The following is a 56787-nucleotide window of genomic DNA, read 5'->3' as shown; positions in this document are numbered from 1 at the left end:
TACGCTCACGTGCTTCTTCATGCCCGTCAGCGTCATTTGGAAGCGCTCGGCCAGCTCGGTGATCGAGGCGTCCTCGCGCCAGAGCTGTTCGATCACGCCCCGCCGGGTCGCGTCGGACAACGCTGCAAAAGAGTCGTCGAGACGGGATGAATACTGAACCATTAAGTTCAGTATATGGCGCGCGGGCGCTCAAGGCAAGTGCAGCGGGCGACGGAGAACCACGAGGCGGATTGCGCCCGCACCAGGCGCGACCCGCTAGGCGCGACCCAGACAGAACTCGAAGAACTCTTCGAGTTGCGTGGACTTGTCGAAAAAGGCATCTGCGCCAGCCTCCAGGCAGGCCGCGCGAACACTGGCGGTGGCGTAGTTCGTCAGGATGACCACGCGCTGGGTCGGCTCGCGACCCTCGCACCATTTGACGACGCCGAGCCCGGATCCCTGCGCAAGGAAGAGATCGATCACGGCGAGATCCCACTGTCCCTTGTGCAGGGCAAGCCATTGGATGGCATCGTCCTCGGATTCCGCGATTGCCATCACGCTGGCCGAGCCCATCTCCGCGAGTGCAGGAATCAGGTGATCGCGAATCTTCTGATTGTCTTCGACGAGAAAGACCGACAAGCCTGCCATGGGAGATCCGCCGTTGTTGTTTGCTGTACCACTATGCCATTGGGAATCATTCCGCCGTCAGTGGGCGCTCAGGATGGGCGGGAGTAGGAGGGAACCGTCAAGGCAGCCAGGCCCGCGCATCGGTTCGAGGTCGATTTGCTCCGGATCCCGCGGCACCCGTGGTTGCGGTGCCCTCGGGCCCGACGATGCCGCAGGGCTTTTCGCTTCCAGCGTTGCCGGGCCGCCATGCGCCGCTTGGCACGGTACGGCAGTGGTTGCGGTCGTGGGTTGGCTACCGGGCGCGGGCGTTGATGACGCCCATGAGCACGTGCGGCTGCAAGGGCTTGCCGAGGTGGGCGTCGAAGCCCGCTTCAAGTGCCTTGTCCCGGTCCTGGGGTCGCGCAAAGGCAGTCAGCGCGACGGCGAAGAGCCGCTTCAATCCCTTCGATTCACCGTGCTCGCGAGTCAGGCGGATCAGTTCGTACCCATCTCGCCCGGGCAGACCGATGTCGCTGACCAGCACGTCGGGCCACTGCTGGCTGATGAGTCGCAACGCCTCGTCGCAGTTGTCGGCCAGGCGCACCTGGGCGCCGGCATCCGCAAGCACCAGGGTGAGCATCTCGCTGGCATCTGCGTTGTCCTCGACCACCAGGACGTCGACGCCGTCCAGCACGCGATCAAGGAGCAACGCGGGCTTTGGCTCCTGGGTTTCGGTCAACACCAGCTGCGGACCATCGGCGGGCACCACGACGAGTTCCACGCGCAGCGTGGCGCCGAAGCCCGGGCCTTCGCTCTCGGCGCTGACGCTCCCTCCGTGCAACTCCGCCAGGTTCTTGACGATCGACAGCCCCAGCCCCAGGCCCCCATGGAAACGGTTGTCCGGCGAATCGCTCTGCGTAAAGCGATCGAACAGATGAGTCAGGAAGACGGCGTCGATGCCGCGACCGAAGTCCTGCACGCAAAGGTTCAGGCGGTCGCCGTTGCGCGTCAGGCTGATGCGGACCAGGCCGCCCTCCTCCGAGAACTTGACCGCGTTAGACAGCAGATTCCAGACGATCTGCTGGAAGCGCGTGGGATCCAGCCAAGCAGGCTGATCGATCTCCTCGCGATCGAACTGCACGTTCAGGCGCTTGGCGGCGATCGCAGCGCCGAGCGCCTCGATGGACGAAGCGACCAGCGCACGCGGCTCGCTCCATTCGCAGTGCAGCCGCAGCTTGCCCGAGCTGATGCGCGAGACGTCGAGGATGTCGGAGATGAGACGGGCTTGCGACTTCACGCTGCGGTCGATGGCGGTCAATCCCTTTTCAAGCAGGTCGGCCGAGCCGTTGCGCGTCTTCAGCACGTGCACCCAGCCCCCGATGGCATTGAGCGGATTGCGCAGTTCGTGCGAGAGCACGGCGATGAAATCGTCCTTGGTCCGGCTGTGGCGCTCGGCCGCCGCCCGCGCTGCCTGCTCGCGCTCGAGCACTTCGAGGCGTCGGGTCTCGAGCTCGAAGCGCTCCGACACGTCGAGTGCAATGCCGATCCGCAGGCCGGGCTCGATGTGGGTGGACATCGTCCACTCGAGCCGCACCAGGCTGCCGTCCTGCCGGCGCAGCGGGAACTCCGCTTGCCAGGTGGCGGCGCTCTCGCGCGGGTTGGCGCTTCGCTCGCGCACGAAAGCCGACCAGTCCTCGGGCGCCAGCGCCGCCATCGATTCGCCGACGATCGCGTCGCGAGAGCGACGCAGCAGGTCGACCATCGCCGGGTTGACGTCCACGAAACGACCGGCGTCATCGATCAGTGCCATGCCGGTCGGTGCCTGGGCGTAGATCGCCCGAAAACGCGACTCGCTGCTGCGCAACCGCTCTTCCGCCATGCGGGCGCGGATCAGCGCCTGCAGTGTCGCAATCAGCACGGCGGGCTCCACCGGGTGAACCAGGTACGCATCGGCCCCGGCATCCAGGCCGGTGACCTTGTCCTCATTGCGGATGAAGGCGGCCGACAGATGGATGACCGGGAGCGTGGCCGTGTCCACGTCGGCGCGAATGGTCCGGCAGACCTCGAAACCGTCGAAGTCGGGCAGGTGCACGTCCAGAACCACCGCAGAGACATGCTGGCCGGCCAGTTCGAGCGCTTCGCGACCGGTGGCGGCCTCGCGTGTCTGGAAACCGGCGGCGCGAATCACCCTTGCCGTCGAATAGCGGGTGGTCGGGTTGTCGTCGACCACCAGGACGGTGTGCAGGCCGCGATCGATGGTGGTGGTGATGACGTCGGGAACCACAGCGCTCAGACCTCCGTCGCGGCTTCAGCGCCATGCAGCTGCACCGGCAGGACCACCGAGAACGTCGAGCCCTTGCCGAGCGCGCTGACCACCTCGACCCGACCGCCCAGAAGCTGCGCGAGCTGTCGGCTCAGCGACAGTCCCAGGCCGGTGCCGCGCAGGCGCTTCTGCAGCGGTGAATCGACCTGGGCAAAGTCGTCGAAGACGGCCGCGTGATGTTCAGGCGAGATGCCGATGCCGTTGTCGGTCACGGAAAAGCGAACGAAATCGCCATCGACGCGCGTCGCGGACACGCGCACCTCCCCGCGTGGCGTGAACTTGAGGGCGTTGGAGATGAAATTGCGCAGGATCTGCGAGAGCTTGCGGTCGTCCGTGAACAGGCGCGGGAGTTCGACCGGCTCCTCGAAGATCAGCACGGTGTCGGGGTTGATGAGCACCGGCTTGAACATGCCGCGCAGCGCCGAGAACAGATCGACCATCTCGAACCAGGCCGGCGAGATCTCGACACGCCCCGCCTCGATCTTGGCGAGGTCGAGCAGATCGTCCACCAGCTCGGCGAACTCGGTCGCGCTCGATTCGATGAAGCCGACCTGCCGCTCCTGTTCCGCGGTCAGCGGGCCGTCGACGCGGTCGTTCAGCAGGCGCGTGATGCTTCGGATGGCACTGATCGGCGTGCGGAACTCGTGGCTCATGTAGGCGAGGAAGCGGCTTTTCAGCTCCGTCGCCTTTCTCAGCTGCTCGGCCTGCGCGTCGAGCTCGGCGTAGAGCGCCACGACCCCTCGATTGGTCTCCTCGAGTTCGGCGCGCAGCTCCTCGACCTCCTGCCGGCTGGCGGTCAGCGCCGCCTCGAGCGGCGCCGTGACTGCGGGATCGAGCTCAGGCGGCATGGCTCATCTCCGTTCGCCGCACCACGACCACGGTGGCATCGTCGCGATGCCGCGTATGGTCGCGCAGGAGGATGGCGGCCGCCAGGGCGGGATCCTTTCCAAGGACGGGCAGCAGCCGGTCGCCACGCCAGCGCGTGTCGATGCCGTCGGTGTGGACGATCACCAGGGCATGAGGCGGCAGCGTCATGGAGCTCTCCTCGGGTCGGCGGATCTGAAGGCCGGCGGTGCCGTGCTGCGTGACGATCGACTTGTCGAACACACCGGACAGTACTCGGCCGACCACGTTGCCAGCGCCCGAGTATGACAAGGTCGAGGCCTCGGCGTCGACACGCAACGCACACAACGCGGCGCCGCGCGTGGTCTGAAGTGCCAGGTGCGCCTTCTGAACCATGTCGCGCGGGGTTGCGGCCGGATCCCGGCCGAATGCGGCAGTGGCGGCCATCGAGGCCTTCGCGGCCTCGGGGCCATGGCCAAGTCCGTCGGCAACCAGGAGGGTGGCGCCCGCTGCGTCACAACCTGCGGCCCAAGCGTCGCCGCACACGATCTCGCCCGGAGCGGGCAGGCAGATCGCCCCGATCGCCACCGCGGTTGCGACCTTTGGCCGCACTCCGGGCGGCGTCGCGGCGCGCACGCGCGCCACGCACACGGTGCCATCGGGCACCGTCGAATGCATGTCGAACTCGTCGGCGAGTCGGCGGATCGCGCCGAGCCCGGTGCCCGGTGTGCTGCCGGACGACTGGCCGTCCCGCATCGCCATCGGCACATCCACGATGCCGGGCCCTTCGTCGATCGCGAGCAGCTCGATGTCTCGCGCGCCTTGGCGGGCGGCAATCAGCAGCCGGCCCCGGCGCGAATGCCGCAGCAGATTGGTGCCGAGTTCAGTCAACACCAGGGCAACACGGCCCGCATCGACCTCGGAGAACGACAGGCCGGCGGCCAGTTGCGCGGCATGGCGCCGCGCTTCCCCGATGCGGCTCGCGTCGTCGTCGATCGGGAAGGCCCTGTGGGTCCAGCCAGCGACTATTTCCACTTCGTGATGCTCACGCGGGTTCCCTGGCCCGGGACGGTGTGAAGGTCAAAGTCGTTCACCAGCCGCTTGCTGCCTGGCAGGCCCAGGCCCATGCCCGAGCCACTGGTCCAGCCATCGGTCAGCGCCAGCGCGAGATCGGCGATGCCCGGCCCTTGATCCTCGAAGTGCAGTTGCAGCCCACGCCGCCCGTTTCGCTCGACGAATTCCCACCGCATGGTGCCGCCACCGCCATGAATCAGCGTGTTGCGAGACAGTTCGCTCGCGGCGGTGATCATCTTGGTCTGGTCGACGAGTGACAGCTTCAGGTCTTGGCACAGTGTGCGCACCATCTGCCGACTGGCCACGATGTTCTGCTCGGAGTGCAGGGGGAGCGTGCCGGCGGGCTCAGCGGCCAAGGGAGCGCTCCTCGCGGGCGTGCTGCAGCAACTGCATGCCGCGCTCGACGTCAAGTGCGGTACGCACGCCCTCGAGCGACAGCCCCAGCTCGACCAGCGTGATGGCCACCGCGGGCTGCATGCCCACCACCACCGTGGTGGCCGACAGGATGCGCGCGATGCCCGAGATGCTGGTCAGCATGCGGCCGACGAAGGAGTCAACGATCTCGAGCGCCGAGATGTCAATCATCACGCCTGAGGCACCAGTCCGGGCGATTCGCTCGGCCAGGTCGTCCTGAAGGGTCAATGCGGTCTGGTCCTGCATGTCGACCTGGATCGTGACCAGCAGGGTTTCGCCCATGCGGAGGATGGGAATGCGGTCCATGGGGCTCCTAGTCGCCGCGCGTGATGCGCCAGCCGGTCTTGTGCAGCGCGAGCGAGAGCGCATCGGCCAGGGTGGCCTTCGTGCTGACCCCTTGCAGATCGATGCCCAGGTGCACGATGGTTTGCGCGATCTGCGGGCGGATGCCGCTGATGATGCAATCGGCGCCCATGAGACGAATGGCGGTGACGGTCTTGAGCAGATGCTGCGCGACCAGGGTGTCCACCGTGGGCACGCCGGTGATGTCGATGATCGCCAGCGCCGATCCGGTGTCGACGATGCGCTGCAGCAGGGCCTCCATGACGATCTGCGTGCGGCTGCTGTCCAGCACCCCGATCATCGGCACGGCCAGCACGCCCTCCCACAGCTTGACGACGGGCGTCGACAACTCCAGCAGTTCTTCCTGCTGACGCCGGATGATTTCTTCGCGGGCCAGCTGGAAGGTCGAGGCCGTGTGCTGGGCCAGCTTGTCGACCGCGGCGGAACCGGCCCAGAGCGCCGCGGCCATGGCCTCGGGCTGCGCAGCCAGCCGCTTCTGGATCGCGGTGAACAGCGGCTTCTTGAACCCCAGCACGAAGACGCTGGTCTCGCCGGCGGACTGGCCTTGCGCCGCCCGCGACCGCGAGAGCGAGGCCAACACTTCACGCAGTTCCGCCCATTCGGGCGCCTCGAGCCGCAACGGATCCGACCCCGCCTGCAAGCCATCACGCAGTTTGCGGAGGATCTCCGTGGCCTCGCCCTGCATCGCGCGCCGGCCCGCAGGGTCGACCGGCGGCAACGCCGCCAGCCATGCCTCGACGACACTGTCTTCCTCGTCCCGCAGCGCGCCGAGCAGCGCGTCGAATTCGTTGTTCATTCTGATCCTCAAGCATGTTTCTGGCTGCCGACGCCCCGAGCCCTGGCGGCGGCGGTGAATGGTATCGGGTGGATGTCTGACTCTTGATCCTCCCGCCATAAAACGCTCGTGTGCCTACAGAGTGGCGGCGTGATGGCCTACAGCCGCGCCATCAGCCCAGGGGCGCGCGCATCGGAGTCGCACGCCTACGCGCCCCCATGGCCCGCATCGAGGCGTATTCTGGCTGGAGGCGGTCGCGAAGCTCTCCTACGCCTGGTACGCATCGCGCGCGATAACTTCCCTGGCATCGCCGCGGCTCTCGGCCTCTCGGCCATCTCTGCCCAGTCAATGGTGGCCCCGGCACCGCGCAGCCCTTGCTCAACTTTGCATCGCATTCGTGCGACCCCTCGGAACATCATGAATCCAAACGACGCCCGCTTCATCTACCGCGGGTGCAGCTTCATCTGCAGCGTGGAACAGGTTGCGCCGGATCTGTTCCAACCTCACGTCAAGTACGAGCACGGGTTGCCGAACTTGCAGCAAATGGCCCTGCCCGACGATGCCGAGCCGTATGGCAGTGCGGCTGAAGCGCATCGCCATGCGCAGCAGCAGGCCGTTCGTTGGGTCCACGATCGAACGGGTGACGGTCAGGGTCAGTTCTGATGTCCCGCTGCCGAAACTCGGGTGCAGCCCGCGAGCGAAGCGCATGGCTCTGAATCTCTGGATCGCCGGGTCGGTCATCTTGATTGCCGCCGTGGCGATCTACATGCGCGGGCGCTGGCAGTCCGATGTCGATCTGGCGATGCGTTTGCAGATCTCCAAGTCGGGCGAGACCATTCGTCAGGACCTCGCCGCCAAGTAGGTCGGTGAACGACCGCGCCTTCTACAAGGGCAACTAAGCACTGCTTGCCGCCGCGACGATTAGCATGACGGAGAAAACCAACTCGTCGCTTGTCCGGCGACGGGACTGACGCGATCGGAAGTCCTGTACGTCGCGCTGCAAATCCGTGGAGCCATCGCCTGCTACTCCCCGGACAGCTGGCTCGAGCACAAGGAGCGATCGTCAAACCTCTGTCTGGCCATCGACGAGTTGTTCGGACACGGGGCCACGCGATCTGGCTTGCCTGCAGCGTCGATGCCGCAAGTCCTCGCGCCCGGCGCAGGCGCGAGGTTTCGCGGAGCCGGCCGCAGACCTGGAAGGATTTCGGAATGCTCGAGGATGAAGACGTGGCGGCATCCCGCCCCAAGGACGGCTCAGCGAACGATGCCGAGGGAGACGGATTTCCATGAGCGATTCGAGCCCTCCCCCTCCTGCTCGCGGACACGAACGGTCGGCTCGGCACGCTGCCGAGCGGGTCGGCTGGGATCGCTGGCTGCCAGGCGTTCGCATGCTTCGCAGTTATCAGCGGGCCTGGTTGCGGCATGACATCGTGGCCGGCCTGGTGCTGACCACGATGCTGGTGCCCGTCGGCATCGCGTACGCGGTGGCCTCCGGCGTGCCGGGCATCTACGGGCTTTACGCCACCATCGTCCCGCTGCTCGCCTACGCGCTGTTCGGGCCGAGCCGGATTCTGGTGCTGGGGCCCGACTCCTCGCTCGCCGCCGTCATCCTGGCCGTCGTCCTGCCACTGTCGGGCGGAGACCCGCTTCGCGCGGTCGCACTGGCGAGCATGATGGCGATGGTCTCGGGGCTGGTGTGCATCCTGGCCGGCGTCGCGCGGTTGGGGTTCGTGACCGAACTTCTGTCCAAGCCCATCCGCTACGGCTACATGAACGGCATTGCACTGACGGTCATGATCAGTCAGCTGCCCAAGCTCTTCGGGTTCTCCAGCGAGAACGACGGGCCGCTGAGGGGCCTCTGGTCGATCGCGACCGCGTTGGCCGGCGGAAAGACCAACTGGACCGCATTCATGGTCGGCGCAGGTGCGCTGGTGACCATCCTGTTGCTCAAGGGCCAGAAGCGGCTTCCCGGCGTCCTGATCGCCGTGGTCGGGGCCACCCTTGCGGTCGGATGGCTGGATCTCGCGGCACGCGCGGACGTATCGGTTCTCGGCGCCCTGCCTCAAGGTCTTCCCTCGTTCGCCATCCCGCGCATCACCATGGCCGACTTGCCGCCCGTGCTGGTGGGTGGCTGCGCCGTGGCGCTGGTGTCCTTTGCCGACACCAGCGTGCTCTCGCGCGTGTACGCAGCGCGCACGCGCACCTACGTCGACCCGAACCAGGAGATGGTGGGCCTGGGTGCGGCCAACCTCGCCGCCGGTCTCTTCCAGGGCTTCCCGATCAGCAGCAGCTCGTCGCGCACGCCCGTCGCCGAGGCCGCGGGTGCCAGGACCCAGGTGACCGGCGTCGTGGGTGCAATGACGGTTGCCATGTTGCTGGTCGTGGCGCCGGATCTGCTGAGGAACCTGCCGGGCAGCGCGCTCGCAGCGGTGGTGATCGCATCGGCCATCGGCCTCATCGAGATCACCGACCTTCGACGCATCTATCGCATCCAGCGCTGGGAGTTCTGGCTTTCGATGGCCTGCACCGCCGGGGTCGCCATCTTCGGTGCGATCCAGGGCATCGGATTGGCGATAGTGATTGCCATCCTCGAATTCCTGTGGGCGGCCTGGCGCCCGTACTCAGCCGTTCTCGGATGCACCGAGGGGCTGCGGGGCTACCACGACATCACCCGGTACCCGCAGGCACGCCAGTTTCCCGGTCTGGTCATGTTCAGATGGGACGCCCCCTTGTTCTTCGCCAATTCCGAGCTGTTCCATGAGCGGGTGCTCGATGCAGTGGCGGCATCTCCGACCCCGGTCCGCAGGCTGGTCGTCGCGGCCGAACCCATCACGAATGTCGACGTGACTGCCGCCGACATGCTGGCGGAACTGGGCGACACCCTGCGCGCATCGGGCATCGAGTTCGTCTTCGCCGAACTCAAGGACCCCGTCAAGGACAAGTTGCGGCGATTCGGACTGGTCGCGCGGCTCGGCGAGAAAACGTTCTTTCCCACGATCGAGGTTGCGGTCAGCGGCTATCTCGCCGCGCATCAGCCGGAAGACGGGGAGTCGGGAATCGAGTCCTGAGTCTTCGTCCGAAAAGAGTCCTCGGGTCGCGGACGCTGCAGACCGGGGCCTGCTCTGGCAACCTGGATTGCGTCGGGATCGGCCACTGCCTTGGCGGTCGCTGCCCTTCGCTCGGCAACGTCCGAGACTCAGTTCGGCCGGGAACGGACGGTCGCAGGCTGGGCACAATTTGCCCGAAAAGCCGCCACTCGGCGGCGCCTTCCAACGTGGGCACGCGGCAGGTTCTTAACCCGGCGGGACTTAGCCAATATCGGGATGCGCTTGGAAAGACGCTGCCAATCCCGTCTTTTCCGGCACCGGCATTCGACTTTTGCTTTGCAGCCAAAAAAGTGCCTTCTCTTTGGCGCAAGTCACTTTGCAGATGAGTCAGGCAGGAGTAAGGTCGCGGCTGCCCACGGAGGGGCTTCAGGAGGCCAAAGATGCTCTTGCACTTGCACTTGCTCTTGCCCGCTACGCCCGCGACATCGTCGCCCGCCAAGCGCTCCATCGATGGCCGCACCAAACTTGGGTGGGCGCGAAGTCCTCACCTCCGTACGCACACATCTGCTCGACGTCGATGGCTTGCGGCGGCAATCTCGGCTCTCTGCGCATCGCAGATGCTCGTCCCCACGAAGGTGTTCGGACAAGCGCTATCGGTCGACTCCGGCCCCCTGACCGTCACGACTCCAGCCCTCTACAACCAGGTGACCGTCGGGACGAAGGGTGTTGCCAGCGCGCTCACCATCACCGGCGCGCAAGGCAATCTGATTTCGACGCAGCCAACCCCCGTGATGCGGGTCGGAAGCGTTGGCACGCTCAACGTCAACGGTAGCGGTCGATTCCAGGGCTATGGCCTGCATGTTGAAGCCGGCGGGATCGTCAACATCGAGGGGCCTGGCAACATCGTGGTCTTCGATGGCACGAGTTTCATCAACACGGGCGTCCCGGGGGAACTCGTTGTCGGTCTCACGGGCGCCGGACGCATCAACATCGCGGCGCAGGATTCGCCCTTGGTGGTGCTGTCCTTGACCGACCAGGCCTTCTCCGGGACCGTCGCACTCGCGGGCAACTCGAACACGCCGGGGCTGACCCACGGGCAGATCATCAAGGTGGGCGCCGCCGACTGGCGAATCGACAACGCCACGCTCGGTCGCGTGGCGCCTGGCGATGGGAACGAGGGCGAGATCCTCGTCGGCGAGGGGACCCTCACCCAGACAGTTGCAGGTGCAGGCACACGGGTGAGCGCGCTGGCCATCGGCATACCCATCAACGTTCCCGGCGCGACCACCGCAGGTGCTGCGACCATGAACGTCACGGGCGGAAACCTGGAGGTGAACACCTCATTGAACGTGGGCACCTTCGGCGGAAACGGCACCGTGAACCAATCCGGAGGCGCGGTGCGCGTTGTCGCCGGATGCGGCGACGCTGCCCGTTGCGCCGCATTCAATATCGGGAACCAGGGCGGGACCGGTACCTACAACATCTCCGGCGGCACGCTCTCGTTCACCGGAGCCGGAGCTTTCATCATCGGCCGCAACATCGGGGCGGGGACGACCCCCAGCACCGGGATCTTGAATATCAGCGGTGGGCAAGTCTCAGTCGCCGCTGGCAACTTCATCGTCGGCAACCCGTTTGGTGGCGCGAGCGCACAGGGAAGCGGCGTCATCAACCAGACCGGCGGAACGCTCACCATCGCCAGTGACGCCACCATGTATCTCGCTGGAAGCGGAAATGGGGTCTACAACCTCAACGGCGGAACGCTGCAGGTTGGCGGCACTTCGTTGCAGCACAACTTCGAAGGCCAGGGCGGGACCTATGCGTTCAATCTCGCTGGCGGGACCGTTCAGGTGACGGGCACTGCGCTGACCACAGACCTCAACGCCATGCTCGCCGCAACCACGACCTCTGCCATCGACACGAACGGACTGGGTGCCACGTGGTCCGGCGTTCTCTCGGGCGCGGGCGCACTGCGGAAAAACGGCGCCGGAACCCTCACGCTGATGGCGCCGAGCACGTATTCAGGCAATACGCTCGTCGACGCGGGCACCTTGCGCGCGGGCGCGGCGAACACCTTCAGCGGGGCCTCTGCGCACGTGGTGGCATCCGGAGGAACCTTGGACCTGGCGGGATTTGCCCAGACACTTCCTGCGTTGAGCAACGCAGGTACCGTGACGATCGGCGCCGGTTCAGGAAACACACTGAGCGTCCTGGGTCCGTACGTCGGCAACAACGGCATCCTGGCCCTCGGTGTAGGCGCGGGAGGCATCGCAGACCGCCTTGTCTTGAACGGGCCCGCCGCCGTGGCCAGCGGCCGGACGACCGTGCAGTTGACCACCGACGCTGGGCTCGGTGCGCCAACGACCGGCAATGGCATCGAGGTCATCACCGGGCTGAACGGTGCGAACACCACCTCGCAGAGTGCAGCAGCCGCGTTTGCACTGGCCGGGGGTCACGTGGACGGCGGTGCGTACGAGTACTACCTCGTGCCTGGCACGACGGCCACCGGCATCACGAACTGGTACCTGAAGACCGGCCTGCCGACGCCGGAGCCACCGATTCCTCCGAATCCGCCGCTTCCGCCGATTCCGTCGGGCGATGTCGTCCCCCCGGTTCCCCCGGGCGTCATCCCGACGTATCGGGTCGAAGTGCCTATGCTCGCAGCGCTCCCCAGCCAGATGCGCCAGGCCAGCCTGTCGATGCTTGGAAACCTGCATCAGCGCATCGGGGATGACGACGTCAAGGGCAGTGCTGGCTCGATGGCCTCCAGCATGGAGCGCCGTGCCTGGGCCCGCATCCTCAGCACGGATTTCAATATCCGGCAGGAGGGCCCGGTCGCCCCGACCAGTGACGGCCGCATGAACGGCTTCCAGGCGGGCACCGACGTCTGGGCCAACCAGAGCTGGCGCGCGGGCGTCTATGTGGGGCAGCTCGACGGTGACATCGACGTCACCGGCTTTGCCCGTGGCGTACCCAACCTGGCTGTCGGCGACAACGACCTGCGCAGCCAGTTCCTTGGCGTCTACGGGACATACACAACGCTCGATGGTTGGTACGCGGATGCCGTTCTCCAGGGCAGCCGCCAGCGTTACACGCTTGAGCCGCAGCTTGGGGTGCATGCTTCCTCGAAGGCGACCGGTTGGCTTGCTTCGCTCGAGGGCGGAAAGGCGTTTGCTCTCACTGGAAACTGGTTCCTCGAGCCACAGCTGCAAGTCGCCTATCAGACGCTCAGCATGGATGAGTTCCGCGTCCTCACGACGAGCATCCAACAGGACGCAGAAAGCTCCTGGCTGGTTCGCGCCGGCCTGCGCGTGAAGGGGCAGTACGCAACGCCGATGGGAATCCTGCAGCCTTACGGCCGGGTGAATGTCTACTGGGCATCGAGTGGGACCGACGTCCTCCGATTTACAAACCCCTCGTCGTTCACCCAGATCTCGACCCCGACCGGCAATACATCGACGGAACTCGCTGGCGGCGGCACGATGGCCGTGTCCAATCGGGTGGACGTATACGGGGAGGTCGGGAAGCTCTGGGCGTCGGGCGGCGACGCCCGCGTCAAGAACTCCATCCAGGGGTCGCTGGGGCTGAGGGTGCGCTGGTAGGTGCCAGGCGAGTGCCGCCCCACGACGGCCGGAACCACGTGCTCGCGACCAATCGACAGCGATAGCGACGGGTCACGCGTTCGTCAATACGCGACAGGATCGCTGTACGCCGGGTCGTCGTGCAGGCCCCAGTAGCCGTCGTACAGGCGTGTGGTGACGGGGCCCGGGAATGCCGGAAGTGGCTTGCCGTCGATCTTCGCGATGGGTAGAACGCCGCCACCGCTCGACGTCAGAAACACCTCGTCGGCCTCGAGAAGGCCGGCAACAGGAAGCGGCGCAACGCGCAAGGGAATGCCGAGCCGCTCGCAGAGTTCGATGACGGTGCGGCGCGAAATGCCTTCGAGTACCCCGCGGTCGGCCGTGTGCACCACGCCATCCCTGACCGCAAAGACGTTGAAGCCCGGGCCCTCGGTGATGTGGCCTTGCGAATCCACCACGCAACTTGTGTCACGGCCGCGATCGTAGGCGTCGAACATGGACTGGACGAGGTCCATCCAGTGGTAGTTCTTGACGGTCGGATCGACCGACTCAGGCGCGATGCGTACACGCTGGCTGACGTGCAAGTCGATCCCTGCGAGCTGCTTCTCGCGCGAGGCGATCCAGACATACGGCAGCGCGTAGGCATAGAAGCGGTTCTCTGCCTGGCGCGGATCGCGCGCGCCCCTGGGCGGCACGCCGCGGGTGCAGACCATGGCCACATAGGCATCCTGGAGTCCGCCGGCGCGCACGCACCCATGAAGGATCTCGCGCAGTTCGGCGCGGCTGTACGGGATCGCCAGATGCATCTTCTGCAGGCTATGGAAGAAGCGGTCCATGTGGGCATCTAGCCGGAAGAAACTGCCGCGCCAGGTCGTCGCGACGTCGTAGGTCACGTCCGAGCGCGTGAAGCCCCAGTCGAACATGGAAATCTTGGCTTCGGACAGGGGCGCATAGGCGCCGTCGATGAAGACGCAACCGCCTTCGAACTGATTGACGGGTGGTGTGGGCGGGATGGACATGTTCTGCACTCCTTTGCGTAAATTGTACGTCGTTCAATTTAAATTGAACAGCAGACAATAATTTGTAGAATCGACCCATGTCACTCAAGCGCAGTTCGAAAAGTCCGCCGGCATTGCCGCGCGCGCGACCCGGCCGTCCGCGCAAGGCGCAGTCTCCGGGCGCAGCGGCCGAAGTGCTCGGGCGCGAGCGCATCCTCGCTGCGGCGCTTGCGCTGATCGACGAGAAAGGCCTTGCGGCGTTCAACATCCGCGCGCTGGCGACCGCGCTGGGTGTCTACCCGGCGGCGGTCTACTGGCACGTGCCGAGCCGCGGCGCGCTGGTGGGTGGCGCCATTGCGCTTGCGCTGGAGGGCCTGGCCAGGGATCTGCCCGAAGGGCCATGGCAGCTTCGGCTCGGGGCGCTCATGCGCGGCTTTCGGGATGTATTGCGTGCCCATCCCCACCTGGCGCCGGCGGTGGCGAGCGAGCTGGCAACCAACGCCAGCTTCGACGCTCCGCTGCTCGACCACGTGATCGCAGCGCTGGAGGATGCGCGCTTCGAGGGGCAGGCACTGGTCGATGCCTTCAACGTCGTCATCGCCGCCATGTGCGGCTTTGCCACGCTGGAGCTGTCCACCGCGCCGGTCGACATGGGCGCCGAATGGCAGGAAGCCTGCCGTGCGCAGATCGATGCGGTCGATCCGCTTCGCCATCCGCACCTTGGCCGGCACGTCGGCGCATTGCGCGACCGCGCATTCCAGCTGCGCTGGACGAGCGGCCACGACAAGCCGCTGGAGAGCGGCTTCGAAGCGTGGATCGACGTGGTGCTCCGAGGGCTCGAATCGCGCAGCCGGATGCTGCGTCGCTGACGAGCTCGCCGATGACGGAATGCATCCGGCCTTGAGGAATCATCACACGCCGGGCGTGACGTCACCCTGATCGTCGCCAGCCGGGACCCCTGGCCCTTCGGCGATTTGCCGGCTGCCACCCGTCTGCGGGCCGCCCCGGTTGCCAATGCCGGTAGCGGGCCTCACAATCCGCCCGCTCCGCTACGCGGGCTGGTGAGTCCGGCGAACAGGTCGTCTGGATTTTTCGGCGCGCATCAACTATCGATTGCCTGAGGACGACGCATGAATTCAAGACGCTTGACGCTGGTGGTGCCCATCCTGATGTCCGCCTTGCTGGCGGCCTGCGCCAGCGGGCCGGGCGGTGCGCCGCGGGATTCGCTCACCCGGATCGGCCAGTCGCAGACCCTCAAGCTGGGCTATCGGGAGGACGCCAGGCCGTTCTCGTTCAAGGGTGCCGACGGTGCACCGGCCGGCTATTCGGTGGAACTGTGCAAGCGCGTAGCCAGTTCGATCCAAGCCCAGCTCAAGCTGGCCAGGCTGGACGTGCAGTGGGTGCCCGTGACCGCAACGACCCGGATGCAGGCAGTCAACGACGGCACCGTCGACATCGAATGCGGCAGCACTTCGCGCACGCTGGGTCGCGAGCAGCAGGTCGACTTCAGCAATCCCATCTGGGTCGAGGGAAGCTCCTTCGTCTCGCTCGCATCGTCCTCGATCGGCCGCGCGCCGGACCTCAACGCGAAGCGGGTGGCCGTCATTCCAGGCACGACCACGGAACAGGTGCTCAAGGGGTTGTCGTCGCGCGGCATCGTGCCGGTCTTCGTGCCGGTGCAGACCAGCCCCGACGGCATCGCCGCGGTGCGTGGGGGACGGGCCGACGCCTTTGCCACCGACAGCCTGATCCTCGTCGGTGAAGTGACGCGCGCGCCGGCCGGCGCGCCCTTGCGGCTCGGCGATGACTACCTGTCGATGGAAAGCTATTCGCTGATGATGCGGCGCGATCCGGACCTGCGACTGGCAGTGAACAGAGCCTTGGCCGAGACCTACCGCAACGGCGACATCGTCAAGGTGTTCCGCCAGAGCTTCCCGCCCGGCACCAATCCGTCGGCGTTGGTCGAGGCCGTCTATCTGCTGAACGCGCTGCCGGAGTAGGCTCGAGCGCAGGTTCAGGCGCCACGCCAGAGTGAAGCTGGCCGGGTCGCTGCCGCTTTCACGAATGATGGCTGCTTCGCGCGGCGGCTTGCCTGCAAGCGCACGGGCTCACGGGGAAGCGCTCCCGACGACCGGGAGATCGAACCCGCCGCCCAACGCGAGATGGAGATTGGTGCGCTGCGCCAACTGCTCCGTCTGCACACGCAGCAGCGAGGTGCGGGCTGCGTACAGTGAAAGCTGACTCTGCTCCACCGTTCGCAGGTCGGCAGAGCCGATGCGGTATTGAGTGCGCGCGATCTCGAGCGCCTGTGCGGAGTCGCGCACTGTCGCCGCAAGAATCGCATCGCGCTCGCGCAAGCTCGACTCCGCCCCCAGCGCGCTCTCCACCTCTCCAAACGCCTTCTGGCCCGCGCGTGCGTACTCGGCAACCGCCTGCTTCTGTTCGGCCGTCCTGATCTCGACCTGGGCCTGCAGCGCACCTCCCTGGTAGATCGGCGCCACCAGGTTGGCGCCGAGGCTCCACACCGGGCTGTTGACATCCTTGAGGACGATCAGGTCACTCGACACATTGCTGCCGCCGGCCGTCAGGCTGATCCTCGGGAGTTGTGCCGCCTTGGCCTCGCCGACCCGATCGAAGGCCGCGGCGACGCGGCGCTCTGCGGCCACCACGTCGGGACGGCGCTCCAGCAACTCCGAGGGAACGCCTACCGGCGGCGGCGGCGGCATCGACGACAGGCGATCGGCGACCGCAATCTCCGCCGACGGGTAGCGCCCTACCAGCAGTTCCAACGAACGCAGCGCCTGATCGCGCGAGAACTCGATCTGCTTGACGGTGTCGCGGTAGGTCCCCACGTTGGCACGCGCCTGCATGACGTCCCGCTGGTTGCCATTCCCCACGCGCAAGCGATCGTCGGCCATCCGCAGCAGGACTTCGGCCGATTGCAGGGCGTCCTTGGCAATCTGGCGCTGCAGCCCGGCCTCGACCGCCAGGAACCATGCCTTCGACACAAGGGCGGCCAGCGACTGGCGTGCATACGCGTAGTCGGCCTGTGCCGCGACGGATTGCGCCATGGCAGCCGCGCGTCCGTAGCGCAAGCGCCCCCATACGTCGAGCTCCAGCGAGGCGTTGAGAAACACGCCTTCCAAGCCGCCGCCCCCGCCCGACTTGCCTCCGCCAAGACCGACGACGCCGACGGACGGGAGCAAGGCACCGGATGCGACCTTCACGTATCCCGCCGCCTGCTCGACGCGCGCCGCGGCCACGCGCAGGTCGGCGTTGTAGACCAGGGCGTCGTTGACCAGCGCCGTCAGCGCCGGCTCGTCGAAGGTTGCGAGCCAGCGATCGGCCACCGGTGCCGGGACGCCGCCGCTCGCCCGATAGGCCGCCGGCACGGGCGCCAGAGGCCAGACTTCCTGGCCCAGTTCGGCCGTCGTCGGTGGCGCCTTGAGTGCACAGCCGCACAACAGCGCCGACAGGGCTGCTGCAGGCATCCACGCGCTACGGGCTATGGGGAACATCAATGCAGCTTCAACACAAGGTAGTTGGTGATCGCGCCAACACGCAGGATGACCATGCGGACGATGTGAATCATCGCGACGTGATCCGTATAGATCGCACCATCCCCATCCGCTCCGGCGGCAAGGAACAGGTCGCGATGCTTGTCGTCGACGATCAGCTTGACGGGAAAGCGGCCCGGCACCTGCGGGAACGCACCTGTCTGCGGCAGCGATCCCGACTGGACCACCTGCCCCTGGCCCTGTGCCCAGACGATGGAATCCACGGTGGCTCCGATGACTTCGCCCGGGTGGGTCTTGAGCGTGAACTCCGCACGATTTCCGGGCTCGACCAGCCGCAACTCGTTCTGGCTGTACAGCGCGATGACCTGGTAGGTCTCCTCGACGAAGGTCATCGCCGGCACCAGCGGCATCGCGACGACGAAGGAGCCGGGCCGCAGCTGCACGTTGATCGCATAGCCGTTGGCCGGCGCGTACACGGCGGTCTGGTCGAGGTTCCACTGTGCGTTCCCTAGATCGGCGCGGCTGATGTCGACCTGGGCCTTGGCGGTAGCGAGCTGGGCGCGTGCGGATGCAACCGAGGCCTGCTCGCCGTTGACCTGCCCCGACAGCTTCTGCGAGACCTGCGCCTCGTTCGCCACCGCCGTAGCGACCTGCCCCTGCAGGTCGCTGAGATTCGACTCGGCCTGCTCCAGTGCGAAGCGGTCGCCGGCGCCGGTCGCCACCAGTTCACGGTTCTGGCGCACGCGCAAGCGGGCGAGTTCGAGCCGCGGCTGCAGCGCCCGGACCTGACCCGTTGACGCCTTGAGCTGTTCCTGCAGCTGCCGCGCGCCGGCCGAGGCATCGACCAACGCGGCGCCGGACTGTGCGAACTTCGCCTCGTCGGCGGCGAGCTTGGCCTTGGCGGCGTTGAGTTCGTTCTGGTACTGGGTCGGATCGATGCGGAACAGCAGTTCGCCCTTCTTGACGAGGCGATTGGGCTCGACGGGAACCTCGAGCACGCGGCCCCTGACCTGCGGAATCACCTGCACGACGTACTTGATCACGCGAACGTCCGACGTCGACGGTGCGACGACATTGAGCGTCAGGATCATCGCGGCCATCGCGACGATCGGGATGACCACGACCGTGACCTGCGTGGACGTGTTCCACGGCAGCCACTTCAGCTTGATGAAGAAGAGCCAGACGAAGAAGGCGTAGATGCCAAGCAGCAGCGCTTCCATCAGCGGACCGCCTCACGAGCCTCGACGGATGGGGCGGCTTCGGCCGGCACTGCCGCTGCAGCCAGGTCCCTGCGCAGTTGCTTGAGTGGAGCGGAAAGCGTCCCCTTGGCATCCATCGCATCGAGCTCTTCGCGCAGATGCGCGATGTCATGCGCGAGCATGTCGCCGGTGAGGGCCGCCCTGCCCTGCTCATGGAAATAGTCCTCGTGTTTCTCGGTACCGTACGCCGCCTTGTAGGCAACCGGCTTCACGAAGGCCCACAGCCAGGCGATGGGCCACAGCAGTCCGCCGAAGACCAGCGACAGCAGGCAGAGCGTCTTGATCGCATCTCGTTGCGGATGGTGCCGCTTGTGCGCGATCTTCTCGGGCATGACGTGCACCATCCAGAACAGCACGATGCCGCCGATGGGAACGGCGAAGACGACGAACCACGCAATGCCGGTGGCTGCCGAGGCCATCATCTCGGGCGGCAGGAACGACGCATTGGCGCAAGGGGCGCCCAGCAGCGCCATCAAGCCGGCCACGGCAGGCGAAAGTGAACGCGATGCCGGCGCTCGACCCGAAAAAATGCGCATGGTGGGCTCCAATGACCTCGTTATCACGAAAACAGTGCGTTTCGCCTCGCCACCCAGGACTTGGAGCAGCCTGGCGAGCGCCTCAGCAAAGGATGCTTCGGGGCGGGACTTACGGCAATACTACCTTGGTCTCATGGTCGTCCAGGGTCCTCCAATGCTGCGATGACATCGCGGGAACGACGCTCCGGCGCAACATCGCCCCTAGAACTTCTCCTCGATGAATCTGACCGGATGGGTGGATTCGCGATGCGCGATCTTGCCCCGCCTCGGCAGCTTGATCTTCTCGTGCGGGACTTCGCGATAGGGAACCTGGCTCAGGAAATGGGAAATGATGTTGAGCCGGGCACGCCGCTTGTCGTCCGACCTGGCGACATGCCAGGGCGCGAAGTCGGTGTCGGTCGACGCGAACATGTCGTCGCGTGCGCGCGAGTACTCGTTCCATCTGCCGTAGGACTTGATGTCCATCGGCGACAGCTTCCATATCTTGCGCGGGTCATGGATGCGGCCCTCGAGCCTCCGGGTCTGTTCCTCGGGGCTGACCTCCAGCCAGTACTTGAGCAGGATCACGCCCGAATCGAGGATCGCGCGCTCGACCAGCGGCACGGCGCGCAGGAACTCCCGCGTCATTTCCTCCGTGCAGAAGCCCATGACGCGCTCCACGCCGGCGCGGTTGTACCAGCTGCGATCGAAGATGACGACCTCGCCGGCGGCGGGAAGGTGCGGCAGATAGCGCTGCACGTACATCTGGCTCTTCTCCCGCTCGCTCGGCGCCGGCAACGCGATCACCCGGAACACGCGCGGGCTCACGCGCTCGGTGATCGCCTTGATGGTGCCCCCCTTGCCCGCGCCGTCGCGGCCCTCGAACACGATGCAGACCTTCAGGCCCTTGTGCACCACCCACTGCTGCAGCTTGACGAGTTCGACATGCAGGCGCTCCAGTTCCTTGTCGTACTGCTTGCGCGCGAGCCTGCTCCCGGACGACGCGCCCTTCTCGGGCTTCGACTTCGAGTCGTCGGGCACGGCGTGCGCCTCACCCTCCGCGCCATTCGTCGTTCGATGCTTCTGCTGCATGGCATGCCCCTCGCTCTGCTTTTGATTGCCATCAAGATAGCGCAAGGGGCAAGGGGCGCAAATCCTACTTTGGTGCGATTCACATGTCGCCCTTCGCGGGTTCAAGCTCGGTCCAGGCAGTTCCACGCCGGCTCGCATGACGCACCTCCCCGAGAAGATCGCCACCGCACCTGTCGACCCGTCGATGCCTCCGGCGCCGGTCGGCGGGTGGCGCGCGATGCTGCCCGCTGCCCGATGGCTGCCCGCCTACCGGGGCAGATGGCTGCCGCACGACGCGATGGCGGGAATCACGCTCGCCGCGTATGCGATTCCCGTTTCGCTCGCCTACGCGATGCTGGCCGGGCTGCCGCCGCAATGCGGCGTCTACGGCTACCTGGCAGGCGGCCTGCTCTATGCGCTCTTCGGCTCGTCGCGCCAGCTGGCAGTGGGCCCTACCTCGGCGATCTCGATCCTCATCGCACCGACGATGGCCGCCGCGATGGCCGCCGGCGATCCTGCGCGCGCCATCGACCTGGCCGCGCTCACGGCCCTCGTGATGGCGGGCCTGAGCATCCTTGCGTGGCTGCTGCGGCTGAGCTCGCTCATGAGCTTCGTGAGCGAGACGATCCTGCTCGGCTTCAAGGCCGGCGCAGCGCTCACGATCGCGATGACACAGCTGCCGAAGCTGTTCGGCGTCAAGGGCGGCGGCGAGCACTTCTTCGAACGGGTGGCACTGCTGGCGGGGCAAGTGCCCGACACCCGATGGGCGGTCCTCGCCTTCGGGCTGATGGCGCTTGCGCTCCTGATCGCCGGCGAGAAGCTGCTGCCGGGCCGGCCCGTCGCGCTGGCCGTGGTGGCGCTCTCGATCGTCCTCCTGTCCGTGACACCGCTGGCCGGCCTCGGCCTGCCGGTCCTCGGCGACATGCCGACCGGACTGCCTGCCATCCACGCACCGAACCTGCGCCTGCACGACGTGGACGACGTGCTGCCTCTGGCTTTCGCCTGCCTGCTGCTGGCCTATGTCGAGGGCGTGTCCGCGGCCCGCACCCTGGCCGAGCGGCACGGCGACACCATCGATGCGCGGCAGGAGCTGCTCGGACTCGGTGCAGCCAACCTGGCGGTGGCCTTCGCCCAGGGCTATCCGGTGGCGGGAGGCCTTTCGCAATCCTCGGTCAACGACAAGGCCGGCGCGAAGACGCCGCTGGCGCTCGTCTTTGCCTCCATCGCCATCGGCCTGTGCCTGGTGTACCTGTCGTCCCTGCTTCGAAACCTGCCCCACGTGGTGCTGGCGGCCATCGTGCTGATGGCCGTCAGGGGTCTGGTCGACGTGCCCCAGTTGCGCGCGCTCTGGCGTGCGAGCAGGTACGAGTTCGGGGTGGCCGTGATCGCCTTCGCAGGCGTGCTGGTGCTCGGCATCCTCAAGGGCGTGATGCTGGCTGCCGTGGCGTCGCTTCTGCTGCTGATCCGGCGGGTGGCGCAGCCGCACGTGGCCTTCCTGGGGCGCATTCCGGGCACGCGCGCCCTCTCGGACATCGCGCGCCATCCCGACAACGAAGCGATCGAGGGCGCGCTGGTGTTCCGCGTCGACGCGGCACTGCTCTATTTCAACGTCGAGCACGTGCAGGAGGCGGTCCTTGCCAAGGTGCATGCCTCGGCACGACCGATACGGCTGGTGGTCTGCGACCTGTCGACTTCGGCCAACATCGACCTCGCGGGTGCACGCATGCTGGCCCGGCTTCATGCACAACTGGGGACGCAGGGCATCGCGCTGCGCCTGGCCTCGGCCCATGCCCGGGCGAGAGACATCCTGCGCGGAGAAGGCCTTGATGAGCAGCTCGGCGTTCCCGCCCGGGGCGTGACGCCCCTCGATCTGCTCGACGAGTTCGCGGGTTCCGCGCCGGCCGGTGGCCCCTCCTCGGGGCCGCAAGCGGGGCGCTAGCAGGCGCCGACGCGCCGCGGGCAAGAATTCCCGGGAGGTGCTCAGTTCGTCGCGCCGCGGCCGTCGCCCTGAGCGACCCATGCAATCGAATCCAGCAGCGCCGCTGCATCCACGGGCTTGCGGAAGAACGACCTCGCGCCCATCTCCTTGGCCAGCTGGCGTGCAGTCGGATCATCGCTCGACGACAGTGCGATCACCGGCAGCACCTTGGCGACTGCCCGCAAGGCGGCGCGGGTCGCCGCCGCCCCGTCGCGTGCGCTGCGCACGTCGAGCAGCACGCAGGCCAGCCGCATGCCGCTCGCCTGTTCGATGAAATCGGCCAGCGAGGCGCAGGGACGCGCCTCGAAACCCGCTGAATCCATGAGGCGCGACAAACCCTCTCGCACCGAGGCATCGGCGTCCACCACATAGACGATCTGCGGGGCAGTTGGCTCGGGCATCTGGCGTCACCTCTCTGTTCCGCAGCTAGATGTAGCGCTCGGCATGGGCCAGCGCGTCGGTCTCGGGCGGCATCTCGGCGAACGGGCAACGCACGGCCGCGATCGCAGCGCTCACCCCCTCGCCGATCGTCAGCTCCGACAGCACGAAGGCGTTGGCCGGCCCAGGCTCGTCCTCGGCGAGCCGCACCCCCATGCGGCTCAGTCGCATTGCCGACCGACGCAGGCGGAGGTGGCTCCCGGGATCGTCGAACACGGTCTCGATGTGCTCCCTGATGCGCTCGAGCGTGGCAATGCTGGCCTTGGTCTCGATGAAGTCATGCACGGTCTGCGCAAGCTCTCGTTCAAGAGAGACGATCTGCGCGCGGTTGGCAGCCGTGTCCTCCAGCAGGCCGCTGGCGCCGTCGATCGCCAGCTTCACCAGCCGCAGGCGCGCTGCGAGCCAGGCCTTTCGCTCGCCGAGACCGGTTGCCTTCATGTCCAGGTCCACGATGCGCTTGAGTGCCAGCTGGGCCAGGCGGCGGATCAGGATGCGGCCCACTTCCAGCCGCGCTTCCTCGAACGTGGCCGAAGGCGCGAACAACCGATGGCCAGAGAAGCTCACCGTGACCAGCGGAACATCGTGGAGCACCCGGTCGCCGTCCTGCCGGTTGCCGAGCACGCTGCGCTCCTCCTTCTTCATCGCCAGCAACGCATAGGCCTCGCCGCTTTCGCGATGGGAAGCCGTCGCAAAGTACGCTCGGAGCTCCTTGGAGCGGCCGAGAAAAGCGGGCACGTCGTCCGCGGCAGCGAAGAAGGCGTTCAACCGCGGGTCGCCGCTCCAGGCGGCACGCGCGAGCACCAGGGGCTCCATCGGCTGGCGACCGGCCTCGCGCAGGTAGGCGATGGTCCTGCGCATGCTGCCCTCGAGCTTGTCCGCATACCGAGGCTGGAGGCGAAGGCGCGGATCGACCGTCTCGACCACCAGTTCGGTCATGTCGGCGACGAGCTGCTGCTCCTCGGCATCGCCCGCATTCGGTGCGTCGCGGCCGAACAGGCTCGAGGCCACGCGATCGAACAGGGCGGACAGGTCCATCGAAGCCGATCCCGCTACCAATCCATCTTGGGCACCCATGCCCGCAACACGCGCCCCTGGTAGGAACGCCCGTTGATGCGCTGCGCCAGCGATTCGGCGTGGGCACGCGACATCTCGACGTCGATCAGGGCGGTGGGCGCTCCGCTCTCGTTGGCGAGGCGGATCTTGTCCGCCTGCGCGAAGCTGCTCAGCGCTTCGCGAATGCCGTCCTCGGTGACGTCGTCGGGGAGGTTGCCTATGACGATGTGTATCTGCATGAACTCTTCCTCCAGTGCTCCGAAGCTACTCCGGAGCCGACGCGACGAGAATCCTACTTTGGTCGGATTCCCACTGAACCCTGCCCAGGCGCATGCTGCCCTGCACCCTCCGGATCGACCCGTGCGACCGATGAACGCAGCCGAATACCTCGCGCTCGAGTCGCTTCGCGACGGGCGGCCCGTGCGCATCCGGGCGCTGAAGCCGGCAGACAGGGACGCCATGCTCGCCGCCGTGGGGCGCACCGGGGATTCGTCGCTCTACCGCCGTTTCTTCTCGCCGAAGCACGGATTCACCGAGCGCGAGATCGCCTACTACATGGAGGTCGACTTCGTCGGCCACGTGGCACTGGCAGCCGAACTGGACGAAGGCGGTGCACCGGTCATCGCGGGCGGCGGACGCTACATCGTCGGCGAGCCCGGATGTGCCGAGATGGCCTTCGTGGTCGACGACCCGCACCAGGGGCTCGGAATCGGCAAGCTGCTGATGCGCCATCTGGCGCTGATTGCGAAGGCATCGGGAATAGACACGCTGAGCGCCGAGGTTCTCGCCGACAACGCGCCGATGCTGGCGGTATTCAAGACCAGCGGGCTGCCGCTGCGTCTTGCCCGCGACGGCGGCATCACGCTCGTTCACATGGATTGCCGCCACGCTGCTGACACGGCGGGTGACGATGATCCTTCTTCCAAGCCAGGAGCGCACTGATGGCAAGCAAGGAACTTCCCCCGCCCGCGGTCTCTGCCCTTTCGGGGCTTTCCGGCCTGTGGCCGCTGCAAGCCGCGCAGGCCGCTGCCGAATACGGAATCGATGCCTGGCAACGCGGCATCCTGACGCTGGACGTGCTGCGCGAACGCGGCAACCAGTACCTCGAACACAGCCGCTCCGGCAAGCCGCCGGTCCTGGTATTCGACTATGACGTCGTGCTCGACGCGCGCGAGTTTCCGAAGCCCGCGAACTATGCGCTGGCACGCATCAAGCCCGACACCACCCACGCCAGGACCGATCCGAAGAAGCGGCCCTTCGTCGTCATCGACCCGCGTGCCGGGCATGGGCCGGGCATCGGCGGCTTCAAGATGGACAGCGAGATCGGCATCGCGCTGCAGCACGGTCACCCCTGCTACTTCGTGATGTTCTTCCCGACACCGATGCCGGGCCAGACCATCGAATCGGTCTGCGCAGCGGAGATCGCCTTCATGCGCAAGGTCAACGAGCTGCATGCCGGCGCCGATGGCAAGCCCTTCGTGATCGGCAACTGCCAGGGCGGCTGGGCGCTGATCATGCTCGCGGCGCTGGCGCCCGACTCGGTCGGGCCGATTCTCCTGGCCGGATCGCCGGTGTCGTACTGGGCCGGCGTGGAGGGAAAGAACCCGATGCGCTACTCCGGCGGCCTCATGGGCGGCACCTGGCTGGCCTCGCTGGCCGGCGACCTGGGGCACGGCAAGTTCGACGGCGCCTACCTGGTCAACAACTTCGAGAGCCTCAATCCCTCGAACACCTACTGGTCCAAGCTCTACAACCTCTATTCGCAGGTCGACACCGAACGCGAGCGCTTCCTCGAATTCGAGAAATGGTGGGGCGGCCTCTTCCTCATGAACAAGGAGGAGATGGAGTGGATCACCCGGAACCTCTTCGTCGGCAACAAGCTCTCGGCCGGCGAGGTCGAGTCCTTCGATGGCCGGCACCGCGTCGACATCCGCAACATCCGGACGCCGATCGTGGTCTTCGCGTCCTGGGGCGACAACATCACGCCGCCGCAGCAGGCGCTCAACTGGATTCCCGACGCGTATGCCAGCGTGGACGAGATCCGACTGAACGAGCAGACGATCGTCTACTGCCTGCACGAGAAGATCGGCCACCTGGGCATCTTCGTCTCGGCCGGCGTGGCCAAGCGCGAGACATCCGAACTGGCGAGCGCGCTCGACCTCATCGAGACCCTGCCGCCGGGGCTCTACGAGGCGGTGATCCAGGACACCCAGCCCGACACGCCAGGCCTCGCCTACGTCGAGGGCCGCTACCTGATCCAGTTCGCGCCGCGCACCATCGAGGACATCCTGGCCTTCGACGACGGCCGCAAGGACGAACAGGCCTTCGAGGTGGTCGAACGCGTGGCCGAGATCAACCAGGGCCTCTACGACACCTTCGGGTCGCCGCTGGTCAGGGCCATGACGAGCGAGACGGGCGCCGAGGCGGCCCGGGCGATCAACCCGTCGCGCATGGAGCGCTGGGCCCTGTCCAACCTCAATCCCTGGATGTTCTGGGTGCAGGCCTTGGCGGACAACGTGCGCGCCAACCGCCGCCCCGTCACGCCGGACAACCCGTTCTCGAAGACCGAGCGTGCGGTCTCCGGCCAGATCGAGCAGTCGCTCGACCGCGTGCGGGACGGGCGCGACGAGATGTCCGAGCGCATGTTCAAGGCGATCTACGAGGCACCGTGGCTCGCCGCCGCCGTGGGTCTGGGCACCGATGCGCTCGGCCGGCGCGGTCCCAGGTCAGCCACCTGGGAGCAGAGCGAGCTCAAGCGACTCAAGCGCGTGGAGATCGAATCCCAGTTCGAGAGCGGCACGCTGACGGATGCGTGGGCACGGCTGTTGCTATATGTGCGTCGGGAAGAAAACGTGGTCGATGAGCGACCCTACAACCTGATGCGCCGCATGATCGAAGAGATCGATCCCGATCGTCGTCCCGCGCCTGCTGCGGTGAAGGCCGCGATGAAGCGACAGGCCTTCGTCCTTGCGCTCGACGAGGAGCGCGCGATCGCCGCGCTGCCCGGCCTCGTGCCCGAGATGCAGCAGCGCAGCAAGGGCTTCGAGGCGGCACGACGGGTCGCGGGTGCACGCGGCGCGCTGACGGCGCACCAGGAGGAGCGGTTCCGCCGGGTGGCCGCGCTGCTCTCGATCGACGACAAGCCGGTGCGCCCGCGCGCAGGCACCCGCGCAGCCGCGGGCAGCAGGAAGGCCGCTCGATGAGCGATGCGATCCTGGTCCTCAACGCCGGCTCCTCGAGCCTCAAGTTCTCGCTGTTCGCTGGCAGCCATGACCTGCCGATCGTCGCCAGCGGCCAGGTCTCGGGGCTCTACACCGGCGCGGCGCGCTTCGCGGCCAAGGACGAGGCTGGCCGGCAGGTCGCCGAGGTGCACTGGGATGCCGATGCAAGACCAGACCACGATGGCGCGATCGCGCGGATCGTGGAATGGCTGCGGGCGACGCACGGCCCTTCGCACCGACTGGCCGCCGTCGGCCATCGGGTGGTGCACGGAGGCATGGACCACGCGGGACCGGTGCGGGTGGACGGCGAGCTGGTGGGCCGGCTCGAGCAGCTGATACCGCTCGCGCCGCTTCACCAGCCGCACAACCTGGCGCCGATCCGTGCGCTCCTGGAACGATCGCCGGAACTGCCGCAGGTGGTCTGCTTCGACACCGCCATGCATCGCACCAACCCGGCCATCGCGCAGATGTTCGCCCTGCCGCAGGAGTTCGCCGAGGCCGGCGTCAGGCGCTACGGATTTCACGGACTTTCCTACGAATACATCGCCTCGGTCCTGCCCGAGTTCGATCCCCGTGCGGCCAGCGGCAGGACGGTGGCGCTGCACCTCGGCAACGGCGCGAGCATGTGTGCGCTGCAGGCCGGCCGGAGCATCGCGAGCACGATGGGATTCACCGCGGTCGATGGACTGCCGATGGGCACGCGTTGCGGCGCGATCGATCCGGGCGTGATCCTCTACCTGATGGATCAGCGCGGCATGGATGCGCGCGCCATCGAGAGGCTGATCTACGGCCAGTCCGGCCTGCTGGGAGTCTCCGGCGTGTCGAGCGACATGCGCGAGCTGCTGGAATCCGATCGACCCGGGGCCCGGGTGGCGATCGACCTGCTCGTCTATCGCATCGGACGCGAACTCGGCTCGCTGGCCGCGGCGCTGGGCGGCCTCGACGCCATCGTCTTCACCGCGGGCATCGGCGAACGCGCTGCGGCGATCCGCGAACGCGTCTGCCGCGACGCCGCATGGCTGGGCGTCGAGTTCGACCCGGATGCCAACGCGCGCCATGGCCCGCGCATTGCCACTCCGGGCAGCAGCGTCGCCGCCTGGGTGATTCCGACCAACGAGGAACTGATGATCGCGCGCCACACGCGCGATCTGCTGCTACGAGGATGAACCGCATGCCGACACCGCACGATCCCGTCCTCGCCGGCAAGAAGGCGCTGGTGGTGGGAATAGCGAACCAGCATTCGATCGCCTACGGCTGCGCCCACGCCTTCCACAGCCTGGGCGCCGAGCTCGCGATCACCTATCTCAACGAGAAGGCGCGCCCCCACGTCGAGCCGCTGGCCCAGGCATTCGGTGCGCCCCTGGTGCTGCCGCTCGACGTCGAGCAGCCCGGGCAGCTCGAGGCAGTGTTCGAGGCCATCGAGAAGCGATGGGGCCGGCTGGACATCCTGGTGCACTCGATTGCCTTCGCACCGAAGGAGGACCTGCAGGGCGGCCTGCTCGACTGCTCCGCGCAGGGCTTCCAGCGGGCGATGGATGTCTCGTGCCACTCGCTGATCCGGATGGCGAAGCTCGCCGCGCCGCTGATGACCGATGGCGGCACCATGATGGCCATGAGCTACCTCGGCGCGCAGAAGGTAGTGCCCAACTACAACGTGATGGGCCCCGTCAAGGCAGCACTGGAAGCGACCTGCCGCTACCTGGCCTACGAACTCGGCCCTAAGGGCATCCGCGTGCATCCGGTGTCGCCCGGGCCGCTCAAGACGCGCGCCGCCTCGGGCCTGAAGGATTTCGACCTGCTGCTGACGGAGGCGGCCAACCGGGCGCCGGTGGGCGAGCTGGTCGACATCGACGACGTCGGCTTTGCCTGCGCCTACCTCGCGACGCCCTATGCGCGAAGGCTCACGGGGCAGACCCTCTACGTGGACGGCGGCGTCAACATCATGGCCTGAGCTCAGCGCCCCATCCGCGCGTCGTAGCTTCGCGATACGCGTTCGATCAGTGCGGGGTCGCGGGCGCCGGTGGCGTCGAACTGCACGCGCACGCTGCCGTCGGCCTGCCGGCGCACGCTCGCCGAGACGGTGCCCGCGCCCAGCGTGCCCACCACCGTGCCGCTGGCCCGATCCTCCACGGTGACCACCAGCCCCTGGTCGCGCATCGCACTCGCCGCGGCATCGAAGGACCGGTCGAAGCTGGCGGGCGCGACGGCAGGATAGAGCGTGGGCGGGTAGTAGACGCAGCCGCCCAGCGCCGCGGCGGCAGCGAGCAGCACGGTCAGGGAAAGGGTCCGGATCGTCTTCATGGGGGCCTCCATCTTGCGCAAAGATCAATCGATTAGAGCTCGTCCGGCGGCAGTGCGCTATGGCCGCATCCAGGCACTGCCGAACTGCACGTAGTAGACCGGGCCGGTGGGACCGTAGGCGACGTCCAGGCCCATGTGGAGCCCGTACTTCCGGGCGATCTCGTAGCGCAGGCCGAAGCCGCCCGTCGTCACGTTCTGCGATGCACGATTGCTCCGGTCCTGGTTGCGGGTGCCGCCGGCGCCGGCAAAGCCGACGAGGCTGAACCGCTCCCAGAACTGCCAGCGCAGTTCGGCTTCCACCTGGGCCGCGAAATCGCCTTGATAGCGCATGACCGGCACGCCACGCAGGCTGATGAATGGCCGCAGATAGAACGGCACGTCGCCGAAGCTCAGCACCGAACTGCCCATGACGCCGAGGGTCAGGTCGCGTGCGAGCGGGTGGTAGTGGATGGCCGCGAGGTTGACGCGCTGAAAGGCGCTGTCGCCGCCCAGCGCCTCGCTGAACAGACCCGCGGACAGCTCCAGATAGCTGCCCCGGTTCGGCGTGAACATGTTGTCCCGCGAATCGAAACTGAGGGTCGGCAACAGACCGCCGACCCTCGAATCGCGCTGGAACGCCGGCTGCACCTGTGGCTCCTCGAGCCCGTTGAAACTGACGGAGGTCGAGGCGAGCGCGTAGCCCAGCCCGACCCACACCGGCGACTCCGCGATGCGATAGCGCCCCTGCAGCACCAGGGCAGTGGTCTTGAGGTTGTACGAGCGCGGATGATCCTGCAGCGCAGCGTCGTGGCCGATGCCGTAGAAGTCCAGGTTCACCGAGGCGCGCATGACACCGGCCAGCGTCTTCACCCGGTCGTCGAGCCAGTGGCGCATGTCGCCGGCGAAGGCTCCCTTGGTGCCGTTGTCCGTGCCGAGTGCGCCGACCACCGTGACATTGGGCCGGCCGAAGCCCGCCGCAGCGTCCTCCCTGGGCTTGTCGATGAAGGTCAGGGCGCCGACCGCTCCGAGCCCGATGGTCGGTTCCGTGATGGGAATCGCGAGCGGCACGAAGCCATAGGACTGGTCAAGGAACTCGCTGATGTCCAGCCAGCCGTCGTCGGCCGATCGGATGCGCGGCCGTGCCTCGGGAGCGGCCTGACCCTCGGCCCCGCCATCCTGCGCAAGCGCCGATGTGCCGGCGACAAATGCGAAGCACAGCAGCAGCGCAAGTGACGTGAAAGGACGAGGACGATTCAGGGCTCCTCCCTGCTGCGCTTCAGGCCAGCATCCAGACAAGGACGGTCCCACCGATCGAAAGCAGGACGTGGCCGAACGCCACGGTGCTGGAATAGCCGATGACCGCCACCGGGCTGTTCGACCGCTCCTGCACCGCGGCCAGCCCGGCCGTCATGGTCTGCGCGCCGGCCAGCGCGCCGAGCAGCAGCAAGGGATTGAGCCGGAGCACGTAGCGGCCGAACAGCAGGCCGGTGAACTGAGGCACCAAGGTCACGACGATGCCGGCCAGGAACACGGTCAGGCCGATCTCCTTGATCGCCTGCACGAACACCGGTCCGGCCTTCAGGCCGATCATCGCGACGAAGGCGGCCAGCCCGATCGACTTCATGAGGTCGGCAGACTCCTCCGACAGCGCTCCGAACGTCGGCCGTACCGAGTTGCGCCATCCCATCGCAAGGCCCACCAGCAGGGTTGCCACGCTCGAGCCCAGTGCCACATGGACACCGCCGGCCGGAAAGGAGAGCACGACGCCCAGCAAGGCACCGGCGAAGATCGCCAGGCCCAGCGCCAGGTAGCTCGTGGGGTTCCCGGGCGGCAGCAGCTCGCCGATCAGCGGGCAGGCACGGCGCACGGCGGGCTCCAGCCCATGCAGCGTGACGACATCGCCCACCATCAACCGAGTGCCGGGCATCACGGGAATCTGCTCGCTGCCACGGCGCACCGCCTTCAGGAAGACGCCCCGCACCTGCGGCGAGGCGTCGCGCAGATGCTGCAGCGGCCGTCCCGCCATGTTGCGGTCGCGCAGCACGACGTCGAAGGTGGCGGAGGGAACATCCAGCAACTCGCGATCGAAGACTTCGCGGTTGCGCTCGCCCACTGCGCGGACCAGCGAGGCGTGATGGCCGATCACGGCCACCACGTCGCCCTGCTTCAGGACCAGGTCGGGCGATGCCTCGAGGATCAGGCCGTCGCGCCGGATGCGCTCGACGAAGATCCGCTCGTCCGACACCAGCGATTCCACCTGCTCGATGGTCTTGCCGGCCACCGCGGAGCCACCGTGCAGTTCATAGGCGCGCAGCTCGAACATGTGCCAGGCCGACGCAATGCCCGGGTCGTGTCGCTCGAAGCCCATTTCCTTTTCCAGTGCGAGGGCCTCGGCCTTCAGGTCGATGCGAAGCAGTCGCGGCCCCAGGTACGAGCAGAAGAAGATGACGCCAAAGGTGCCGAAGACGTAGGTCAGCGCATCCGCCACGGGTATCTGCGCGATCAGGCGTTGCTTCTCGGTCTCGGCCAACGGCAGGGAACGAATGGCCTCGCTGGCCGTGCCGATGATCGGAGACTCGGTCAGCGCGCCCGACATGAGGCCTGCGGCATAGCCCAGTTCCAGTTTCAGCAGCACCGCGAGCGCATAGCTGGTGAGCAGACCCATCACGGGAATCCACACTGCCAACGCGACCCAGCGCCAGCCGCCGTCGCGCACGCCGCGCACGAAGCCCGGCCCGGCCGAGAAGCCGATGCCGTACATGAAGAGCAGGAACACCAGCGACTTGGCGGTATCGGACACCGGGACATGCCAGAAGTTGCCGATCAGCACGCCTGCCAGCAGCGATCCCGTGACCGGACCGAAACCGACGCCGCCGATCTTGAACTTGCCGATCCAGTAGCCCAGGCCGATCGCCAGGAAGACAGGGATTTCCGCGTAGCGCTCGAAGACGGGGGCCAGCCAGTTCATCGCTTGCCTAGAAGCTGTGCTTCAAGCCGATGTCGAAGCCGGACGAATGGCTGTCCGGCGCGGTGATGGAGCCGTTGAGCGTGTAGGAGGCGCCGCCGCGATTTCGCAGGTAGGCATAGGTGCCGTAGGCGGACGTCCGCTTGGAGAAGCTGTAGACCACGCCGGCGGCGATCTTGTCGGCGCGAGGGTCGCCTGCGGCATCGGTGCCGTAAGACGAGTACGACATCTTGAACTGGGTGAGACCGAGCGGAACGACGGCTCCGACCAGGTAGCCGGTGGCGGTCAAGGGCAGCAATTGCTTGACCTCGTCGTGGTAGTAGCCTGCACTGAGCTTCACGACCTGGAAGTCGTAGGACGCCGCGATGCTGTAGGCGTCGATGTCGCCGCTGGTGACGGTCCGTGCAAAGCGGGTGCGGCTTCCTGCCACGGCCACGGCTAAGCCGCCGGACGCCCAGCCGACCCGTCCCGCGTAGCCATCACCGTCGTCGGCGTTCACGTTGAGCAGGCCGTTCACGTTGGGCAGGCCGCTCACGTTGGTGTTCTCGCCCATGAAGTACTGAGCCTCGCCGAAGAAGCCCCCGAGGCTCGGCGGCAGGAAGTAGCCCACCATGTTCGAGGCCCGTGTGGCCGTGGGCCCGTCGATCGAGAGGACGTCGGCCAGGTTGGCGCCCACGCCGGTGGTCGAGAAGGGGTCGACGTCATCCCGATTGCGGAACAGCGAAGTGAAGTCCCGGCCCAGCCGCAGTTCACCCCACAGATCGATCAGGCTCACGGTGGAGCGCCGGCCGAAGAGCGCGTTGATCGTGCCGTCGGGCTGGTTGTTGAAATTGCTGGTGCCGGTGCCGCCGGTGTCCGCGTTGATCTGGCCTTCGAGCCAGAAGCCCGCGGCAAGCCCGCCGCCCAGATCCTCGTAGCCGCGCACACCCCAGCGGGATGTCGAACTGCGCCCGCTCGCCAGCTGGGTCAGGCTGGCGATGCTGCCGGTGCCGTAGCTCAGCGCGAGGTCGACGATGCCGAAGAACGTGACCGAATCGGCCGAGACCGGCTTGGCGACCTGAGGGCTTTGCGCGGCAGCCCCCACGGCCGCAAGAACGAGCGTGCCGGAAGCTGCGGCTTTCGCGACGATCCTCATGCCACACCTCTTCGAACCATTGCGGGGATGTTCATGGCTGCCATCGGACGTCACCGATCCGGCCGGGTTTCGCTTCGCTTGCGCTTCGGGGCCAGGGCCGAAGGCCTGAGCAGCTTCAGCCCATGGGCTGCTTCGTAGCCATGGATCTCCTTCACGTCCAGCTTTCGCATGAACTGGATGGTGTCGGCCGCGATCACCTGGCCCGGCACCATGATCGGGAAGCCCGGCGGATAGGGGATGACGAAGTTGGCGGCCACCAGCGGCGGCCCGTTCTTCAGCCGCTCGTCGATCGCGGAATCGCCCAGCTTCACATGCTCGCAATCGGCTTCGCGGTAGGCGGTGTAGAAGGCCTCGCGCATGTGGCCTTCGGTCGTGGCGCTCCTGGCGTCGTCGCGGAAGGCCTCGTGGAAATGACTGAAGTTGGGCAGATCGGGGACGTCGTCCATCAGCGCCTTGACCCGCGCGTCGAACGCAGCGCGCGCGGCCTTTCCGCCCTCCAGAAGACGCTGGTCGACCTCGCGAGAGATGTCGGCCAGCACCTTCAGCAGGTGGGCCACGTCGCTGCGCGTGTTGTTGATGTTCGTCTGCACCAGGATCGAGTTGCGCGAGGTCTTGTTGATCTGCACGTCGTAGCGCGCAGCCAGCAGGTTCTTGAACTCGGTTCCGTCATAGCCGGCGCGGCCGGTGACCAGGGTCAGACGGGTCGGGTCCAGGGCGAACTCGTCGTCGTCCCAGGCCTGCAGCACCTCGTTCCAGGGTGCGTGCGGCGCGCCGTAGTCCTCGATGCCCGAGGCGCGGAACTCGCGAGGCACCATCTCGCCGGGCGAGAGGATGTGGAAGAACCGGGAGATCAGCGAATGGCTGTTCACCTGCCGACGCAGGTCCAGCGCCAGCGTGATGGCCTCCATCACCAGTTCGTAGCCTTCCAGCTCCATCTGCCGCCGGGCGATGTCCAGCGACGCGATGATCTGCTGGTTGGGCGATGTCGAGGTGTGGGTATAGAAGGCCTCGTGGAACTGCTCGTGCACCTGACCGAAATCCTGGTCCCGCACCAGGATCATCGATCCCTGGCGCAGCGCCGACATGGACTTGTGGGTGGAGTTCGTCTGGTAGACGCGGATGCGTGCACGGTCGGGATCGGGCATGAGGCGCTTGTCCAGAAGCGACACGTCCGCCGGATCCAGATCGTCACCCACCTTGCCGCCCATGCTCTCCTTCCACTGCTCGTAGGCCTGCCGGTACTCGGGTGAGAGCAGGCTGTCCTCGAGCAGATGCGCCGCGCCGATGCCGGTACGGCGCCGGTGGAAGGGCGAGAAGCGGGCAAATGCAAACCAGGCTTCATCCCACAGGAAGATCAGGTCGGGCTTGATCGCCAGGCACTCCTCCATCACCCGGCGACAGTTGTACATGTGGCCGTCGAAGGTGCAGTTGGTCAGGTCGACCAGCCGCGCGCGCTCGAGCTTGCCTTCCGACTTGAGCGCCAGCAGCGCCTGCTTGATGCTGCGCAACGGCACCGCTCCGTACATCGAGTAGGCAACCATCGGAAAGGCTTCCAGATAGAGCGGTTGCGCACCGGCCAGCACCAGCCCGTAGTGGTGCGACTTGTGGCAGTTGCGGTCGATCAGCACGATGTCGCCGGGACGGCACAGCGCCTGCACCACGATCTTGTTGGAGGTGGAAGTCCCGTTGGTGGCGAAGAAGGCTCGATCCGCACCGAAGGCGCGTGCGGTCATGTCCTGCGCCTCCTTGATGTTCCCGGTGGGATCCAGCAGGCTGTCGAGCCCGCCCGAGGTGGCCGAGGATTCCGCGAGGAACAGGTTGGCGCCGTAGAACTGGCCCATGTCGCGGATCCAGTTGGACTTGAAGATGGATTTGCCACGCGCAAGCGGCAGGGCGTGGAAGGTGCCGACAGGCCGCGCCGCGTACTTCTTGAGGTTGTCGAAGAATGGCGTGCGATAGCGCTCGGCGACGCCGGCAAGGATGCTCAGGTGGATCTCCATGAGCTCTTCGACCTCGTAGAACACCCGCCGCACGGCAGTGGCCTGCGCACTCGTGGCAACCGCTTCGACGTTGCGCTCGGTCACCAGGTAGATGTCCAGCTCGGGGCGGATGCGCTTGATCGCCCCGGCCAGGAGCAGGCCGTTGTCATGCTGCAGGCCGTCGTCCCGGATGTGGCCGAAGCGACGGACCAGTTCGCGCACCGCCGGCATCTCATGCTTCGACCGGAACTGGAAACCGTCGTAGATCACCACGGCCTGCAGGTTGCCATTGACGATCGTGGCGACGACCGCATCCTCGAAGCTGAAGCTCTGCACCAGCTCGTAGGTAAAGCCGTCCTCGGGGCGGCGCAGCTTGCGCACCTCGCGCTGCACATTCGCATCGCGCGTGGCCTCCAGCGACACCGTGAGCACCTCGAAGTACGGGCGGCTCACGCGGTCGGCCACCAGGCCGGGCGGGATGCGTTCGCCGACATCGCCTTCGGCCTCCTCGTCGATGTTCCAGGCGGCGGCGTCGCGCCGGTAGGAGCCCGAGAAGATCGCCAGCTTGATGCGATGCACCGCCGTCACGAAGGCCGCCAGGTCGCCCTCGGCCTGAAGCTGGCGCAGCCGCCGCATGCGTTGCAGCCCCGGAAAGGCCCAGAAGCCCTCCAGCGGCTCGAGCTGGGTGAGCAGCGCCTCGATCTGTGCGGCCAGCTGCGGGTTGCCGCCGCCGCCTCGCAGCTGCGACTGTGCCACCACCTGCAACTGGCTCCAGCGGTCGCGCCGGGCCTCGGTCGCGCCGAGGAAATCGCTGAAGTCGCGGTCGCCGCCTTTGGCGATGCCGTTGGAAGTCTCCTGGTTCACCATGCGTCTCCTGTGCGTCCGCGCAATGGTCAGCTCTTCATGCTCTTGGAGCCGGCTCCTTCGGGCGTGCGCTGGAACGCCTCGACGTAGTTGCGCGCCACCGCACGCATCGCGCGGCCTATGTGCTCGTAGACATCCTCGTCGAGATTGGCGAACGAGATGCGCGCGGACCAGTCCGGGGCCTCGAAGCCGCCACCGTTGAGCATCACGATGCCGTGGTCTTCGGCCAGGCGGAACACGATGTCCAGGGGATGCACATTGGCCTTCACCCACTTCACCAGCTCTTCGCTGCCGTACTTGCGCAGCCAGAACTCGAGGTCGATCAGGCCGTAGTAGTAGTCGAACTTGGGGTTGGGCTGCACCTCGATGCCCAGGCCGTTGAGCGTCGCCATCGCGCGGCGGTGGCAGATCGCCATGCACGCCTGCTGGTAGGCCTTTTCCTGGTCCCTCAGCTCGTACAGCGAGAACAGGGACATCATCACCTGCTGCGGCAGCGACAAGCCCGCCGTGTGGTTGAGCGCCACGTCGCGGCTGTCGGCCACGATGCGGTCGATGAACCTGATCTCACGCGGGTTCGGCGTGAGCGTGCCGTAGCGCTTGTCCAGTTTTGCCAGCGTGGCGGCATCGTGGGCGGCGATGCGTTCGTCGAAGACGTTGTCCTCGTGCACGGCGATCACGCCCAGGCGCCAGCCGGTGCAGCCGAAGTACTTGCTGTACGAGTAGACGCCGATCGTGTTGCGCGGATAGGCGCCAAGCAGCGAGCGGAAGCCCGGCACGAAGGTGCCGTACACGTCGTCGGTGAGCAGCAGCAGGTCGGGGCGCTTTTCCAGGATCTGGCCGATCCTGGCGATCACCTCGTCGGAGATCGCCATGGCCGAAGGATTGCCGGGGTTGACGACGAAGAAGGCCTTGATCTTCGGGTCGAGAAGCTTGTCGAGCTCGGCGTCCGTGAACTGGAACCGGTTCTCCTGCGGCGCGTGGATGGGCACGATGTTCAGGTCGTAGTCCTCCAGGTGGGGCATCTCCAGGTACGGCGTGAAGATCGGCACGCCCAGGGCGATGGTGTCGCCCGGGTTGAGCAACCTGTTGTTCTTCAGCGTCTTGAAGGTGTAGCACATGGCGGCCGTGCCGCCTTCCACTGCGTAGAGCTTGAAGTCGCCCTTGGGCCGCGGCTCGCCCACCATCGCCCACTGCAGGTACTCGCGCACGATCAGCTCGTTGTGGTGCAGCATGCGGTCGGGCTCGGGGTAGTGATCGCCGATGATCGAGTCCACCAGTTCGCCCACGAAGGCATCGGCCTTGAAGCCGAACTTGCTCACGGCCCAGGGCACCATGCGCGAGAGGAAATCGGTACCGGGCAGATCCGGGTACTTGGCGAGCCAGGACTTGAGCCGCTCGGCGCTGCCGTCCACGCGTGGAATGCCGCCGATCCCCGGTGGCACGTCCATCACACGCTTGCTCTCCTGCACGGCGAAATGGCCAAGGGAGAAGAAGGCCTCGCGCGGCTCGGTGGCCACCCAGTTCGGATTGCCGCGCCCGGCATTGAGGTAGGCCTTGGCAGAGGCCTTTGCCGACTTGCTGGCCGCCTCGGCCAGGAAGTTCTTGATCTCGAAAGGTCCCAGCGCTTCGTAGTTGCGCAGCGTCATGATGTCCATGGCGTACTCCTCGGTTGGAAAGGTTGCGAAAGGTCCAGCCGCTGTCGGCGCGGGACGCGGGTCAACGATGGCGCTGTCAGCTTCCGCCTGCGCCGAACTTCATCATGGCGATGACGATCACCAGTCCCCAGATGGTCAGGAAGGTGTTGCCCACGGCGTAGGGCATGCCGTAGCCCAGGGCCGGAATGTTGCTCTTGGCGGCGTCCTGGACCATGCCCAGCGCCGCGGTCGTGGTGCGTGCGCCGGCGCAGCAACCGAGCAGGATGGCCGGGTCGAACTTGAAGATGAAGCGTCCGGCCAGCATGGCAATGAACAGCGGCACGGACGTGGCCACCACACCCCAAAGGAACAGGCTGACGCCCAGCTTCTGCAGGCCACTGATGAAATCCGGCCCGGCATTGATGCCCACGATGGCGATGAACACGTTGAGCCCCAGGTTGTTGAGGAGCCAGAGCGCGGGCGTGGGGATCTGGCCGAACTTGGGCTTGAGGGTGCGGTAGTAGCTCAGGAACAGGCCCGCCAGCAGGGCGCCGCCGGAGGTCGACAGGCTGATCGGCACGCCCCCGATCGTGACGCTGAGCACGCCGACGAGTCCGCCCACCAGGATGCCCGCCGACATGAAGGAGATGTCGGTCTGGTCGGTGGGTCGATCGGCATAGCCCACCTTGTCCACCACCGCGTTGACGTGGGCCACGCTGCCGCCGACGCGCAGGATGTCCCCGCGCAGGATCTCGGTTCCCGGCAGGAGCGGAATGTCGACGAGATGGCGCGTGATCTTGGCCAGGTAGACGCCCCGTGCCTCGGGCATCTCTGCCAGCTCGGCAATGGTCTTGCCGTTGATTGCCTTGCTGGTGACGAACACGTCGACGATGGTGGCCGGCATGTCCAGCAGTTCGGGATCCTCGATTTCCTCCAGGACGGTCTCGACGTTCTCCACCAGGAGCTTGCGCGCGCCCGAGATGGCCACCTGATCGCCCAGCTGCAGCACCGAATCGCCCTGCGCGACGAGGATCTGACCGCCGCGCCGGATCCGCTCGAAGAAGACACGCACGCCGGGAAAGACGTCCTGGCAGCGCTTGCCGGCCAGGCCGCTGCGCTCCGTGATGACATAGCCGCGCATGCCGAAGCGGTGGTACGACGAGAGAATGCCGGTCTGGGCAGCCTTGGTTCCGCCGCCCAGGCGGGCTTCATAGTCCTTGCAGGCCTGCACCAGGTCGATGCCGAGCATCTTGGGGCCGAGCTTGGCCAGGATCAGCGCCGAGCCCACGGTGCCGAAGATGTAGGTGACTGCGTAGCCGACCGGAATGCCGCCCAGCACGCTCTTGGCGACGTCAGCCGACAGGCCCGACTTGTTGATCTGGTCGGTCGCCACGCCGATCGAGGCCGAAATGGTCTGGGAGCCGGCATACAGGCCCACCGCATAGCCCACGTCCAATCCGGCCACCACCGCGCAGACCACCGGCACCACCAGGCAGGCCACCATCACCACGAGAGTGAAGCCGATCTGCTTGGGCCCGTCCTTGCCCAGCCCGGCGAAGAACTGAGGCCCCACGCCGTAGCCGACCGCGAACAGGAAGAGCAGGAAGAAGGCCGACTTGATCGGGCCGGGAATCGACAGCCCCAGTTGACCGATGGCAACGCCCGCAATGAGCGTCGCGGTCACCGCTCCCAGATTGAATCCGAAGAACTTCTTGGGCCCGAGCCAGAAGCCGAAGGCCAAGGCCGCGAACAGACCCAGCTCGGGGTACTGCCTCAGGGTTTGCACCAGCCAATCCATGGAGTCTCCTTCGTGGCGTTCGTACCCCGTGGACACTAAGGCGCAGGACAGTTGCGGCCAATCCTACTTTGGTTGGATCGCGCCTCGCCCCGCAAGCCTGGCGACAAGATCCTCGAAGACGCCGGGTCCCGGTCCATCCCCACGCGGCCGTGCGCGGGGAACCCTTCATCGATGGCGAGGCGGCCCCGGCAGGACGTGATCGGAGATCGAAGTGGATCATGTCCGGGGCGCCGCGCCATCCAACTTTGGTGTGATGGTCGCGAGGTTGGCGGCCTTCTATGCTGGCGACGCAGCGATGATGCTGATCCGTGAAAGGCTGCCAGATGAGCACTCGAACCCGACACTTCACCGCTGTTCTTCGACTCGCGCTGCGCAGGGCAGGTGCCCTGATCTCCGTCCTCGCGCTGCTCTGTTCCACGCTCGCCGCCGCCCAGACCGCGCCCACGTTCTCGCGCGAGCAGCTCGACCAGATGATGGCGCCGATCGCGCTGTATCCCGATTCGCTGCTGTCCCAGGTGCTGATGGCCGCGACCTATCCGGCCGACGTCGCCGAAGCCGCGAAATGGTCGAAGGCCAATCCGAACCAGAAGGGCGACGCCGCGGTGAAGGCGGTGCAGAACCAGAACTGGGACCCGAGCGTGCAGTCGCTGGTAGCCTTTCCGCAGGTGATCCAGATGATGGGCGACCAGCCCGACTGGGTGCAGAAGCTCGGCGACGCCTTCCTGGCTTCGTCGAAGGACGTGCTCGACGCGGCGCAGCGCCTGCGCACGCAGGCCCAGCGCGCAGGCAACCTCCGGTCGACACCGGAGCAGACGGTTCGGGTCGAGCAGGAGCCGCAGACGCAGCAGACCGTGATCAAGATCGAGCCGGCGAATCCGCAGACCGTCTACGTGCCGGCCTACAACCCCACCGTCGTGTACGGCACGTGGCCCTACCCTGCCTACCCGCCCTACTACTACCCGCCGGCGGTGGGCTGGTACCCGGGTTCAGCCCTGGCAACCGGCATCGCGTTCGGTGTCGGCGTCGCCGCGGTCGGTGCCCTGTGGGGCAACTGCAACTGGGGCGGCGGCAACGTCAACGTCAACGTGAACCGCTACAACAGCATCAACACCAATCGGCAGATATCGGCCAACCAGAGCAACTGGCAGCACAACGCAGCCAATCGGCGCGGCGTTCCGTACGGCGACGCTCGCACTCAGCAGCAGTTCGACCGCGGCATCGGCGGTGCCGACCAGCGCGGCGACTACCGCGGCCGCGACGCCGGCACGCGCGATGCGCAGCGCCAGCAGGCGCAGTCGTCGCTCAAGGAACGCGGCATGGACCCGGGCGCCGGGCGCGAGAACCTGCGCAGCGATCCGGCGACGCGGGATCGCGCACAGCGCGCGGCCGACGGCACCGGGCGCGAGCGCGCGGCCAACGCAGATCGGGGTGGGGATCGGGGTGGCGCCGGTGGCAACTTCGGTGCCGGGGATCGCGGCGGCGCGGGTGGCGGCCCGGGTGGTGGCGATCGCGCCGATCGTGGCGGTGGTGCGGGCAACTTCGGCGGCGGCGACCGCGCAGGCGCCGGTGGCAGCTTCGGCCAGGCCGATCGCGGATCCACGCATCAGGTGCAGAACCGAGGCGGTAGCGACAACGCGCTGCGCGGTGCCGGTGGCGGCGGGAGCACGCACCAGCAGATGGACCGTGGCGCAGCGAGCCGGCAATCGGCCGGTGGCGGCGGCCACGCGCGGGCGGCGAGTGGTGGCGGAGGTGCGCGCATGGGCGGTGGAGGCCGGGCGGGTGGCGGCGGCGGACGCGGCGGCGGTCGCCGCTGACCGGGGCCCGCATTGCCATGACTTCGCCTTCATCTTCCTCCACCGGGAACCAGACCATGCCCCATGCACTTCGCCTCCTGGCCGCGACCGCCGTTGCGGTGGCCGCGCTCGCCGCATCGCCGGCCTCTGCCCAGCACGTCTATCCGACACCGGAGGCCGCGGCACAGGCCTTCACCGATGCCCTCGCCACCGACGACATCGGCGCGCTGCGCAATGTGCTCGGGGCCGACTGGCGGCGCTTCGTGCCGGCCGGCGAGTTCGAGCGGGACGACATCTACGGCTACCTCGAGGCCTGGGCGCGCAAGCACGGCGTCGTGCGCGACGGTGACGACCGCGCAATGGTGGCGGCGGGCGATGGCGACTGGACCCTGCCCATCCCGCTGGTGAAGAGCGGCAGCGGCTGGCGCTTCGATCCGCGCTCGGGCATGGACCTGATGCGGACACGGCGCATCGGCCGCAACGAACTCGCGGCGATGCAGGCCGCCCTGGCCTACTACGACGCGCAGCGGGACTACGCGCGCGCCGATCACGACAATGACGGGGTGCCCGAGTACGCGCAGAAGATCGTGAGCTCGCCCCGCAAGCACGATGGCCTCTACTGGCCCGACGTGCCGGGCCAGCCGCAGAGTCCGCTCGGGCCGGTCTATGGCGGCTCCCAACCCGGACAGGGCTATCACGGCTATCTCTTCAAAATCCTCAAGGCACAAGGTCCGAACGCACCCGGAGGGGCCTACGACTACATGATCGGCAACCGCATGCGCAGCGGCTTCGCGCTCGTCGCATGGCCCCAGCGCTACGACGAGACGGGCGTCATGACCTTCATCGTGAATCACCAGGGCGTGGTCTATGAAAAGGACCTGGGCCCTGGCACCGATGCGGCGGCGCGAGCCATGAGGCGATTCGATCCCGATGCGGGTTGGCGCAAGGCCGCAGTGCCCGCGCCCTGAGTTTCAGGGCGCGATGCCGGAGAGCGTGAACCTGCGCAGACTCATCACGGCGCGACGCCGATCGCCACGCCGGAGACCCTGGCCACGTCCGCCCGATAGGTGCGCGCGGCCCGCAAGAATGCCATGCCCGCGAGCAGGCTGAAACAGGGCACGATCGCCAGCGCCTGCTGCAGGCCCCACAGGTCCGACATCACGCCCACCAGGAAGGGTCCGGCCGCGAGGCCGAACAGGTTCTGGAAAAGCGCCAGCACCGCAGCGCCGGTGGCGCGCATCCCCGGGTGGATGACGTCGATCACCACGCCCGCCGCCACGCCGGCGGTGCAGGTCATGAAGAAACCGCCCAGCAGCACCAGCTTGAACTGCAACGCGCCTGGCTCGATGCCGGCGAAGGCCACGAGGAAGACCAGCATCGTGGCCAGGCACAGGACTGCCAGCGCCGGCAGCTTGCCGGTCGGACGGCTCGGCGTCAGCCGGTCCGACACCCAGCCCCAGAACACCGAACCCAGCGCCCCCAGCAGAACCACCATGGCAGCCTGAATGCCTGCCGCATCCGGCGCGATGCCCTGGGAGCGGCTCAGGTAGCTCGGCAGCCACGACCACATCGCGGACACCACGATGAGTTGCATCGCGGCCCCGATGCACACCCAGCGCATGGTCGGGGTTCGCGCCATGGCGCCGAAGACATGGTGCAACGTGGCGCCGAGCGACCGCGTGGCCCGATTGTGTCGCGGCGGCGCGAGCTCCACCGTCTTGTAGTCGCGCACGAAGAGGAACAGCAGGGCCAGCACCAGGCCCGGCACGCCGACCACGCCGAAGGCGGCCCGCCACCCCCATCTGGCCGCGATCACGCCGCCCAGCAGCACGCCGAGCACGGAGCCCAGCGATGCCGCCGCGACGAAGGCCCCCAGAAGCGCTCCGCGCAGGCGCTTCGGAAACAAGGTCGAGATCAGGGCGGCGCCGACCGAACCGTAGCCGGCCTCGCCCGCACCGACCACGGCCCGCGCCGCGAGCATCTGCGCATAGCTGGTGGTGAACATGCAGGAGATGCTGGCCAGGCTCCAGACGGTCGCCATGACGAACACGCTCTTCACCCGGCTCACCCGGTCGGCCAGCAGGGCGACCGGAAGGGCGCCGAGCGCGACCACGATCGAGATGATCGAGACCAGCGCCCCGAGTTGCTTGTCGCTGAGCTGCCACTCGCTCTTGATATATGGAAAGAGCGACACGATGACCTGCCGGTCGATGTAGTCGAACAGCATCAGGCCGAAGCTCATCGCGAAGGCGAACCAGGCCTGCCGCCGACTGACGAGGTAGTCGCCCGGGTCCGCGGGCGCGAAGGAGGTCCGCAGGACGGTCGGGTTCACCGGGGGTTCACTGGGGCCAGGGCACTCCGTCGACCGGGTCGAACTGTTCGGTTCGCGCCTGCGGCCCGGCGGGCGGTCTCTCCGAAATCAGGCCAACCGATTCGCAGGCGCGCACGAGTTCGGCGACCGAGCGCACGCCCATCTTGTCCATCACCCGGCCGCGATGCTGCTTGACGGTCTGCTCGGCGATCCGGAGATCGCCCGCGATCTGCTTGTTGAGCCGGCCCCGCACCACGTGGGTCAGCACTTCCAGTTCCCGGGGCGACAGTTGTGAGAGCCGGATCTGCAGCGCCTCCTGCACGTGCGCCTGCCTGCGACCTTCCGCATGGCTCTCGAGTGCCCGGCGCACGGCAGCGAGCAGCACGACGGAGTCCGCCGGCTTCTCGAGGAAGTCGGCTGCGCCATGCTTCATCGCATCGATGCCGGCCGAGAGGTTTCCTCGGCCGGTCAGGAAGATGACCGCGGGCGTGCTGCCGCGCTCGAGCAGCCGCTCGTGAAGTTGCGGTCCGGAAATCCCCGGCATCTGGATGTCGAGCAGGATGCAGGCCACCTCGCGCCGCGGCGGGTCGCCGAGGTATTCACTCGCCGACGCGTAGGCGGCGCAAGCCCATCCTTCCGCCTCGAGCAGCCGGACCAGGCCGCTGCGCACCGCCGAATCGTCGTCGACGACGCAGATGAGCGCACCCTCGTTCGGGGTTTCCGCGCTGTCCGCCAGGTGCGACGACTCCGCCGGTGCTGCTGCTCCGGGCAGACCGTCCGAATCCGACTCGCTCACAGGCGCGGCGGGCAGTTCGACGCTGAACGTCGCTCCGCCGAGCGCGTTCGACTCGACCCAGATCCGCCCGCCGTGCGCCTCGACGATCGAACGGCAGATGGGAAGGCCGAGACCCATGCCGTCCCGCCGCGTGCTCCAGAAGGGTTCGAAGACGGATTCCATCTGCTTCGCCGGAATGCCCTTGCCCGCATCCCGCACCAGCACGGTCACGTGCGATTTGCCGGGCTTGAACACTTCCAGACGAATGAAGCGACGTTCAGGCGCACCGTCCTGCACGGCGGCAGCGGCGTTGAGCAACAGGTTGAGGACCACCTGCTCCATCTGTACCTTTTCCGCCATGACCCAGCAGCCTTCGTCCAGGCGCATCTCGATATGGATGTCGTGCGCCGCGAACTCGCTGTCGACCAGGCGCTTCGCCTCCATCAACGCACGGGCGAGATCGATGCGCTCGCGCCGGCTCTCGTCGCGCCGGATCAGGGCTCGCACGGTCCGGATGGTTTCCACCGCGCGCTTGTCCTCGCGGACGACTGCCTCGAGGATGGCCTTGATCGCGGCCGGATCGCTGCCTTCCCGCTCCAGGTACTTGAGGCCGGCCTGTGCATTGCTCAGGATAGCCGCGAGCGGCTGGTTGATCTCATGCGCAATGGCTGCCGAGAGCGCACTCACCCGCTGCACGCGATCGGCATGCCAGATCCGGCGGCGGAGCTGGCGGGCCTCCTCTTCCGATCGCGCGAGCGCCAGCGAACTGCAAAGCAGGTCGCCGACGATCCTGAGGCGGGAGATGACCTCGGGTGGCCAGTTGCGTGCCTGGTGGACCGAGCCGAACGACAAGACGCTGGTCACGCGTTCTCCGGTACGAAGCGGAATCGAGAGGTGCGAGCGCAGGCCGCGGAGCCGGCAATGATTCGCCTCTTCCACCGCCTCCGGCGGGAGGTCGTCGGGAAGCCTGGCCAGGGCGACGATGCGTCCGCTGCGCAGCTCCTTCAGGAACCATGCCAACGGGAAACGAAAGCGGCCCAGCGGCAATGGCTCGACGTCGTCCACGGCCACGGAACAGAGCACGTTGAGGTAGTCGCCGGCCACGAACTCCGAGAAGCTGCAGCGCTCGTAGCCGAGGAACGCGACCAGCCGGCGCAGCGCGTCTTCGGCCCGGGAACGAAAGTCGCTGCGGGCGATGTCGGACAGGCGATCGGTGAGGTCGGCAAGCAGACGCTCGAACGCGACGCACTCTGTCAGATCGGCATCGGCACGGGCGCGCCTCATCGGGCCCTCGGCAGCAGACGATGTGGCCGGTTGACGGCTCATCAGCTTCTCCTCGCTTGGATCGCGAATCTTGTCGTGACTGCAGCTCGGGCACCCCCCTGCGTCTGCCGGGCGCGATATTGCTTCGCCGTGTTCACATTTGTCAAGCAAGTGCACGGAGCCCATACCGAAGACATCGATTCCTCGTGGCCTTCGCAGGAAATCCTACTTTGGTCGGATTCCACGTCACCCGTCGAGGGCGCATCCTTTGAAGAATGGGGCGAGTCCTCGCGCCATACAACGACAGGAGATTGGCATGAACAAGCGAGCTTTACTGGCGGCTGGACTGATGGCGCTGATCGGTTCGGCGTGCACCACCACATCCACGACCCGCGGCGATCCGGCCGCTCAGCGAAGCAGCATCGACGCCTCCGTCGAGAGTGCGCTGAGCAAGCTCTATGCGCAGGCGCCGGGTTCGCGCGAACTGGTCGGCAAGGCCAAGGGGGTTCTGGTGTTCCCGTCCGTCGTCTCGGCCGGCTTGGGCATCGGCGGCTCCTACGGCCAGGGCGCGCTTCGGGTCGGCGGCAGGACCGACGGCTACTATAGCACCACCGCGGCATCGGTCGGCCTCTTGGCAGGGGCCGACTCGAAGGCCGTCTACGTGCTCTTCATGACCCAGGAGGCGCTCGACAAATTCCGCGCCAGCAAGGGCTGGACGGCGGGCGCCGATGCCTCGGTGACCATGCTCAAGGTGGGCGCCTCGGCGACCATCGACACCCAGACCGCACAGCAGCCCGTCGTGGGATACGTCCTGAGCAATGCAGGCCTGATGGCGAACCTCAGCCTGGATGGCACCAAGGTCAACAGGCTCGATCTCTGATTCGGACGACTCGAGAGGCGTCCGGGCGAGCAAGGACGCCTTCCTGCGCGCTTCCTATTCAGGAAGGATGTTGGCAGCCTTCGCGACCTTCCCCCAGCGGGTGATGTCGCTCGCGATGCGCTTGGACAGCGCGGCGGCATCGGCATCGCCTGGGTCCATGCCGAGCGCATGCATCTTGTCGATCATGTCCTTGTCCTTCAGGATCTCGCCGGCCGCCGTGCGCAGCTTGGCGAGCACCGGTGCGGGCGTGCCCTTGGGTGCCATCAGGGCAGTCCAGATCGGCGCGTCGTAGCCGGGGTAGCCAAGTTCCGCGATGGTGGGCACATCGGGCAAGGCGGCCGAGCGCTTGCTGGTCGTCACTGCGAGCGCCCTGAGCTTGCCGCCCTTGACCTGCTGGATCACCGCCGGGCTGTCGAGCACACCGGTCTGGATCTCGCCGCCGAGCACGCCGGCCACGACCGGCCCGGACCCGCGGTAGAGGATGTGGTTGAACTTCACGCCCGCGGTCGCAGAGATGGTCTCGGCCACCAGCACGAATGACGTCGTGGGCGTGCCGTTGTCCAGCTTGCCGTCCTTCGTCTTCTTGGAGAACTCGACGAGTTCGGCGAAGTCCTTGACCGGCATCGAGGCCGACACGGTGACGACCAGCGGGAACGAGCCCAGCAGCGCGATCGGCTCGAAGTCCTTCACCGGGTCGTAGGCCAGGTTCTTCATGAGGATCGGGTTGGTGGTCAGTCCGCCGCTCGACGACACCAGCAGCGTGTAGCCGTCGGGCGCCGACTTCGCGACGAAGTCGTTGCCGATGGCGGAGTTCGCGCCCGCCTTGTTGTCGACGATGAAGGTCTGCTTCAGCTTCTCCTGCAGCTTGACGGCGAGCAGGCGCGCGAGGATGTCGTTGGTGCCGCCTGGCGCAAAGCCGACGACGATCCTGACGGGCTTGTCCGGGTAGTCCTGGGCCAGTGCCTGGGGCGCGTGGGACACGAGGGCGGCAGTGAAGGCGGCGCTGAGTGCGCGCAGGGCGAACCTGCGCGAGCGAGCCGGTGGCGTGTGCATGGCGATGTCTCCATATCTGTCGTGGGTCAACGAATCTCCGACCCAAGTCCACACCTCGGATCGAAAGTCCATTTTATGGACAGACTTCGTGCCGCGTCAAATAATGAGCCACCAGTCCGCCATGCGGACAAGACCAGGCCGCTACTTGGAGGCTGCATCGGCGCTGCCGTAGCCCAGCATGGCCGAAAGATTCTTCGACTCTTCCAGTAGCAGCCTGGCGATGTGCTTCAGGCGCTGGCCATCGAGCCGGACCTCCGGCCCGAACACGCCCAGCGAGCCCGCCACCGCCCCATGCCGGTCGAAGAAGGGAACCGCCACCGACACCGCACCGGAGATGAGCTCGCTGTGGCTGCTGGCGTATCCGCGCTTGCGCGTCTGGTTCAGTTCGGCCTGCAGCACCTTCGTGTCGATATCCGTGCCCTGTGCAAAGGCGCGCAATTCCTGCTCGCTGGTTTCCATGTACGCGAGGATCGCGCGCCCTGTGGCACCGCGAACGATCCGCTCGGTGTAGCCCACGCCGCGCTTGAAGTTGAGCGGCTGCGGGCTGGGCAGTTCCGCCACGCACAGCCGCAGTTCTCGCTGCGGAAGGAACATCGCGACAGTCTCGTTCGTGGTCTGCCAGATGCGGCGCAGCACCGGTTCGGCCAGTGCCGCGAGGTCGAGGCTCGACGTCCACACGTGGGCCAGCCGCGCGACGGCCGGCCCGAGGCGGAAGCGCTGCGGCTCGCCGACCGAGACCAGGAAGCCGTTTTCTTCCAGCGTGTAGAGCAGCCGATAGAGCGTCGGGCGCGAGAGATCGACGCGCTTGAGGAGTTCGGCCGGGGTGAGTTCGAAATCCTGCGGCGTGAACGCCAGCAGGATCTCCAGTGCGCGACCGACGGCGCGCACGTTGTCGTTTTTTTCTGCGGTGGCCAAGAGACTCCTCCAGAGAGCGATTGAAAGGCAAGGCCGATTGTCCACCACACGGACATGTTGACCGACGACAAATTTAGTCCATAAAATGGATTCATAGTCCATTCGATGGACATCATCCGGAGACCACGATGAGCTCGACCGTGCCCGTGACGCTGCTGTTCTCAGACGGCGTCGCACACCGCCTGCATGTGCCCTGTGGCCAGAAGATCGTCGAGGCCGCGCGCGAAGCCGGCCTGAATCTCCTCACCGATTGCTCGAATGGCCAGTGCGGCACCTGCACCGCGCAGCTCCTGTCGGGCTGCGTCGAGATGGAGGACTACGACAGTTCCGTGCTGCCGGACGACGACCGCGATTCGGGCGCGGTGCTGCCTTGCGTCTGCCGAGTCACCGGCGCGTGCGCGGTCGAGTTCCCCTACGAATCGAGCGAGGCCCTGGCCGAGGAAGCCCCACCGATCGCCGGCGAGGTCGTGGCCGTGCGCCAAGTCGCCAGCGAAACCGTGCTGCTCGAAGTCGCGATTCCCGAAGGCGTCCAGTTCGAGCCCGGCCAGTACGTGCGTATCCGCCCGGAACAGAGCGATGTCTCCCGCTCGTACTCGATGGCCAATCGGCCCGGCAGCAGCCACCTGGAGTTCTTCATCCGGCTGGTGCCCGATGGCGCCTTCTCCAAATGGCTCGCGGCAGCCAAGGCGGGCGACAAGGTCGAGCTGAGCGTGCCCCACGGCACCTTCTTCCTGCGCGACGAGGAACGCCCTCGCCTCTTCGTCGCGGGCGGCACCGGCGTCGCACCCTTTCTCTCGATGCTGCGCAGCATGAGCGACAAGGCGCGCGCGCAGCCGACCACCTTCCTGATCGGCGCCCGCACCCGCGGCCACCTGTTCGCGCTCGATGAGCTCGAGACACTGCGCAAGGCCTCCACCAACGTGCAGATCCGGTTCGCCGTCGAGCAGGACGCCGCGGCCGACTGCCATGCCGGCTACGCCACCGACCTGATCGCCGAACTCGGCCTCGACCCTTCGACCCGCGTCTACCTGTGCGGACCTCCGCCCATGGTCGAAGCCGGCCGCAAGGCCGCCGAGGCGGCCGGCCTGCCACGCCACGACGTGCTCTGCGAGCGCTTCGCCTGACCTCTCAACCCCGTTCATTCGCCCAACCTTCAACCGAGACAGCCCATGATCCCGATCACTACCGAATCCCGCTACAACGCGATGATCAACCTGCGCAAGGGCGAGATCAGTCGCGAGATCTTTTCCAGCAAGGACATCTACGAAGAGGAACTCGAGAAGGTCTTCACGCGCGCCTGGCTCTTCGTCGGACACGAAAGCCAGGTGCCCAACCCGGGCGACTTCTTCACGTCGCGCATGGGCGCCGAGTCCGTGATCCTCGCGCGTGACAAGAAGAAGAAGGTCCACGTCTTCCTCAACTCCTGCCGCCACCGCGGCATGAAGGTGTGCCAGTACGACCACGGCAACACCCAGCTCTTCACCTGCCCGTACCACAGCTGGAGCTACACCACCGAAGGCAAGCTCTTCGGCGTGCCGCAGTTCAAGAACCTCTACGAAGGCTGCATGGAGAAGGACGACTGGTCGCTCATCGAGGTGCCGAAGATGGAGATCTACAAGGGCACCGTCTGGGCCAGCTGGGACAAGGATGCGCCCGACCTCATGACCTACCTAGGCGACGCGAAGATGCACCTCGACCTCGCCCTGGATTGCCGCGATGGCCGTGAAGGCGGCTCCGAGGTCCTCTTCGGCGTGCACAAGTGGATCATTCCCTGCAACTGGAAGTTCGCGGCGGAGAACTTCCTCGGCGACACGTACCACAACGTGAGCCATCGCTCGGTGGACATGATCGGCATCGGCCCCTCCGCCGAAGCCGGCGCCAAGGGACGGCGCGACAACGAACTCGAGAAGGCCAAGCACCTGTGGGTCAACTTCCCGGCCGGCCACGGTGTGCACAGCGCCATCATGCCGGAGACCTGGGAGTTCCTGGACACCTACCAGAACAACCCCATCGTGGCCGAATACTTCCGCGAGGCCCATGCCAGGCGCAAGGAGCGCCTGGGCGCCGAGCAGCACCGGCTGGTGCCCTTCGTCGGCACGATCTATCCGAACGTCTCGTTCCACGGCAACCAGCCGCGCAACCTGTGCGTGTGGCATCCGCACGGGCCCGAGTCGACCGAGGCATGGCGCTTCTTCCTGGTCGACGCCGACGCGCCGCAGGAGGTCAAGGACTTCCTGCGCACCTACTACATGCGCTACTCGGGGCCTGCCGGCATGACCGAGCAGGACGACATGGAGAACTGGAACTACGCCACCGCCGGCAGCCGCGGCGTGATCGCCAAGCGGTACCCCTACAACTACACCCAGTCGCTCGGCAAGGTGCAGACCACGGGGCCGGTTGCCGGCAACGTCAGCCTGCAGGTGAGCGAAGAGAACCCCCGCCAGTTCTACCGCCGCTGGCGCGACTACATGAACGCCGCCGATTGGGACACGCTGCTCGGCCGCAAGGACCAGGAGCCGGCGAGCTTCGCCGCATGACCATGGGCGTCGTCATCGTTTCGGGCGGCACCTTCGGGCTCGGCCAGTCGATCACCGTCGAGCTGGCTCGCCGCGGGCATCGGGTCGTGGCCTTCGGCCTCGACCGACCGCAGGTCTCCAGCACCGCGCAGGGCTTCGACGGCCTGCGCGCGGAGCTGGACGCCGCGGGCTGCACGGCCGACGTGCTCGAAGCCGACGTCTCCGATGCCGCCGACGTGCAGCGCGTCGTCGCGCACACGATTGACAGGCACGGCAGCATCGACGGCCTCGTCAACAACGCGGCGATCGGCCCGCTCGGCACCGTGCTCACCACCGACGAGCCGACCTTCGACCGCATCGTCGACGTGAACCTCAAGGGCACCTACCTGATGTCGCGCGCGGTGCTGCCGCACATGATCGCGGCCGGCGGCGGATCGATCGTCAACATCGGCTCGGGTGCCGGCTACGGCAAGCCGAACATGGCGGTCTACAGCGCGAGCAAGGGCGCCATCGCCGCGCTCAGTACCGCGATGGCCTACGACCACTTCCGCGACCACGTGCGCGTGAACGTCGCGATTCCGGGCGGAGGCGGCATCGTGTCCGGCATGAGCGTGGGCCGCATGGGCGGCGATGTCGAGGCGTTCACGCGCAAGTCGGCGCCGGGCACCGTGGCCGGCAGGCCCGCCACCGGCCGCGACCTCGCCAACGCGGTCGCATTCCTGCTGTCCGACGAGGCCGCCACGATCTCCGGCACCACCATCGACGTCGGCTGCTTTGCCCACCAGGGCGGCCCCATTCCACCCACGCACTGAGACCCACCCAGGAAACACCATGTCAGAAACCGCAGAAACAGTGGTCGAGCCCGTCACCCGCCTGCCGCGCGATGCCAGGTATTTCGAGATCCGCCGCGAGATCGAGGAGTTCCTCTACGACGAGGCGAACATGCTGGACGACCGGCAGTTCAACGAGTGGCTGGCCACGCTGGCCGACGACCTCGAGTACTTCATGCCGATGGAATTCAACGTCAAGTTCGGCGAGCACGCGCGACGCGAGCTCAGCACGCGCGACAAGCAGATGAGCTGGTTCAACGAAGGCAAGTGGACCCTGGGCAAGCGCGCCGAGCAGATCCTGACCGGCGTGCACTGGGCCGAGGAGCCGCTTTCGCGCGTGAGCCGCCTCGTGAGCAACGTGCAGCTCAGCGCGATGCGCACCAATGACGAGGGCGAGCTCGAAGTCGATGTGTCGAGCCGCTTCCTCACCTACCAGAACCGCTGCGAGTACGAGCAGTACTTCTTCGTCGGCGACCGCAAGGATCGCATGCGCAGGACCGCCGACGGCTGGAAGCTCTGCCGCCGCGAGATCCGCCTTCACCAGAACGTGCTGCTGGCGAAGAACCTCAGCATCTTCTTCTGAAGGAGGCCGACATGCTCAATCTGATGAATGTCCAGGTCGGGGACCGTATCCGCCTGAAGGATGGCTCGGTGGCCGAGGTCGTCGAGAACATCGGCGACGGCATCTGGCTGCAGCTGCGCTCGCCCGGTGCCGCTGACGAAGAACTGGTGCATTGCGAGGAGATGGTGGAACTGGTCGGCCGCTAGGCCGTCAGGCTCGGTGGATAAGTTCATCTTATGAATCGATGGTGAAAGATTGATTTTTCTTTTGCCCTCACCTTGACTCCAATCAAGGCAGTTCCACTTCCCCACTGCAACCAGGCATGACCAAGAACATCGAGACCCAAGTACTGATCGTCGGCGGCGGACCGGTCGGCCTCACGCTGGCCACCGACCTGGCCCGCCGCGGGCTGTCCGTCGTCGTGGCCGAGACGCGCCACCGCGGCGAGCCGCCGAGCGTCAAGTGCAACCACGTCTCTTCGCGCACCATGGAGATCTTCCGCCGGCTGGGCGTGGCGAAGGCCGTGCGCGAAGCCGGCCTGCCGGCCGATCACGCCAATGACGTGTCCTACCGCACGACCTTCACGGGACAGGAGCTCTCACGTATCCACATCCCGTCGCGTGCCAACCGCTACAGCGACAAGAGCGGTCCGGACGGCTGGTGGCCCACCGCCGAGCCGCCGCACCGCATCAACCAGATCTACCTGGAACCGGTGCTCTTCGCGCATGCGGAATCGACACCGGGCGTCACGATCATGAGCCGGACGCGGATCGACTCCTTCACGCAGGACGCGAACGGCGTCGACGCCACGGGCACCGACCTCGACACCGGCGAAGACGTGCGCATCCGCAGCCAGTACATGATCGGCTGCGACGGCGGCCGGTCGGCGGTGCGCAAGGCCATCGGCGCCACGCTCTCGGGCACCGACGTCGTGGGCCGCGTGCAGTCCACCTACTTCCGTGCCCCCGACCTGCTGTCGCGCACCGGAAACACGCCGGCGTGGGCCACCTTCTCGCTGAACCCGCGCCGCAGCGGCAATGTCTATGCCATCGACGGCCGCGAGACCTTCCTGCTGCACAACTACCTGCGCTCGGACGAACTGGCGTTCGACTCGGTCGACCGCGACTGGGCGATACGCACCATCCTCGGTGTCGGCGACGACTTCGAGTACGAAGTCCTTTCGAAGGAAGACTGGATCGGGCGCCGCCTCGTCGCCGACAGGTTCCGCGACCGACGTGTCTTCATCTGCGGCGACGCTTCGCACCTCTGGGTGCCGATGGCAGGCTATGGCATGAACGCCGGCATTGCCGACGCGATGAACCTGTCGTGGCAGCTGGCCGCCCGCCTCAACGGATGGGCCGAGGAAGGTGTCCTGACCGCGTACGAAGCCGAGCGCCAGCCGATCACCGAGCAGGTGTCGAAGTTCGCCATGAACCATGCGCTCGCGCTCCAGAAGGAACGTGAAGGCGTGCCGGCCGGCATCGAGGCGGCCGGACCCGAGGGCGAGGAGGCCCGCAAGACCGCCGGAAAGGCGCTCTACGACCTCAACGTCAAGCAGTACTGCTGTGCCGGCCTGAACTTCGGCTACTACTACGACGCATCGCCCCTGATCGCGTATGACGGCGAGGCACCACCGGCGTACTCGATGGACAGCTTCACGCCATCCACCGTGCCGGGTTGCCGCACGCCGCATTTCCGGCTCGCGGACGCCCGCTCGCTCTACGACGCGCTGGGGCCCGAATACACCCTGCTTCGTTTGAACCCTGCGGCCGATGCCGGCCCGCTCCAGGAGGCTGCCGCACGCAGGGGCCTGCCGCTTGCCGTGCTCGACGTGCCGGTCGGCGATGCGCCCGATGTCTATCGCCACGGGCTCGTGCTGGTGCGGCCGGATCAGCACGTCGCCTGGCGTGGCGACCGGATTCCCGACGACGCCATCGCCCTGGTCGACCGCCTGCGAGGCTGCTTCACCGACAAACCCCCGACTCACGCATGAACCCGTTCCTACCGACATTCGATTCACCGCCGCATCGCCTGAGTGGCGTGGTCTACGGCACCCTGCTCAACAGCATCGCCAGCCTGAACGCGCTCGGCGACGCGATGGACGCCGCCCCCTACAAGGGCGCGCCCCGGGCGCCCGTCCTCTACATCAAGCCCCGCAACACCCTGGCCGCCAATGGCGACGCGGTCGCGGTTCCACCTTCGACCGACGCGTTGCAGGTCGGTGCGTCGCTGGCACTCGTGGTGGGGCGCACCGCCTGTCGAGTGCGCGAGTCGGACGCGCTGTCGTACCTGGCCGGCTATGCCGTGGTGGTCGATTTCAGCGTGCCGCACCAGAGCTTCTATCGGCCGTCGGTTCGCTTCAAGGCGCTCGACGGCTCCTGCGTCGTCGGCCCGTGCGTGGTGTCGGCGGACCGCATCCCCGATCCGGACGGGCTCCCGATCACGGTCCGGGTCGACGGCGCGCAGGTCCAGTCCGCCACGACCGGTGGCATGGTCCGAACCGCAGCCCGGCTGCTTGCCGACGTGACCGAATTCATGACACTTTTTCCGGGCGACATCCTCCTGCTCGGCGTTCCGGACGGCGCACCGCTCGCCAGGCCGGGCCAATCGGTGATCGTCGAGATCGAAGGCGTCGGCCGGCTGGAAAGCACACTGGTGGAGGAGCAGGCATGAAGCGCGCAAGAGTGGCCTATTCAGGCGCCATCCACGAGGCGGTGCCGCACGGAGACGCGCTGCGCCTGGCCGATGGCCGCATCGTCGAGGAAGACGCCGTCGTCTGGCTTCCGCCCTTCGAGGTCGGCACCATCATCGCGCTCGGGCTCAACTACGCGGACCATGCCAAGGAGCTCTCCTTCGGCGCGCAGGAGGAGCCGCTTGCATTTCTCAAGGGGCCGGGCTCGGTGATCGGGCATCGCGGCCAGACCCGCCGCCCCGCCGACGTGAAGTTCATGCACTACGAATGCGAACTCGCGGTGGTGATCGGAAGGACCGCGCGCAAGGTCATGCGCAAGGATGCGATGTCGCACGTGGCCGGCTACACCGTCGCCAACGACTACGCGATCCGCGACTACCTCGAGAACTGGTACCGCCCCAACCTGCGCGTGAAGAACCGCGACGGCGGCACCGTGCTGGGCCCGTGGTTCGTCGACGCGGCCGACATCGGCGAGGTCGTGCATCTGCCGCTTCGCACGCTGGTGAACGGTCGAGTCACGCAGGAAGGCAACACGCGCGACTTCGTCTTCGACATTCCTCATCTGATCGAGTACCTGAGCGGCTTCATGACGCTCGAGGCCGGTGACGTGATCCTCACCGGCACACCGGAAGGCGTGGTCGACGTGCAACCCGGCGACGAAGTGGTCTGCGAGATCGAAGGCATCGGCCGTCTGGTCAACACCATCACCAGCGACGAAGTCTTCGGCCGCTGAAGTCTTACAAAGGAAAGAGTCAAGATGCGAATCCATCACCTGATCGACGGCAAGCCGGTCGCCGGCCGCAGCTACTTCCAGACCGTGAACCCCGCCACGCAGGAGGTTCTGGCCGAGGTGGCCTCGGGCGGCGAGGCCGAAGTCAACGCGGCCGTGGCCGCCGCCAAGGCGGCCTTCCCGAAGTGGGCCGGCCTGCCCGCGCCCGAGCGCGCCAGGCTGATCCGCAAGCTCGGCGACCTGATCGCGGCGAACGTGCCCGAGATCGCCGAGACCGAGACCAACGACTGCGGCCAGGTCATCGCGCAGACCGGCAAGCAGCTGGTGCCGCGCGCGGCCGACAACTTCTACTACTTCGCCGAGATGTGCACGCGCGTGGACGGCCACACCTACCCGACGCCCACGCACCTCAACTACACGCTGTTCCACCCGGTGGGCGTGTGCGCGCTGATCTCGCCCTGGAACGTGCCCTTCATGACCGCCACCTGGAAGGTCGCGCCGTGCCTGGCCTTCGGCAACACGGCGGTGCTGAAGATGAGCGAGCTGTCGCCGCTGTCGGCCGCGCGCCTGGGCGAACTCGCACTTGAGGCCGGCATCCCCGCCGGCGTGCTGAACCTGGTGCACGGCTACGGCAAGGACGCCGGCGAACCGCTGGTGGCGCACCCGGACGTGCGCGCGATCTCGTTCACCGGGTCCACCGCCACCGGCAACCGCATCGTCAAGAGCGCGGGTCTGAAGAAGTTCAGCATGGAGCTCGGC

General features: G+C 66.9%; 50 protein-coding genes (1 of these 50 only partly in view). 22 read left to right on the top strand and 28 right to left on the bottom strand.

Annotated features, from left to right (window positions below):
* The 9 genes from QTH87_RS23355 to QTH87_RS23315 form a co-directional block, all read right to left on the bottom strand.
* Nucleotides 1–162 carry the 5' portion of an ArsR/SmtB family transcription factor gene (locus QTH87_RS23355; protein WP_286612488.1) on the bottom strand. It extends 195 nt beyond the left edge of the window, so 162 of the gene's 357 nt are visible here — the first part of the coding sequence; its start codon is at nt 160–162; the stop codon falls past the left edge of the window.
* A gap of 93 nt (nt 163–255) precedes the next feature.
* Nucleotides 256–627, bottom strand: coding sequence for a response regulator (locus QTH87_RS23350; protein ID WP_286612487.1), 372 nt, complete (start codon nt 625–627; stop codon nt 256–258).
* 271 nt (nt 628–898) lie between these two features.
* Nucleotides 899–2869, bottom strand: coding sequence for a hybrid sensor histidine kinase/response regulator (locus QTH87_RS23345; RefSeq protein WP_286612485.1), 1971 nt, complete (start codon nt 2867–2869; stop codon nt 899–901).
* A 5-nt stretch (nt 2870–2874) separates the two neighbouring features.
* Nucleotides 2875–3756, bottom strand: a complete 882-nt coding sequence (locus QTH87_RS23340; RefSeq protein ID WP_286612484.1) for an ATP-binding protein — start codon at nt 3754–3756, stop codon at nt 2875–2877.
* Entirely contained in the window at nt 3746–4786 is a 1041-nt protein-coding gene (locus QTH87_RS23335; protein ID WP_286612483.1) for an ATP-binding SpoIIE family protein phosphatase, read from the bottom strand. The genes QTH87_RS23340 and QTH87_RS23335 overlap by 11 nt, the downstream gene beginning before the upstream one ends.
* Nucleotides 4777–5181 carry an anti-sigma regulatory factor gene (locus tag QTH87_RS23330; RefSeq protein WP_286612482.1) on the bottom strand — a complete coding sequence of 135 codons (405 nt, stop codon included), beginning with the start codon at nt 5179–5181 and terminating at the stop codon, nt 4777–4779. The genes QTH87_RS23335 and QTH87_RS23330 overlap by 10 nt, the downstream gene beginning before the upstream one ends.
* Nucleotides 5171–5545: an STAS domain-containing protein gene (locus tag QTH87_RS23325; protein ID WP_286612481.1), complete on the bottom strand. Its 375-nt coding sequence runs from the start codon at nt 5543–5545 to the stop codon at nt 5171–5173. The genes QTH87_RS23330 and QTH87_RS23325 overlap by 11 nt, the downstream gene beginning before the upstream one ends.
* A 7-nt stretch (nt 5546–5552) precedes the next feature.
* Entirely contained in the window at nt 5553–6398 is an 846-nt protein-coding gene (locus QTH87_RS23320; protein WP_286612480.1) for an STAS domain-containing protein, read from the bottom strand.
* 357 nt (nt 6399–6755) lie between these two features.
* Entirely contained in the window at nt 6756–7085 is a 330-nt protein-coding gene (locus QTH87_RS23315; protein WP_286612479.1) for a hypothetical protein, read from the bottom strand.
* Between QTH87_RS23315 and QTH87_RS23310 the strand changes: the two genes are divergently transcribed.
* The 3 genes from QTH87_RS23310 (at nt 7084) to QTH87_RS23300 (ending at nt 13023) form a co-directional block, all read left to right on the top strand.
* Nucleotides 7084–7239 (top strand): hypothetical protein, encoded by a 156-nt coding sequence (locus QTH87_RS23310; RefSeq protein ID WP_286612477.1) that lies wholly within the window; start codon nt 7084–7086, stop codon nt 7237–7239. The two genes, QTH87_RS23315 and QTH87_RS23310, sit on opposite strands and share 2 nt — an antisense overlap.
* 526 nt (nt 7240–7765) lie before the next feature.
* Nucleotides 7766–9445, top strand: a complete 1680-nt coding sequence (locus QTH87_RS23305) for a SulP family inorganic anion transporter (RefSeq protein ID WP_286612476.1) — start codon at nt 7766–7768, stop codon at nt 9443–9445.
* Nucleotides 9446–10041: 596 nt separating this feature from the next.
* Complete coding sequence (locus QTH87_RS23300) at nt 10042–13023, top strand: autotransporter family protein (RefSeq protein WP_286612475.1); 2982 nt, start codon at nt 10042–10044, stop codon at nt 13021–13023.
* Between the two features lie 83 nt (nt 13024–13106).
* Here QTH87_RS23300 and QTH87_RS23295 read toward each other — a convergent pair whose 3' ends face one another.
* Nucleotides 13107–14021, bottom strand: a complete 915-nt coding sequence (locus QTH87_RS23295) for an aminotransferase class IV (protein WP_286612474.1) — start codon at nt 14019–14021, stop codon at nt 13107–13109.
* Nucleotides 14022–14098: 77 nt separating this feature from the next.
* Between QTH87_RS23295 and QTH87_RS23290 the strand changes: the two genes are divergently transcribed.
* Nucleotides 14099–14869 (top strand): TetR/AcrR family transcriptional regulator, encoded by a 771-nt coding sequence (locus tag QTH87_RS23290; RefSeq protein ID WP_286612472.1) that lies wholly within the window; start codon nt 14099–14101, stop codon nt 14867–14869.
* 261 nt (nt 14870–15130) lie between these two features.
* Nucleotides 15131–16000, top strand: a complete 870-nt coding sequence (locus tag QTH87_RS23285) for an amino acid ABC transporter substrate-binding protein (protein ID WP_286612471.1) — start codon at nt 15131–15133, stop codon at nt 15998–16000.
* A gap of 108 nt (nt 16001–16108) precedes the next feature.
* On the opposite strand, the gene QTH87_RS23280 is transcribed toward QTH87_RS23285, so the two are convergent.
* The 4 genes from QTH87_RS23280 to ppk2 form a co-directional block, all read right to left on the bottom strand.
* Entirely contained in the window at nt 16109–17491 is a 1383-nt protein-coding gene (locus QTH87_RS23280) for a TolC family protein (protein ID WP_286612470.1), read from the bottom strand.
* Nucleotides 17492–17517: 26 nt separating this feature from the next.
* Nucleotides 17518–18738 (bottom strand): HlyD family secretion protein, encoded by a 1221-nt coding sequence (locus tag QTH87_RS23275; protein ID WP_286612469.1) that lies wholly within the window; start codon nt 18736–18738, stop codon nt 17518–17520.
* Nucleotides 18738–19250 carry a DUF3302 domain-containing protein gene (locus QTH87_RS23270; RefSeq protein ID WP_286612651.1) on the bottom strand — a complete coding sequence of 171 codons (513 nt, stop codon included), beginning with the start codon at nt 19248–19250 and terminating at the stop codon, nt 18738–18740. The genes QTH87_RS23275 and QTH87_RS23270 overlap by 1 nt, the downstream gene beginning before the upstream one ends.
* Nucleotides 19251–19514: 264 nt before the next feature.
* A complete protein-coding gene (gene ppk2 / locus QTH87_RS23265; RefSeq protein WP_444812832.1) occupies nt 19515–20384 on the bottom strand; it encodes a polyphosphate kinase 2 in 870 nt (289 codons plus the stop codon).
* 136 nt (nt 20385–20520) lie between these two features.
* Between ppk2 and QTH87_RS23260 the strand changes: the two genes are divergently transcribed.
* Complete coding sequence (locus QTH87_RS23260; RefSeq protein ID WP_444812831.1) at nt 20521–22302, top strand: SulP family inorganic anion transporter; 1782 nt, start codon at nt 20521–20523, stop codon at nt 22300–22302.
* Between the two features lie 41 nt (nt 22303–22343).
* Here QTH87_RS23260 and QTH87_RS23255 read toward each other — a convergent pair whose 3' ends face one another.
* The 3 genes from QTH87_RS23255 to QTH87_RS23245 are packed head-to-tail and all read right to left on the bottom strand — an operon-like array spanning nt 22344 to nt 24071.
* Nucleotides 22344–22742, bottom strand: a complete 399-nt coding sequence (locus tag QTH87_RS23255) for a response regulator (protein WP_286612467.1) — start codon at nt 22740–22742, stop codon at nt 22344–22346.
* A 25-nt stretch (nt 22743–22767) separates the two neighbouring features.
* Entirely contained in the window at nt 22768–23814 is a 1047-nt protein-coding gene (locus QTH87_RS23250; RefSeq protein ID WP_286612466.1) for a hypothetical protein, read from the bottom strand.
* 14 nt (nt 23815–23828) lie between these two features.
* Nucleotides 23829–24071 carry an RNA recognition motif domain-containing protein gene (locus tag QTH87_RS23245; RefSeq protein WP_286612465.1) on the bottom strand — a complete coding sequence of 81 codons (243 nt, stop codon included), beginning with the start codon at nt 24069–24071 and terminating at the stop codon, nt 23829–23831.
* 130 nt (nt 24072–24201) lie between these two features.
* Between QTH87_RS23245 and QTH87_RS23240 the strand changes: the two genes are divergently transcribed.
* Genes QTH87_RS23240 through fabI form a run of 4 tightly spaced genes read left to right on the top strand, consistent with a single transcriptional unit; the run spans nt 24202 to nt 29004 of the window.
* Nucleotides 24202–24774 (top strand): GNAT family N-acetyltransferase, encoded by a 573-nt coding sequence (locus tag QTH87_RS23240; RefSeq protein WP_286612464.1) that lies wholly within the window; start codon nt 24202–24204, stop codon nt 24772–24774.
* Nucleotides 24774–27035, top strand: coding sequence for a TerB family tellurite resistance protein (locus QTH87_RS23235; RefSeq protein WP_286612463.1), 2262 nt, complete (start codon nt 24774–24776; stop codon nt 27033–27035). Before QTH87_RS23240 ends, QTH87_RS23235 begins: the two co-directional genes overlap by 1 nt.
* Complete coding sequence (locus QTH87_RS23230; RefSeq protein WP_286612462.1) at nt 27032–28219, top strand: acetate/propionate family kinase; 1188 nt, start codon at nt 27032–27034, stop codon at nt 28217–28219. Before QTH87_RS23235 ends, QTH87_RS23230 begins: the two co-directional genes overlap by 4 nt.
* A gap of 5 nt (nt 28220–28224) precedes the next feature.
* On the top strand, nt 28225–29004 hold the full coding sequence (gene fabI / locus QTH87_RS23225; RefSeq protein ID WP_444812830.1) for an enoyl-ACP reductase FabI: 780 nt from the start codon (nt 28225–28227) through the stop codon (nt 29002–29004).
* A gap of 2 nt (nt 29005–29006) precedes the next feature.
* Here the strand turns inward: fabI and QTH87_RS23220 are convergent, their stop codons facing one another.
* The 7 genes from QTH87_RS23220 to aspT form a co-directional block, all read right to left on the bottom strand.
* Nucleotides 29007–29354, bottom strand: coding sequence for a hypothetical protein (locus QTH87_RS23220; RefSeq protein ID WP_286612459.1), 348 nt, complete (start codon nt 29352–29354; stop codon nt 29007–29009).
* Nucleotides 29355–29411: 57 nt separating this feature from the next.
* A complete protein-coding gene (locus tag QTH87_RS23215; RefSeq protein WP_286612457.1) occupies nt 29412–30629 on the bottom strand; it encodes a BamA/TamA family outer membrane protein in 1218 nt (405 codons plus the stop codon).
* Nucleotides 30610–32301 (bottom strand): aspartate-alanine antiporter-like transporter, encoded by a 1692-nt coding sequence (locus tag QTH87_RS23210; RefSeq protein WP_286612456.1) that lies wholly within the window; start codon nt 32299–32301, stop codon nt 30610–30612. Before QTH87_RS23210 ends, QTH87_RS23215 begins: the two co-directional genes overlap by 20 nt.
* A 7-nt stretch (nt 32302–32308) precedes the next feature.
* A complete protein-coding gene (locus QTH87_RS23205) occupies nt 32309–33433 on the bottom strand; it encodes a porin (RefSeq protein WP_286612455.1) in 1125 nt (374 codons plus the stop codon).
* A 50-nt stretch (nt 33434–33483) separates the two neighbouring features.
* Complete coding sequence (locus tag QTH87_RS23200) at nt 33484–36279, bottom strand: aminotransferase class I/II-fold pyridoxal phosphate-dependent enzyme (RefSeq protein WP_286612454.1); 2796 nt, start codon at nt 36277–36279, stop codon at nt 33484–33486.
* A gap of 26 nt (nt 36280–36305) precedes the next feature.
* A complete protein-coding gene (locus tag QTH87_RS23195) occupies nt 36306–37931 on the bottom strand; it encodes a bifunctional aspartate transaminase/aspartate 4-decarboxylase (RefSeq protein ID WP_286612453.1) in 1626 nt (541 codons plus the stop codon).
* Nucleotides 37932–38007: 76 nt separating this feature from the next.
* A complete protein-coding gene (gene aspT, locus QTH87_RS23190) occupies nt 38008–39708 on the bottom strand; it encodes an aspartate-alanine antiporter (RefSeq protein WP_286612452.1) in 1701 nt (566 codons plus the stop codon).
* Nucleotides 39709–40031: 323 nt separating this feature from the next.
* Between aspT and QTH87_RS23185 the strand changes: the two genes are divergently transcribed.
* Entirely contained in the window at nt 40032–41522 is a 1491-nt protein-coding gene (locus QTH87_RS23185; RefSeq protein ID WP_286612450.1) for a DUF3300 domain-containing protein, read from the top strand.
* A gap of 56 nt (nt 41523–41578) precedes the next feature.
* The gene (locus QTH87_RS23180; protein ID WP_286612449.1) at nt 41579–42469 is read left to right on the top strand and encodes a DUF2950 domain-containing protein; all 891 of its coding nucleotides are present in this window, start codon (nt 41579–41581) and stop codon (nt 42467–42469) included.
* Nucleotides 42470–42513: 44 nt separating this feature from the next.
* On the opposite strand, the gene QTH87_RS23175 is transcribed toward QTH87_RS23180, so the two are convergent.
* Both QTH87_RS23175 and QTH87_RS23170 read right to left on the bottom strand, forming a co-directional pair.
* Nucleotides 42514–43833, bottom strand: a complete 1320-nt coding sequence (locus QTH87_RS23175) for an MFS transporter (protein WP_286612448.1) — start codon at nt 43831–43833, stop codon at nt 42514–42516.
* 7 nt (nt 43834–43840) lie between these two features.
* On the bottom strand, nt 43841–45913 hold the full coding sequence (locus QTH87_RS23170; protein WP_286612446.1) for an ATP-binding protein: 2073 nt from the start codon (nt 45911–45913) through the stop codon (nt 43841–43843).
* A gap of 253 nt (nt 45914–46166) precedes the next feature.
* On the opposite strand from QTH87_RS23170, the gene QTH87_RS23165 reads away from it, so the two are divergent.
* The gene (locus QTH87_RS23165; RefSeq protein WP_286612445.1) at nt 46167–46730 is read left to right on the top strand and encodes a BPSL1445 family SYLF domain-containing lipoprotein; all 564 of its coding nucleotides are present in this window, start codon (nt 46167–46169) and stop codon (nt 46728–46730) included.
* Between the two features lie 54 nt (nt 46731–46784).
* Here QTH87_RS23165 and QTH87_RS23160 read toward each other — a convergent pair whose 3' ends face one another.
* Together QTH87_RS23160 and QTH87_RS23155 are read right to left on the bottom strand one after the other, a co-directional pair.
* Nucleotides 46785–47783 carry a Bug family tripartite tricarboxylate transporter substrate binding protein gene (locus QTH87_RS23160; protein WP_286612444.1) on the bottom strand — a complete coding sequence of 333 codons (999 nt, stop codon included), beginning with the start codon at nt 47781–47783 and terminating at the stop codon, nt 46785–46787.
* A 141-nt stretch (nt 47784–47924) separates the two neighbouring features.
* Nucleotides 47925–48698, bottom strand: coding sequence for an IclR family transcriptional regulator (locus QTH87_RS23155; protein WP_286612648.1), 774 nt, complete (start codon nt 48696–48698; stop codon nt 47925–47927).
* 128 nt (nt 48699–48826) lie between these two features.
* On the opposite strand from QTH87_RS23155, the gene QTH87_RS23150 reads away from it, so the two are divergent.
* The 9 genes from QTH87_RS23150 to QTH87_RS23110 form a co-directional block, all read left to right on the top strand.
* Entirely contained in the window at nt 48827–49822 is a 996-nt protein-coding gene (locus tag QTH87_RS23150; RefSeq protein ID WP_286612443.1) for a 2Fe-2S iron-sulfur cluster-binding protein, read from the top strand.
* A 45-nt stretch (nt 49823–49867) separates the two neighbouring features.
* Nucleotides 49868–51235, top strand: a complete 1368-nt coding sequence (locus QTH87_RS23145) for an aromatic ring-hydroxylating oxygenase subunit alpha (protein WP_286612442.1) — start codon at nt 49868–49870, stop codon at nt 51233–51235.
* Nucleotides 51232–52026, top strand: a complete 795-nt coding sequence (locus tag QTH87_RS23140; protein WP_286612441.1) for an SDR family NAD(P)-dependent oxidoreductase — start codon at nt 51232–51234, stop codon at nt 52024–52026. The genes QTH87_RS23145 and QTH87_RS23140 overlap by 4 nt, the downstream gene beginning before the upstream one ends.
* 19 nt (nt 52027–52045) lie before the next feature.
* Nucleotides 52046–52627 (top strand): 3-phenylpropionate/cinnamic acid dioxygenase subunit beta, encoded by a 582-nt coding sequence (locus QTH87_RS23135; protein ID WP_286612440.1) that lies wholly within the window; start codon nt 52046–52048, stop codon nt 52625–52627.
* 11 nt (nt 52628–52638) lie between these two features.
* Nucleotides 52639–52812, top strand: coding sequence for a hypothetical protein (locus tag QTH87_RS23130; RefSeq protein WP_286612438.1), 174 nt, complete (start codon nt 52639–52641; stop codon nt 52810–52812).
* A 116-nt stretch (nt 52813–52928) separates the two neighbouring features.
* Nucleotides 52929–54599 (top strand): FAD-dependent oxidoreductase, encoded by a 1671-nt coding sequence (locus tag QTH87_RS23125; protein WP_286612437.1) that lies wholly within the window; start codon nt 52929–52931, stop codon nt 54597–54599.
* A gap of 47 nt (nt 54600–54646) precedes the next feature.
* Nucleotides 54647–55279 (top strand): fumarylacetoacetate hydrolase family protein, encoded by a 633-nt coding sequence (locus QTH87_RS23120; RefSeq protein WP_286612436.1) that lies wholly within the window; start codon nt 54647–54649, stop codon nt 55277–55279.
* Nucleotides 55276–56031, top strand: coding sequence for a fumarylacetoacetate hydrolase family protein (locus QTH87_RS23115; protein ID WP_286612434.1), 756 nt, complete (start codon nt 55276–55278; stop codon nt 56029–56031). The genes QTH87_RS23120 and QTH87_RS23115 overlap by 4 nt, the downstream gene beginning before the upstream one ends.
* Before the next feature lie 24 nt (nt 56032–56055).
* Nucleotides 56056–56787 (top strand): aldehyde dehydrogenase family protein (locus QTH87_RS23110; protein WP_286612433.1); only part of this gene is annotated, 732 nt, incomplete at its 3' end.

It is taken from the genome of Variovorax jilinensis (genome assembly GCF_030316885.1).
GTDB classification, from domain to species: domain Bacteria; phylum Pseudomonadota; class Gammaproteobacteria; order Burkholderiales; family Burkholderiaceae_C; genus Variovorax; species Variovorax jilinensis.
Note: the sequence above shows the minus strand (reverse complement) of the source record. Positions and strands in the feature narration are given on the sequence as shown.

What these genes read in the sequence shown, in the direction of transcription:
- ppk2 (WP_444812832.1), bottom strand. Translation starts at nt 20,384, where the DNA reads ATGCAGCAGAAGCATCGAACGACGAATGGCGCGGAGGGTGAGGCGCAC.
- QTH87_RS23115 (WP_286612434.1), top strand. Translation starts at nt 55,276, where the DNA reads ATGAAGCGCGCAAGAGTGGCCTATTCAGGCGCCATCCACGAGGCGGTG.
- QTH87_RS23245 (WP_286612465.1), bottom strand. Translation starts at nt 24,071, where the DNA reads ATGCAGATACACATCGTCATAGGCAACCTCCCCGACGACGTCACCGAG.
- QTH87_RS23140 (WP_286612441.1), top strand. Translation starts at nt 51,232, where the DNA reads ATGACCATGGGCGTCGTCATCGTTTCGGGCGGCACCTTCGGGCTCGGC.
- QTH87_RS23195 (WP_286612453.1), bottom strand. Translation starts at nt 37,931, where the DNA reads ATGGACATCATGACGCTGCGCAACTACGAAGCGCTGGGACCTTTCGAG.
- QTH87_RS23125 (WP_286612437.1), top strand. Translation starts at nt 52,929, where the DNA reads ATGACCAAGAACATCGAGACCCAAGTACTGATCGTCGGCGGCGGACCG.
- QTH87_RS23260 (WP_444812831.1), top strand. Translation starts at nt 20,521, where the DNA reads ATGACGCACCTCCCCGAGAAGATCGCCACCGCACCTGTCGACCCGTCG.
- QTH87_RS23200 (WP_286612454.1), bottom strand. Translation starts at nt 36,279, where the DNA reads ATGGTGAACCAGGAGACTTCCAACGGCATCGCCAAAGGCGGCGACCGC.
- QTH87_RS23205 (WP_286612455.1), bottom strand. Translation starts at nt 33,433, where the DNA reads ATGAGGATCGTCGCGAAAGCCGCAGCTTCCGGCACGCTCGTTCTTGCG.
- QTH87_RS23290 (WP_286612472.1), top strand. Translation starts at nt 14,099, where the DNA reads ATGTCACTCAAGCGCAGTTCGAAAAGTCCGCCGGCATTGCCGCGCGCG.
- QTH87_RS23235 (WP_286612463.1), top strand. Translation starts at nt 24,774, where the DNA reads ATGGCAAGCAAGGAACTTCCCCCGCCCGCGGTCTCTGCCCTTTCGGGG.
- QTH87_RS23320 (WP_286612480.1), bottom strand. Translation starts at nt 6,398, where the DNA reads ATGAACAACGAATTCGACGCGCTGCTCGGCGCGCTGCGGGACGAGGAA.
- QTH87_RS23170 (WP_286612446.1), bottom strand. Translation starts at nt 45,913, where the DNA reads ATGAGCCGTCAACCGGCCACATCGTCTGCTGCCGAGGGCCCGATGAGG.
- QTH87_RS23300 (WP_286612475.1), top strand. Translation starts at nt 10,042, where the DNA reads ATGCTCGTCCCCACGAAGGTGTTCGGACAAGCGCTATCGGTCGACTCC.
- QTH87_RS23270 (WP_286612651.1), bottom strand. Translation starts at nt 19,250, where the DNA reads ATGGCGCTGCTGGGCGCCCCTTGCGCCAATGCGTCGTTCCTGCCGCCC.
- QTH87_RS23285 (WP_286612471.1), top strand. Translation starts at nt 15,131, where the DNA reads ATGAATTCAAGACGCTTGACGCTGGTGGTGCCCATCCTGATGTCCGCC.
- QTH87_RS23305 (WP_286612476.1), top strand. Translation starts at nt 7,766, where the DNA reads ATGCTTCGCAGTTATCAGCGGGCCTGGTTGCGGCATGACATCGTGGCC.
- QTH87_RS23130 (WP_286612438.1), top strand. Translation starts at nt 52,639, where the DNA reads ATGCTCAATCTGATGAATGTCCAGGTCGGGGACCGTATCCGCCTGAAG.
- QTH87_RS23275 (WP_286612469.1), bottom strand. Translation starts at nt 18,738, where the DNA reads ATGGAAGCGCTGCTGCTTGGCATCTACGCCTTCTTCGTCTGGCTCTTC.
- QTH87_RS23135 (WP_286612440.1), top strand. Translation starts at nt 52,046, where the DNA reads ATGTCAGAAACCGCAGAAACAGTGGTCGAGCCCGTCACCCGCCTGCCG.
- QTH87_RS23150 (WP_286612443.1), top strand. Translation starts at nt 48,827, where the DNA reads ATGAGCTCGACCGTGCCCGTGACGCTGCTGTTCTCAGACGGCGTCGCA.
- QTH87_RS23145 (WP_286612442.1), top strand. Translation starts at nt 49,868, where the DNA reads ATGATCCCGATCACTACCGAATCCCGCTACAACGCGATGATCAACCTG.
- QTH87_RS23255 (WP_286612467.1), bottom strand. Translation starts at nt 22,742, where the DNA reads ATGCCCGAGCCAACTGCCCCGCAGATCGTCTATGTGGTGGACGCCGAT.
- QTH87_RS23180 (WP_286612449.1), top strand. Translation starts at nt 41,579, where the DNA reads ATGCCCCATGCACTTCGCCTCCTGGCCGCGACCGCCGTTGCGGTGGCC.
- QTH87_RS23295 (WP_286612474.1), bottom strand. Translation starts at nt 14,021, where the DNA reads ATGTCCATCCCGCCCACACCACCCGTCAATCAGTTCGAAGGCGGTTGC.
- QTH87_RS23280 (WP_286612470.1), bottom strand. Translation starts at nt 17,491, where the DNA reads ATGCCTGCAGCAGCCCTGTCGGCGCTGTTGTGCGGCTGTGCACTCAAG.
- QTH87_RS23230 (WP_286612462.1), top strand. Translation starts at nt 27,032, where the DNA reads ATGAGCGATGCGATCCTGGTCCTCAACGCCGGCTCCTCGAGCCTCAAG.
- QTH87_RS23325 (WP_286612481.1), bottom strand. Translation starts at nt 5,545, where the DNA reads ATGGACCGCATTCCCATCCTCCGCATGGGCGAAACCCTGCTGGTCACG.
- aspT (WP_286612452.1), bottom strand. Translation starts at nt 39,708, where the DNA reads ATGGATTGGCTGGTGCAAACCCTGAGGCAGTACCCCGAGCTGGGTCTG.
- fabI (WP_444812830.1), top strand. Translation starts at nt 28,225, where the DNA reads ATGCCGACACCGCACGATCCCGTCCTCGCCGGCAAGAAGGCGCTGGTG.
- QTH87_RS23250 (WP_286612466.1), bottom strand. Translation starts at nt 23,814, where the DNA reads ATGGACCTGTCCGCCCTGTTCGATCGCGTGGCCTCGAGCCTGTTCGGC.
- QTH87_RS23220 (WP_286612459.1), bottom strand. Translation starts at nt 29,354, where the DNA reads ATGAAGACGATCCGGACCCTTTCCCTGACCGTGCTGCTCGCTGCCGCC.
- QTH87_RS23160 (WP_286612444.1), bottom strand. Translation starts at nt 47,783, where the DNA reads ATGCACACGCCACCGGCTCGCTCGCGCAGGTTCGCCCTGCGCGCACTC.
- QTH87_RS23315 (WP_286612479.1), bottom strand. Translation starts at nt 7,085, where the DNA reads ATGCGCTTCGCTCGCGGGCTGCACCCGAGTTTCGGCAGCGGGACATCA.
- QTH87_RS23310 (WP_286612477.1), top strand. Translation starts at nt 7,084, where the DNA reads ATGGCTCTGAATCTCTGGATCGCCGGGTCGGTCATCTTGATTGCCGCC.
- QTH87_RS23350 (WP_286612487.1), bottom strand. Translation starts at nt 627, where the DNA reads ATGGCAGGCTTGTCGGTCTTTCTCGTCGAAGACAATCAGAAGATTCGC.
- QTH87_RS23210 (WP_286612456.1), bottom strand. Translation starts at nt 32,301, where the DNA reads ATGAACTGGCTGGCCCCCGTCTTCGAGCGCTACGCGGAAATCCCTGTC.
- QTH87_RS23185 (WP_286612450.1), top strand. Translation starts at nt 40,032, where the DNA reads ATGAGCACTCGAACCCGACACTTCACCGCTGTTCTTCGACTCGCGCTG.
- QTH87_RS23340 (WP_286612484.1), bottom strand. Translation starts at nt 3,756, where the DNA reads ATGCCGCCTGAGCTCGATCCCGCAGTCACGGCGCCGCTCGAGGCGGCG.
- QTH87_RS23240 (WP_286612464.1), top strand. Translation starts at nt 24,202, where the DNA reads ATGAACGCAGCCGAATACCTCGCGCTCGAGTCGCTTCGCGACGGGCGG.
- QTH87_RS23165 (WP_286612445.1), top strand. Translation starts at nt 46,167, where the DNA reads ATGAACAAGCGAGCTTTACTGGCGGCTGGACTGATGGCGCTGATCGGT.